The organism is Clostridium tunisiense TJ, assembly GCF_000300195.1.
Taxonomy (GTDB): Bacteria; Bacillota; Clostridia; order Clostridiales; family Clostridiaceae; genus Clostridium_J; species Clostridium_J tunisiense.
Window position 1 is genome coordinate 173015 of the sequence record NZ_AMQH01000012.1, and the last position, 57671, is coordinate 230685.

Annotated in this window: 66 protein-coding genes (2 of these 66 running past the window's edge); 63 read left to right on the plus strand and 3 right to left on the minus strand. The window is 30.1% G+C overall.

Annotated features, from left to right (window positions below; translation table 11 throughout):
- From C661_RS0112525 to C661_RS0112630, 22 genes are all read left to right on the plus strand, one after another.
- Positions 1-261 carry the end of a UDP-N-acetylmuramoyl-tripeptide--D-alanyl-D-alanine ligase gene (locus C661_RS0112525; RefSeq protein WP_017415669.1) on the plus strand. It extends 1116 nt beyond the left edge of the window, so 261 of the gene's 1377 nt are visible here — the last part of the coding sequence; its start codon lies beyond the left edge, outside the window; it ends in the stop codon at positions 259-261.
- A gap of 13 nt (positions 262-274) precedes the next feature.
- Entirely contained in the window at positions 275-1231 is a 957-nt protein-coding gene (gene mraY / locus C661_RS0112530) for a phospho-N-acetylmuramoyl-pentapeptide-transferase (protein ID WP_017415670.1), read from the plus strand.
- Positions 1232-1252: 21 nt separating this feature from the next.
- Positions 1253-2359, plus strand: a complete 1107-nt coding sequence (spoVE, locus tag C661_RS0112535) for a stage V sporulation protein E (protein WP_017415671.1) — start codon at positions 1253-1255, stop codon at positions 2357-2359.
- A 212-nt stretch (positions 2360-2571) separates the two neighbouring features.
- Positions 2572-3381: a cell division protein FtsQ/DivIB gene (locus C661_RS0112540; RefSeq protein ID WP_017415672.1), complete on the plus strand. Its 810-nt coding sequence runs from the start codon at positions 2572-2574 to the stop codon at positions 3379-3381.
- A 12-nt stretch (positions 3382-3393) separates the two neighbouring features.
- Positions 3394-4107 carry a DUF881 domain-containing protein gene (locus tag C661_RS0112545; protein WP_017415673.1) on the plus strand — a complete coding sequence of 238 codons (714 nt, stop codon included), beginning with the start codon at positions 3394-3396 and terminating at the stop codon, positions 4105-4107.
- Positions 4108-4117: 10 nt separating this feature from the next.
- On the plus strand, positions 4118-4459 hold the full coding sequence (locus C661_RS0112550) for a small basic family protein (RefSeq protein WP_017415674.1): 342 nt from the start codon (positions 4118-4120) through the stop codon (positions 4457-4459).
- Positions 4460-4468: 9 nt separating this feature from the next.
- The gene (locus C661_RS0112555) at positions 4469-5185 is read left to right on the plus strand and encodes a DUF881 domain-containing protein (protein WP_017415675.1); all 717 of its coding nucleotides are present in this window, start codon (positions 4469-4471) and stop codon (positions 5183-5185) included.
- 155 nt (positions 5186-5340) lie between these two features.
- A complete protein-coding gene (locus C661_RS0112560; protein WP_017415676.1) occupies positions 5341-6003 on the plus strand; it encodes a YggS family pyridoxal phosphate-dependent enzyme in 663 nt (220 codons plus the stop codon).
- Positions 6004-6021: 18 nt separating this feature from the next.
- On the plus strand, positions 6022-6492 hold the full coding sequence (locus tag C661_RS0112565; RefSeq protein WP_017415677.1) for a cell division protein SepF: 471 nt from the start codon (positions 6022-6024) through the stop codon (positions 6490-6492).
- A 9-nt stretch (positions 6493-6501) separates the two neighbouring features.
- The gene (locus C661_RS0112570) at positions 6502-6765 is read left to right on the plus strand and encodes a YggT family protein (RefSeq protein ID WP_017415678.1); all 264 of its coding nucleotides are present in this window, start codon (positions 6502-6504) and stop codon (positions 6763-6765) included.
- A gap of 13 nt (positions 6766-6778) precedes the next feature.
- Positions 6779-7552: a YlmH family RNA-binding protein gene (locus C661_RS0112575; protein ID WP_017415679.1), complete on the plus strand. Its 774-nt coding sequence runs from the start codon at positions 6779-6781 to the stop codon at positions 7550-7552.
- 16 nt (positions 7553-7568) lie between these two features.
- Positions 7569-8180 carry a DivIVA domain-containing protein gene (locus tag C661_RS0112580; protein ID WP_017415680.1) on the plus strand — a complete coding sequence of 204 codons (612 nt, stop codon included), beginning with the start codon at positions 7569-7571 and terminating at the stop codon, positions 8178-8180.
- A 416-nt stretch (positions 8181-8596) separates the two neighbouring features.
- A complete protein-coding gene (aroB, locus tag C661_RS0112585) occupies positions 8597-9688 on the plus strand; it encodes a 3-dehydroquinate synthase (protein WP_017415681.1) in 1092 nt (363 codons plus the stop codon).
- The gene (locus C661_RS0112590) at positions 9685-10377 is read left to right on the plus strand and encodes a 5'-methylthioadenosine/adenosylhomocysteine nucleosidase (RefSeq protein WP_017415682.1); all 693 of its coding nucleotides are present in this window, start codon (positions 9685-9687) and stop codon (positions 10375-10377) included. The genes aroB and C661_RS0112590 overlap by 4 nt, the downstream gene beginning before the upstream one ends.
- Positions 10378-10387: 10 nt before the next feature.
- On the plus strand, positions 10388-11197 hold the full coding sequence (gene aroF, locus C661_RS0112595; RefSeq protein WP_017415683.1) for a 3-deoxy-7-phosphoheptulonate synthase: 810 nt from the start codon (positions 10388-10390) through the stop codon (positions 11195-11197).
- A gap of 389 nt (positions 11198-11586) precedes the next feature.
- Entirely contained in the window at positions 11587-12894 is a 1308-nt protein-coding gene (aroA, locus tag C661_RS0112600) for a 3-phosphoshikimate 1-carboxyvinyltransferase (RefSeq protein WP_017415684.1), read from the plus strand.
- A 73-nt stretch (positions 12895-12967) separates the two neighbouring features.
- Positions 12968-13585: a TraR/DksA C4-type zinc finger protein gene (locus C661_RS0112605; RefSeq protein ID WP_017415685.1), complete on the plus strand. Its 618-nt coding sequence runs from the start codon at positions 12968-12970 to the stop codon at positions 13583-13585.
- A 62-nt stretch (positions 13586-13647) separates the two neighbouring features.
- Complete coding sequence (lspA, locus tag C661_RS0112610; protein ID WP_017415686.1) at positions 13648-14100, plus strand: signal peptidase II; 453 nt, start codon at positions 13648-13650, stop codon at positions 14098-14100.
- Positions 14100-15014 (plus strand): RluA family pseudouridine synthase, encoded by a 915-nt coding sequence (locus C661_RS0112615; RefSeq protein WP_017415687.1) that lies wholly within the window; start codon positions 14100-14102, stop codon positions 15012-15014. The genes lspA and C661_RS0112615 overlap by 1 nt, the downstream gene beginning before the upstream one ends.
- A gap of 61 nt (positions 15015-15075) precedes the next feature.
- A complete protein-coding gene (gene pyrR / locus C661_RS0112620) occupies positions 15076-15615 on the plus strand; it encodes a bifunctional pyr operon transcriptional regulator/uracil phosphoribosyltransferase PyrR (RefSeq protein WP_017415688.1) in 540 nt (179 codons plus the stop codon).
- A gap of 8 nt (positions 15616-15623) precedes the next feature.
- Entirely contained in the window at positions 15624-16739 is a 1116-nt protein-coding gene (locus tag C661_RS0112625; protein ID WP_026051046.1) for a THUMP domain-containing class I SAM-dependent RNA methyltransferase, read from the plus strand.
- A gap of 335 nt (positions 16740-17074) precedes the next feature.
- Positions 17075-17854 (plus strand): hypothetical protein, encoded by a 780-nt coding sequence (locus C661_RS0112630; protein WP_017415690.1) that lies wholly within the window; start codon positions 17075-17077, stop codon positions 17852-17854.
- Between the two features lie 82 nt (positions 17855-17936).
- Here the strand turns inward: C661_RS0112630 and C661_RS0112635 are convergent, their stop codons facing one another.
- Positions 17937-19682, minus strand: coding sequence for an Rqc2 family fibronectin-binding protein (locus C661_RS0112635; protein WP_017415691.1), 1746 nt, complete (start codon positions 19680-19682; stop codon positions 17937-17939).
- A 155-nt stretch (positions 19683-19837) separates the two neighbouring features.
- On the opposite strand from C661_RS0112635, the gene dapF reads away from it, so the two are divergent.
- From dapF to scpB, 41 genes are all read left to right on the plus strand, one after another.
- Positions 19838-20662, plus strand: a complete 825-nt coding sequence (gene dapF / locus C661_RS0112640) for a diaminopimelate epimerase (protein WP_017415692.1) — start codon at positions 19838-19840, stop codon at positions 20660-20662.
- Positions 20663-21026: 364 nt separating this feature from the next.
- On the plus strand, positions 21027-22571 hold the full coding sequence (locus tag C661_RS0112645; protein ID WP_017415693.1) for a GspE/PulE family protein: 1545 nt from the start codon (positions 21027-21029) through the stop codon (positions 22569-22571).
- Positions 22561-23754: a type II secretion system F family protein gene (locus C661_RS0112650; protein ID WP_017415694.1), complete on the plus strand. Its 1194-nt coding sequence runs from the start codon at positions 22561-22563 to the stop codon at positions 23752-23754. Before C661_RS0112645 ends, C661_RS0112650 begins: the two co-directional genes overlap by 11 nt.
- 2 nt (positions 23755-23756) lie before the next feature.
- On the plus strand, positions 23757-24194 hold the full coding sequence (locus C661_RS0112655; protein WP_017415695.1) for a prepilin-type N-terminal cleavage/methylation domain-containing protein: 438 nt from the start codon (positions 23757-23759) through the stop codon (positions 24192-24194).
- Complete coding sequence (locus tag C661_RS0112660) at positions 24175-24612, plus strand: prepilin-type N-terminal cleavage/methylation domain-containing protein (protein ID WP_017415696.1); 438 nt, start codon at positions 24175-24177, stop codon at positions 24610-24612. Before C661_RS0112655 ends, C661_RS0112660 begins: the two co-directional genes overlap by 20 nt.
- On the plus strand, positions 24587-25084 hold the full coding sequence (locus tag C661_RS21840; RefSeq protein WP_017415697.1) for a prepilin-type N-terminal cleavage/methylation domain-containing protein: 498 nt from the start codon (positions 24587-24589) through the stop codon (positions 25082-25084). The genes C661_RS0112660 and C661_RS21840 overlap by 26 nt, the downstream gene beginning before the upstream one ends.
- The gene (locus C661_RS0112670) at positions 25059-25535 is read left to right on the plus strand and encodes a hypothetical protein (RefSeq protein WP_017415698.1); all 477 of its coding nucleotides are present in this window, start codon (positions 25059-25061) and stop codon (positions 25533-25535) included. The genes C661_RS21840 and C661_RS0112670 overlap by 26 nt, the downstream gene beginning before the upstream one ends.
- Positions 25536-25602: 67 nt before the next feature.
- Entirely contained in the window at positions 25603-26292 is a 690-nt protein-coding gene (locus C661_RS0112675; RefSeq protein WP_017415699.1) for a hypothetical protein, read from the plus strand.
- Positions 26293-26295: 3 nt separating this feature from the next.
- A complete protein-coding gene (locus tag C661_RS0112680; protein ID WP_017415700.1) occupies positions 26296-26757 on the plus strand; it encodes a hypothetical protein in 462 nt (153 codons plus the stop codon).
- The gene (locus C661_RS0112685) at positions 26744-27136 is read left to right on the plus strand and encodes a hypothetical protein (RefSeq protein WP_017415701.1); all 393 of its coding nucleotides are present in this window, start codon (positions 26744-26746) and stop codon (positions 27134-27136) included. Before C661_RS0112680 ends, C661_RS0112685 begins: the two co-directional genes overlap by 14 nt.
- Before the next feature lie 89 nt (positions 27137-27225).
- Positions 27226-27753, plus strand: coding sequence for a shikimate kinase (locus tag C661_RS0112690; protein WP_017415702.1), 528 nt, complete (start codon positions 27226-27228; stop codon positions 27751-27753).
- A 217-nt stretch (positions 27754-27970) separates the two neighbouring features.
- Positions 27971-28528 (plus strand): elongation factor P, encoded by a 558-nt coding sequence (gene efp / locus C661_RS0112695; RefSeq protein ID WP_017415703.1) that lies wholly within the window; start codon positions 27971-27973, stop codon positions 28526-28528.
- A gap of 305 nt (positions 28529-28833) precedes the next feature.
- A complete protein-coding gene (spoIIIAA, locus tag C661_RS0112700; protein ID WP_017415704.1) occupies positions 28834-29757 on the plus strand; it encodes a stage III sporulation protein AA in 924 nt (307 codons plus the stop codon).
- Entirely contained in the window at positions 29754-30272 is a 519-nt protein-coding gene (gene spoIIIAB / locus C661_RS0112705; RefSeq protein WP_017415705.1) for a stage III sporulation protein SpoIIIAB, read from the plus strand. Before spoIIIAA ends, spoIIIAB begins: the two co-directional genes overlap by 4 nt.
- Before the next feature lie 10 nt (positions 30273-30282).
- Complete coding sequence (gene spoIIIAC / locus C661_RS0112710; protein WP_017415706.1) at positions 30283-30480, plus strand: stage III sporulation protein AC; 198 nt, start codon at positions 30283-30285, stop codon at positions 30478-30480.
- A gap of 9 nt (positions 30481-30489) precedes the next feature.
- Positions 30490-30873 carry a stage III sporulation protein AD gene (gene spoIIIAD / locus C661_RS0112715; RefSeq protein ID WP_017415707.1) on the plus strand — a complete coding sequence of 128 codons (384 nt, stop codon included), beginning with the start codon at positions 30490-30492 and terminating at the stop codon, positions 30871-30873.
- Between the two features lie 9 nt (positions 30874-30882).
- Positions 30883-32031, plus strand: coding sequence for a stage III sporulation protein AE (spoIIIAE, locus tag C661_RS0112720; protein ID WP_017415708.1), 1149 nt, complete (start codon positions 30883-30885; stop codon positions 32029-32031).
- A gap of 24 nt (positions 32032-32055) precedes the next feature.
- Positions 32056-32664, plus strand: a complete 609-nt coding sequence (gene spoIIIAF / locus C661_RS0112725; protein WP_017415709.1) for a stage III sporulation protein AF — start codon at positions 32056-32058, stop codon at positions 32662-32664.
- A gap of 29 nt (positions 32665-32693) precedes the next feature.
- The gene (gene spoIIIAG, locus C661_RS0112730; protein WP_017415710.1) at positions 32694-33368 is read left to right on the plus strand and encodes a stage III sporulation protein AG; all 675 of its coding nucleotides are present in this window, start codon (positions 32694-32696) and stop codon (positions 33366-33368) included.
- 40 nt (positions 33369-33408) lie between these two features.
- The gene (locus C661_RS0112735; RefSeq protein WP_017415711.1) at positions 33409-33894 is read left to right on the plus strand and encodes a SpoIIIAH-like family protein; all 486 of its coding nucleotides are present in this window, start codon (positions 33409-33411) and stop codon (positions 33892-33894) included.
- A gap of 75 nt (positions 33895-33969) precedes the next feature.
- Positions 33970-34356 (plus strand): Asp23/Gls24 family envelope stress response protein, encoded by a 387-nt coding sequence (locus C661_RS0112740; protein WP_017415712.1) that lies wholly within the window; start codon positions 33970-33972, stop codon positions 34354-34356.
- Between the two features lie 291 nt (positions 34357-34647).
- Positions 34648-35049: a transcription antitermination factor NusB gene (gene nusB / locus C661_RS0112745; RefSeq protein ID WP_017415713.1), complete on the plus strand. Its 402-nt coding sequence runs from the start codon at positions 34648-34650 to the stop codon at positions 35047-35049.
- 12 nt (positions 35050-35061) lie between these two features.
- Positions 35062-35937: a bifunctional 5,10-methylenetetrahydrofolate dehydrogenase/5,10-methenyltetrahydrofolate cyclohydrolase gene (locus C661_RS0112750; protein WP_017415714.1), complete on the plus strand. Its 876-nt coding sequence runs from the start codon at positions 35062-35064 to the stop codon at positions 35935-35937.
- Entirely contained in the window at positions 35900-37111 is a 1212-nt protein-coding gene (gene xseA / locus C661_RS0112755) for an exodeoxyribonuclease VII large subunit (RefSeq protein ID WP_026051050.1), read from the plus strand. Before C661_RS0112750 ends, xseA begins: the two co-directional genes overlap by 38 nt.
- Positions 37104-37319, plus strand: a complete 216-nt coding sequence (locus C661_RS0112760; RefSeq protein WP_017415716.1) for an exodeoxyribonuclease VII small subunit — start codon at positions 37104-37106, stop codon at positions 37317-37319. Before xseA ends, C661_RS0112760 begins: the two co-directional genes overlap by 8 nt.
- 22 nt (positions 37320-37341) lie before the next feature.
- A complete protein-coding gene (locus tag C661_RS0112765) occupies positions 37342-38208 on the plus strand; it encodes a polyprenyl synthetase family protein (RefSeq protein ID WP_017415717.1) in 867 nt (288 codons plus the stop codon).
- Between the two features lie 81 nt (positions 38209-38289).
- Positions 38290-40155 (plus strand): 1-deoxy-D-xylulose-5-phosphate synthase, encoded by a 1866-nt coding sequence (dxs, locus tag C661_RS0112770; RefSeq protein WP_017415718.1) that lies wholly within the window; start codon positions 38290-38292, stop codon positions 40153-40155.
- 14 nt (positions 40156-40169) lie between these two features.
- On the plus strand, positions 40170-40994 hold the full coding sequence (locus C661_RS0112775) for a TlyA family RNA methyltransferase (protein ID WP_017415719.1): 825 nt from the start codon (positions 40170-40172) through the stop codon (positions 40992-40994).
- Positions 40991-41845: an NAD(+)/NADH kinase gene (locus tag C661_RS0112780; RefSeq protein WP_017415720.1), complete on the plus strand. Its 855-nt coding sequence runs from the start codon at positions 40991-40993 to the stop codon at positions 41843-41845. The genes C661_RS0112775 and C661_RS0112780 overlap by 4 nt, the downstream gene beginning before the upstream one ends.
- Positions 41842-42294 carry an arginine repressor gene (locus C661_RS0112785; protein ID WP_017415721.1) on the plus strand — a complete coding sequence of 151 codons (453 nt, stop codon included), beginning with the start codon at positions 41842-41844 and terminating at the stop codon, positions 42292-42294. Before C661_RS0112780 ends, C661_RS0112785 begins: the two co-directional genes overlap by 4 nt.
- An 11-nt stretch (positions 42295-42305) precedes the next feature.
- Positions 42306-44003 carry a DNA repair protein RecN gene (recN, locus tag C661_RS0112790; protein WP_017415722.1) on the plus strand — a complete coding sequence of 566 codons (1698 nt, stop codon included), beginning with the start codon at positions 42306-42308 and terminating at the stop codon, positions 44001-44003.
- Between the two features lie 373 nt (positions 44004-44376).
- A complete protein-coding gene (gene spoIVB, locus C661_RS0112795) occupies positions 44377-45555 on the plus strand; it encodes a SpoIVB peptidase (RefSeq protein ID WP_017415723.1) in 1179 nt (392 codons plus the stop codon).
- 205 nt (positions 45556-45760) lie between these two features.
- Entirely contained in the window at positions 45761-46576 is an 816-nt protein-coding gene (spo0A, locus tag C661_RS0112800; protein ID WP_017415724.1) for a sporulation transcription factor Spo0A, read from the plus strand.
- 584 nt (positions 46577-47160) lie between these two features.
- A complete protein-coding gene (gene spoIIM, locus C661_RS0112805) occupies positions 47161-47802 on the plus strand; it encodes a stage II sporulation protein M (protein WP_017415725.1) in 642 nt (213 codons plus the stop codon).
- A gap of 986 nt (positions 47803-48788) precedes the next feature.
- Positions 48789-49961, plus strand: a complete 1173-nt coding sequence (locus C661_RS0112815) for a phosphopentomutase (RefSeq protein WP_017415727.1) — start codon at positions 48789-48791, stop codon at positions 49959-49961.
- A gap of 30 nt (positions 49962-49991) precedes the next feature.
- Entirely contained in the window at positions 49992-50807 is an 816-nt protein-coding gene (locus C661_RS0112820; RefSeq protein WP_017415728.1) for a purine-nucleoside phosphorylase, read from the plus strand.
- Positions 50808-50891: 84 nt separating this feature from the next.
- Positions 50892-51710, plus strand: a complete 819-nt coding sequence (locus C661_RS0112825; RefSeq protein ID WP_017415729.1) for a purine-nucleoside phosphorylase — start codon at positions 50892-50894, stop codon at positions 51708-51710.
- A gap of 133 nt (positions 51711-51843) precedes the next feature.
- Complete coding sequence (locus tag C661_RS0112830) at positions 51844-53148, plus strand: pyrimidine-nucleoside phosphorylase (RefSeq protein ID WP_026051051.1); 1305 nt, start codon at positions 51844-51846, stop codon at positions 53146-53148.
- 101 nt (positions 53149-53249) lie between these two features.
- Positions 53250-54449, plus strand: coding sequence for a D-alanyl-D-alanine carboxypeptidase family protein (locus tag C661_RS0112835; RefSeq protein WP_017415731.1), 1200 nt, complete (start codon positions 53250-53252; stop codon positions 54447-54449).
- A gap of 808 nt (positions 54450-55257) precedes the next feature.
- Positions 55258-55998 carry a segregation/condensation protein A gene (locus tag C661_RS0112840; RefSeq protein WP_017415732.1) on the plus strand — a complete coding sequence of 247 codons (741 nt, stop codon included), beginning with the start codon at positions 55258-55260 and terminating at the stop codon, positions 55996-55998.
- Position 55999: 1 nt separating this feature from the next.
- Complete coding sequence (gene scpB / locus C661_RS0112845; protein ID WP_017415733.1) at positions 56000-56590, plus strand: SMC-Scp complex subunit ScpB; 591 nt, start codon at positions 56000-56002, stop codon at positions 56588-56590.
- Between the two features lie 210 nt (positions 56591-56800).
- Here the strand turns inward: scpB and ytfJ are convergent, their stop codons facing one another.
- Positions 56801-57274 carry a GerW family sporulation protein gene (ytfJ, locus tag C661_RS0112850; protein ID WP_017415734.1) on the minus strand — a complete coding sequence of 158 codons (474 nt, stop codon included), beginning with the start codon at positions 57272-57274 and terminating at the stop codon, positions 56801-56803.
- Positions 57267-57671 carry the 3' portion of a DUF2953 domain-containing protein gene (locus C661_RS21845; RefSeq protein ID WP_017415735.1) on the minus strand. It continues 186 nt past the right edge of the window, so the window shows 405 of its 591 coding nt (coding positions 187-591); its start codon lies beyond the right edge, outside the window; the stop codon is at positions 57267-57269. The genes ytfJ and C661_RS21845 overlap by 8 nt, the downstream gene beginning before the upstream one ends.

Sequence of the window (57671 nt, forward strand, 5' to 3'; positions counted from 1 at the left end):
AATGAGGCTTATAATTCTCATGAGAGAGTAGGAAGTTATGCGAAAAAGTGTAATGTTGATTTATTGCTTACTGCAGGAGAATTCAATGAAGCTTTTAAAAGTGGTTTTGGGGATGAAAACCTTGTGTCCTTCCACACTGGAGAAGAATTATTAGATTTTTTATCTACCAATATTAAAGATGGAGATGTAATTTTGGTAAAGGCATCTAGAACCATGAAATTTGAACATATTGTTAGTGGTATACAAAGGACAACTGTTTAGGGAGGGGTAGAGTATGAGTAAAGTTGTATATTCAGTGCTAGTTGCTTTTTTAGTTGCACTTTTAATTGCACCATTTCTTATTCCAATGTTGCATAAATTTAAGTTTGGTCAAAACATTAGAGATGAAGGCCCAGAAAGCCATAAGAAGAAACAAGGGACTCCTACAATGGGAGGGATAATTTTTATTATTGCAACGTGTATAACCATGATTGTAATTGTTAGAAACCCAAAAGATGAAGCTATGATTGCATTATACTCATTAGTAGCTTTTGGAATAATTGGACTTTTAGATGATGCATTAAAAATTATAAAAAAGAAAAATGAAGGACTAAAAAGTTACCAAAAAATGATTCTGCTTGTGTTAGCTTCAGGTTTCTTAGGATATTTTGCATCAAATAAAATTGGTACTGATATAATGATACCATTTTTCACATCAAAGACTTTTGATTTAGGGGTATTTTTTATACCATGTATAATAATTTATTTCGCTGCAACTACTAATGCAGTTAATTTAACAGATGGACTCGATGGATTAGCTAGTTCTATTACATTGTTAGTAATGACTTTCTTCGCACTTGTAAGTTTTGGTATGGGGTATTACACTTTATCCATATTTTGTGGGATTTTAGCTGGTTCCCTTTTAGGCTTTTTAAGATATAATTCTTATCCAGCACAAATATTTATGGGTGATACAGGGTCACTGGCATTGGGGGGAGCTGTAGGTGCTATAGCTATGATATTAAAATTAGAACTCCTAGTTGTAATAGTGGGAGGAATATACGTAGTAGAAACACTTTCTGTAATTATTCAAGTTATATCTTTTAAGCTTACAGGAAAAAGAGTGTTTAAAATGAGTCCTCTTCATCATCATTTTGAACTAAGTGGATGGCATGAAAGTAAGATCGTAGCAGTTTTTTCTATTATTACAGTAGTTTTATGTTTGATAGGATTCCTATCAATAACACATTAAAGTACTATAGGGGGATTGAATATGAAGAAACCCAAAATGAAATTGGGAGAAGTAGATTTTATACTTTTTGCGACAATTTTAATGCTAGTTACTGTTGGGGTAGTAATGGTTTATAGTGCTAGTTCATATTTTGCAGCCTTCAAATATGAGGATGCAGAGTATTTCCTTTGGAGACAGCTACTCTGGGCTGGTATAGGCCTTGTGGCTATGATATTTACATTAAATACTGATTATCATAAATTCAAAAGATACACTAGAGTATTAATTATTTTTACCTTTATTGCATTATGTTTAGTTTTTGCTTTTCCACCAGTAAATGGAGCACAAAGATGGATAAGGCTAGGCCCTGCTTCCTTTCAGCCTTCAGAAATCACTAAGTATGTAGTAGTTCTATATATTGCTAAGAGTATTGAAGCAAAAGGTGAGAGAATTAAGTTGTTTTTTAAAGGAGTAATACCACATCTTGCTTTTGCAGGTTTCTTCGCGGGAATGGTAATACTTGAGAAAAATCTTAGTATTGCTACAGTCATAATGCTAGTTACTGTGGCTATGCTCTTTATAGGAGGCACAAAATTTTCTTATATAGCAGAAATGGGATTAGGGTTAGTTGGATTAGTTGTGGGTGCAATAATTCTGGAACCCTATAGGATGAGGAGAATTACCGGATTTTTAGATCCATGGTCAGATTCTCAAGTTACAGGGTATCAACTAGTACAATCCTTATTAGCTTTAGGATCAGGTGGGCTTACGGGGGTAGGAATAGGACAGTCTAGGCAGAAATGTTTCTATATACCAGAACCGCATAACGATTTTATATTCTCAGTTATTGGGGAGGAACTTGGATTTATTGGCTGTATGTTTATTGTAATTTTATTTGTAATTTTTCTTTGGAGAGGCATTATGGCTGCAGCTAAGGCCAAAGATGTCTACGGAGCTCTATTAGCAACAGGGATAACTGCTGTTGTAATACTACAAAGTCTAATTAATATTGCAGTTGTTACTGGGTCAATGCCAGTTACAGGGGTACCTCTTCCCTTTATTAGCTATGGAGGATCATCTCTGGTTATAAATATGATGTTTATGGGAATACTTCTTAATATAACAAGACAAAATAATAGTAATATTTAATTTAAATAATATGAATCGTAGAAAATCTACGAAGGTATTAAACCATGCTTTAAACATATTCGGGATTCCCGTAAATAAAAAGTGACTTACTTGTATAGTAAGTCACTTTTTTTAATTATTTAGGTAATTTATAATGAATTTAATTCTAATTAGTGGTATTATTGTATGTGTAAATGTATTAGTTTTATTGAGAGTCTTATGGTGGTGAGGAAATGACGAATAATAACAATAAAAATAAAAAAGAATATGGGAAATATATTCTTGAAAATAAACAAGCAATATTAAATAAAAAGAAAAAGATAAGGATTATTAGACGCAGTATCGCAGCTATGGTGATAATGGTTGCTATATTGCTTACTTTAAGTTTTAACTTAGAGTATTTTAATATTAGTGAAATTAAGGTGTCAGGTAACAGCACTTTGAATTCAGAAGAAATAATGAAGCTTTCTGAATTAAGTAGTGGTAGCAATATTTTTAAATTCAAGTCCAGTACTGTAAAAACTAAAATTTTAAGAAACCCATATGTATTAGATGTAAAGGTTAAAAGGTCGCTACCCAATAAAGTAGAACTTGAAGTTGCTGAGAGAAAGGCAATGTTTTATATAGCATACAATGAAGAATTCTATATAATTGACAGCAATGCAATTGTACTAGAAAAAAGAGACAGTATAGAAGGAATGACTTTGGCAAAGATAGAAGGAATTGATTTATCTACTGCAAAAATAGGTGATGTTATCCCTCTAGATAGTGAGGAAAAAAAGAAAGCTATAATGGAACTATGTGATTTTGTTTATAATAACAATGCAGTTGGTACCAATGTAGTTTCCTCTATTCAGTTAAATGAGCTTGTAGATATAAAAGTTTTAATAGGTAATGCTGAGGTGAAACTGGGGACCACTGAGAATATGAAAGATAAATTATCTAAAGCATTTAGCATTTTAAACGATGAACAGTTTAAAGGGTTTAAAGGCTACGTGGATGTAAGTTTTAATGGTAACCCAGTAATTTATAAACAGGAATAGGAGGTTAGTACATTGAAGAAGTTTATTTACCAGTTAATTATAGGACTAATTTTTTTATTGTTTGGATTTATGGTAACTTCTCAATTAAATATGCGTGAGAAGCAGAAGGTTGTGGCAGAAAATAAGCAAAGCCCAGAAATCCTTGTTGAGAATGAGCAACTTAAAAAGCAAAAGGATGAATTGGAGAAAAAAGTTAATGAGCTTATAGAGAAGTCACAAAACTATGAAAATGCAGCTGCTGGGAAAACTGATGAAAGTAATTTATTAGTGCAAGAACTTCAAGAAACTAGGCTAAGAGCTGGTCTTACTGATGTAAAAGGTCCAGGAGTTATTATTTATATAACTCCTAAAGCAAATTTATTTGCTGCTCCAGCAAATCGACAACCAATTATTGATTTTGATTTACTAGGGATTGTGAATGAACTAAATGCTGCAGGGGCCGAAGCAGTTTCTATTAATGATATACGACTAACAAATAGAGGCGGAATTAGAACTGCAGGAAATGGTATTATCATAAATAATGAGAGAATTTCGCCGCAGAAAAGAGTAACTATAAAAGCTATAGGGAAGAAGAAAGATTTAGAGAATGCTACGAATTTTCCAGGAACTATCTCTGTAGATCTTAAAAACAGTTGTGAAGTGTCAATAGAATCTAGTGATGAAGTAGTAATAAAAAAAGGACAAGATGCCTTAAAGTATGAATATGTTAAAGAGGTTGAAAAATAGGGGTGATTAAATGGTTGCATTTGTTGGACTTATTCTTGGGATTGTTTTAGGTGTTGTTTGGAATGTAAATATTCCTTTAAAATTTTCTCCCTATATATCTGTAGCGATATTTGCTTGCATAGATTCCATCTTTGGAGCAATTAGATCAAGTTTGAATAAAGATTTTAGACCAGATATATTTGTTTCAGGATTTTTTGGTAATGCTGTACTAGCAGCTTTAATGGTTTATTTAGGTGATAAGCTAGGGATTCCAATTTATATAGCAGCAATTATTGTGTTCGGACAAAGGGTTTTCACTAATTTTGCAATAATAAGAAGACTACTTATGGAACGTTCAAAGTTTCGTCATTGAGGTGATTAAATGCAAACTAATGAAGCAAGTATTTTTTTGTTTATAGCTTCAATTATCATTGGACTTTTAATTGCAATGAACATGAATTTAGGAAAAGGTAGTAAACTACTTGGTGTAGAAGAATATGAGGTAGCTTACAATGAAAGAATTAAGCTTCAAGGAGAAATTTATAATCTCCAAGAGCAATATTTAGAGTTAACAGATAAAGTAAACGACTTTGAAATGAATTCAAAAAGCAATAAGGACATTTTAGGTGATATTACTGAAGAACTTAAAAAAAATAGAATTGTTTTAGGAAAAGTACCTGTTAAGGGAGAAGGAGTTAAAATTACACTCAGCGATGCTCCAGAGGTTATGTTTGGGGGAAATTATACTACTGGTATGTTAGTTCATGATACCGATTTAGTAATGGTTATTAATGATTTAAGAAGTGCTGGCGCGGAGGCTATTGCAATAAATGACCAGAGAATTGTTTTTAATTCTTCAGGGATTTGTTGGGGACCTTCTATAAGATTTGATGGAGTTAACGTAATAGGACCTTTTTATATTACTGCTATAGGAAATAAGGATGTACTAAAAAGTTTCTTAGATACTCAGAAAAATCAAGTAAAGGAATTAAAGACAAGAAAGTGTTATGTTGAAGTGGAAACTTCCCCAGAAATTATAATTCCTGCTTATAATAGTAGTACTGAAAATAAATATATATTGCCATATAAGGAAAAATAAAAAATAATTATTACCAAATAATTAAAATAATTAAAAAAATTATTAATTATTGAAGGAATTTCATAGGTTATGAAGAATACTAGGAATAGTACCATTGTAACCTGGGATAACCTAAAGCTATAAGCAGATAATTGGGTATGCAAGGAGGAGTAAAGTTGTCAATTGAAGAAAATTATTTAGATATTTTAAAGCAAATTCCAAAGGATGTAACTTTATTAGCTGTATCCAAAACTAGGAGTGTGGAAGAAATCCTTGAAGCTTATAATGCAGGAGCTAGAGAGTTTGGAGAAAACAAGGTTCAAGAATTAAGTGAAAAGTTTGATGAACTACCAAAAGATATTAAGTGGCACTTGATAGGTCACCTTCAAAGAAATAAGGTTAAATACTTAGTAGATAAGGTTCATTTAATACATTCACTTGATAGTATTAAATTATTAGAGGAAATTGAAAAGCAGTTTTCAGCTAAAAACAAAATTGCAAATGTTCTTATACAAATCAATATTGGAAAAGAAGCAACAAAGACAGGAGTATACATAGAAAATTTGCGAGATTTAATTAATGCTTGTGAACAGTGCACTTCTGTTAAAGTAAGAGGCCTTATGGCCACAATTCCAATTGGAACTGAAGAGAGCTGTAGGCAATACTTTAATGAAATGAAAAAAGTTTATGAAAAGTTAAGTACTGAGACCTTTAAGAATATTGCTATGGAAGTTTTATCCATCGGAATGACTGGAGATTATAAGATTGCCATAGAAGAAGGATCAACCTTGATTCGATTGGGTGAAGGTATTTTTGGAAAAAGAAATTATAATAAATAATTTTTGGGAGGATAAATTATGGAGAACAAGTTTATGAAAGGCTTAGGAAGAATTATTGGATTTGATGAAGAAGATTATGAAGATGAAGAAGTATTAGAAAAAGAAGAAGGCCAAGATGAGACAGAAGATACTAATGAACTTGAAATTGAACCTTTTATGGCAAATATGAAAAAACAAAGTAAGATTGTAAATATTCATACGGCTTCAACAGCAAAAGTTGTAATTAGCAAACCAATGAACTACGATGAAGGTACTGCTATAGTTGATAACCTTAAAAATAGAAGAATTGTAATTGTAAATGTAACTGGTGTTGAACAAAAGGTTGGTCACAAAATCCTTGATTTTCTTATAGGTGCAATTTATGCCTTAGAGGGTGGATTGCAACAAGTTGAAAAAGGAGTTTTCATTTTAACTCCATCTAATGTGGAAGTTACCAGCGAGCTAAAAACTGAGCTAACTAATAAAGGGATTTTTAGTTGGTCAAAATAGGAGGCTTAAATGGCTGTAAGAATAGTTAATATTTTATTTGAAGTATTAAAAATGGCAATATTGTTAGAAGTAATTCTTTCATGGGTTCCAAGTGGCAGGGATTCTAAGGTTTGGTCTACAGTAAGATCCTTTACTGCACCCATTATGGAACCAAGTGAAAAAATTAACGATAAATTATTTTCAAATTTACCAATAGATTTGTCACCAATAATTGCATATTTTATAGCTTCTATTGTTCAGAGCATTATTTTAAAGATACTGGGAATTATATAAAAAGGTGTTATTTATGGAAAAAATGACTTTTATTAATTCCTTTAGCGAATATGACAAAAATTATATGTCAAACATCTATGACAATATAGTATTATGTAAAAAAACACATAATACAGTTTTTACAAAGGAATTCCTTATTCCTTACATTTATAATAAGCTTAGTAATATGAGTAATGAGTTGGGAGTAAAGGTATATTGTTATGGTGTTTATGAAGATAGTGAAAGAAAAATTGTGGCTTTTGATTTGTATGAAAAACCGGAGGAATTTCCTGTTGATTTAATTAAAGTTACAAATAAGTCAAAGTTTAAAAATTTAAGTCATAAGGATTATCTTGGTTCATTAATGGCATTAGGACTCAAAAGAGAAGTTTTTGGGGATTTAGTGGTGGAAGATGATCATTGTTATGTACCAGCAGTAAGGGACATAACAAATTACATATTAGGAACCTTAGAAACTATTGGACATTGTCCCTGTGAGTTGGAGATTTTAAAAAATAATCCTGAAAGTATTCCTAAGGTTAAATTTCAAGAAAAAGTTATTATATTCACTTCACTTAGATTAGATAATATAGTTAGTGGTATATGCAATTTATCAAGAAATGAAAGTAATTCTTTAATTAGTGGTGGGTTTGTTATGATAAATCACATAACTGTTAGTAAGAAAGATAAGCTTGTAAAACCACAAGATATTATTACTATAAGAGGGCATGGAAAGTTTAGGGTTCAAGATATAATTGGTGAGACTCACAAGAGTCGTTTAAAAGTACTAATAAGAAAATATACATAATATAGGGGTGATTAACATGAGAATAACTTCGATGGATATTAATAATAAAGAATTCAAAAGGACTATGAGAGGTTATAGTGCTGATGAAGTAGATGAGTACCTAGAAAAGATAGCTGAAGACTATGAAGCTATCTATAAGGAAAATACTACATTAAAAGAAAAAATCAGTGTTTTTCAAGATAAATTAGATCATTATACTAAAATTGAAAGTACAATTCAAAGCACCTTATTACTTGCACAAAATGCTGCTGAACAAGCAAAATTAAGTGCGCAAACAGAGGCAGAGTTGATTGTTAGAAATGCTAACGATAGTGCTAAAAGAATAATGGATAAAGCCCATGGAGATGTGCTTACAGTAACTGATGAATTTGAAAGAACAAAGCAAGAATTTGCGAAATTCAGAAGTAAGTTTAGAAACTTTATGTTAAGTCAAATGGAAATGTTCGAAGCACTAGAAAAGGATTTTGATAAAAATTATAATATTTCAACTGTAATTGAAGAAAGCAATAATAATGAAGTACTAAATGCAAATCTAAGTAATAAAAAGATAAAAGAAATAGAAAAATTTGATTATAATACTTCAGAATTCGAAGAAATAAAGAGTTTTTTCGCCGCAGAGCAAAATTAGTGAGAAGTATAAAATCTCACAAGATTAATTACTAATTAAATCTCACTCTTAGAGTGAGATTTTTAATTTTTAAAAAATACAAAGTTGTATCATTACTTGTTATTTAACGAGATTTTGGAAGGATAATTCTCTTATCCTCTTCAGGTGGGATTCTATGCTAAAAATTAAACTTTGCCTTAACAAAGATGACTTTGTAAAGTCGAATCTCCTTCCAAAGTCACTATACAAAATGAACTTGTTCATTATTTAACTATTTAAGTGAGTAATTTTTCTTAAAGAAAGGTAACAATAAGAATATGATGGCGATAAATTACTATAGAAAATTAATTTAATTCTTTTCAGTGTAAACAATTAGTAATTACAATTTTATTTCTGAAGGAAAATAGAGTGATTTTTATAGTTGAGGAGATAAAGATATGAAAGAGATAGACGTTTCTGGGGGTTCCTATACCTATAAAGTTTATATAGACGAAAGCACAAGCAATTTTAATAATGCATTAAAAAACAATGATATCCAAATTAATAATAAGTTTTTTATTATAACAGATCATCAGGTTCATTCTATATACAGAGATAAGATAGATGAACTCTTTGAAGAAGTAAATTATAAGGTATTAGTTATACCTTCAGGAGAGAAGAATAAAAATTTTAATACCATAGAGAATATATACAAATTTTTAATGGAAAACGCCTGTGATAGAAGCAGTACTTTAGTGGCCTTTGGGGGAGGAATAGTAGGAGATTTAGTTGGATATGTAGCTGCTACTTATATGAGAGGAATGAAATACATAAGTATTCCTACTACTATTATATCTATGGTAGATAGTTCAATAGGAGGAAAGGTTGGCTACAATTTTGAAAACATAAAAAATGTTATTGGAACTTTTTATACGCCTATTTTTGTTTTTATATCTATAGATTTTTTAAGAACTCTACCCAACAAGGAGTTTATTAATGGTATTGCAGAAGTGATAAAATATGGGATAATTAAAGAAAAACAATTATTATATTATTTAGAACATAATCTGAAAAGTATTTTAAGTTTAGATAAAGATAAATTGCTTTACATTATTGAAAAATCCTTAAGGATAAAACATGAAGTAGTATCTGTAGATTTTAAAGATAAAGACTATAGAAATATATTAAATTTTGGTCATACAATTGGCCATGGTATTGAAATAGTATCAAATCATGGCGTAGCTCATGGATATGCAGTTGCCTTAGGGATGTTAGTAGAATTGAAACTATCGCAATACAAGTTAAACTTTAAGAAAGAGGATTATGATTACATATATTATCTTATGAATAGCATAGGATTCCCAACAAAGTACAAAGTTGACAATATGGATTTGTTTATGTATGCTATAAAGCATGATAAGAAAACAGAGAATAATCAAATAAAATTTTCATTAGTTGAAGAAATAGGAATATCTAAAACTGGAGTAGTTATAGATGAAAGTCTTATAGAAAAAGCAATGGAAGAAAGTATTGAAAGGAGATATTTATGAAATTTGGAATAATTGGTGCCATGGAAGAGGAAGTAGCATCATTAATAGAGGAAATGGAAGTAAGTAGTAAAATAGCAAAAGCTAAAATGGTTTTCCATAGTGGAATTATATACAATAAGGAAGTTGTTATAGTAACAAGTGGAATTGGGAAAGTTAATGCTGCAATATGTGCCCAAATCTTAGTAGATAAATTTGATGTAGATTACATAATCAATGTTGGAATCGCTGGAGGAGTGGGAGAAGAAATTTATCCAGGTGATATAGTTATTGGAAATAGCTTAGTTCAGCATGATGTTGATACCTCAGCTTTTGGAGATAAATTAGGTCAAATTCCAAGAATGGAAGCCTATGATTTTAAATGCAGTGATCTTTTAATTAGCCATGGTAAAATCGCTTGTAGTTCATTAGAAAATGTAAATACTTTTGTGGGAAGAATTGTATCTGGAGATCAATTTATTGCCAATAGTGAAAAAATAAAATGGTTAAACAAAGAGTTTAATGCTTTAGCTTGTGAGATGGAAGGTGCAAGCATAGCTCATGTAGCATATTTGAACGATGTGCCTTTCCTTATAATAAGATCCATATCAGATAATGCAAATAATGGAGCTCATATGGACTACGAGAAGTTTAAACCCATTGCAGTTAAAAATTCTAATATTATTTTGAGAAGTATGTTAAAGTCGATGTAGGTGATATTTAATGAAAAACTTACTGGTAGATAATAATAGTGGGCCTAAAATAATGGTTAAAGTTAGAGATGTAATTATTGGTGGTGATAAACCAGTTTTTATATCAGGGCCCTGTTCAGTAGAAAGTTATGATAAAATGATGGAAATAGCTAGAGAGCTAAAGGATATTGGAGTACATATTTTAAGGGGCGGAGCTTTTAAGCCAAGAACTTCACCTTATGATTTTCAGGGATTACACCTAGAAGGAATTAAAATTCTTCATCAGGTAGGAAAGGAGTATAACCTTCCTATAGTCACTGAGATAATGGATGCCCGAGATATTGAGAAGTGTATTCCTTATATAGACATGATTCAAGTTGGCTCAAGAAATATGTATAACTATACTCTTTTAAAGGAATTAGGAAAGCACCCTCTTCCAATATTGTTAAAAAGAGGTATTAGCGCTACGGTATCAGAGTGGTTATATGCAGCAGAATATATTATGAGTAGTGGAAATTCCCAAGTTGTACTTTGTGAACGTGGAATCAGAACTTTTGAAACTTATACAAGGAATACTTTAGATTTAAATTCCGTTGCTGTAATTAAAGAAAATTATAGACTACCTATAATAGTTGATCCTAGCCATGGTACTGGAAAGAGGGAATTAGTTCAGTCTATGAGTTTAGCAGCTTTAGCTTGTGGATCAGATGGACTTATGATCGAAAGTCATGTTTGCCCAGATAATGCTGTGTCTGATGCTAGACAAACAGTGAATATGGAAACCTTAAGAAACATAGTTAATAAGGGGAAAAAGCTTAGTAGTCTATTAGAGTTATCATAGATTATAACTATGCAAATATTTGTTGAGAGATCCTATATAAGTTTCTAGTACTAATTATATACTTAATTAATAGTCTTTATCTATTTATAATAATATATTAAAACAAAATTTTGTATTAATATAGTTTTAATTAAGGATATATATAGAAACTACATGATAATTTAAAATAAAGTTAAGTATTTGAAGTACTTGAGAGATAAATACTTAACTTTTTCTGTAGTATATCTATTGGGAAACAAAGTTAAGACATAACTTACGCATTACTCCTACCTTGGTTCCCTTAAGTCTTTTAGAAGATGAATGAAATTCATCATGATTAAATTGATCTTTGATTAAGGAACCCTATAGGATAAAGAGTGCTAAAGGTTATAGGTATATTGAGGTAAATTATGAAAGCGATTTTAAAAGGATGCAAATCAAATTGTAATATTGAAATAACAATTCCAGGAGACAAATCAATTTCGCACAGGTCATTAATAATTGGGGCTATTCCTGAAGGTTCTTATACTATAAGAAATTTTTCTAATAGTGAAGACTGTAGAACTACCACGGAAGTGATGAAGGTTTTAGGAGTTTCTATTGTTTCACGTGAAAACCAAATAATGGTAAATTCTCCTGGGATTCATAGATTCAATAAGAATGTGGGAATGTTGGATTGTGGAAATTCTGGAACCACAGCAAGACTTATTAGTGGACTAATTTGTGGTGGAAACATTGCTGCAACTCTTATTGGTGATGAGTCTTTGAGTAAAAGACCTATGAAAAGAGTTGTTGATCCATTGACATCAATGGGTGGAAAAATTAAAAACTTTAAAGGAACACTTCCAATAAATTTTATTAGTAATCAGGGATTATCTGCTATAGAGTATGAAATGCCAGTGCCATCAGCTCAAGTGAAATCTGCAATTTTAATTGGAGGTTTTTTAGCTAAAGGTAAAACTAAGGTAATAGAAAAGATTTCAACTAGAAATCATACGGAAAATCTTTTTGAATATCTAGGCGCTAATGTAACAAGAACAGGAAGTGAAATATCTATTGAGAACTCTTCCATACAAGCTAAGGATATTTTTGTACCAGGAGATCCATCTTCAGCCTCCTTTTTAGTTTGTGCTGCTCTTTTAGGAGATAATATAAAACTTACTATAAAAAATCTACTTTTAAATGAAGGTAGGAAAAGTTACTTAAATATATTAAAAGCAATGGGTGGAAAAATTGAAATAGTCTCTAAAGGGATTGTTAACAATGAACCTATAGGGGATATTATTGTTTATAGTAGTAAGCTTAAGGGGATTAAGATACAGCATGATCTTGTACCAAGCATTATAGATGAAATCCCTGTACTTAGTGTGGTTGCAGCCTTTGCAGAAGGCACTACAGTTTTTGAAGGTGTAGAGGAATTAAAGTTTAAGGAAAGTAATAGAGTTGCAGGTATAGTTAGTAATTTAAAGGTCATTAATATTGAAGTGATATATAAAGATAAGGATTTAATTATTAAGGGTGCAAATAATGTGGCTGAAAAATTGGAAGAAAAAAATATAGAAATAAAAACGGATAATGACCATAGAATTGCCATGGCTTTCTCCCTCTTACCAATGAAATTAAAAACTACAATTATTATTGATAACTGGCAGTGTACGGAAATATCTTTTCCAAATGCCACAACTTATTTTAGTAAATTTATTAATTTCATCAAATAATGTAATAAAAATTTCAGTAAGGTAGAAAATAAGTAAGGTAGATAGTATAACCTTTATTTAAGGAGTTGATATTATGGATAATACTAAGCTTAACTACTTTAGGGAAAAATTATTAGATGAAAGAAAAGATGTTAATGATTTATTAGGGCAGATGAGTGATAATGATACAATTACACCTTTAGTAGAGAGAAACACAGAACTTTCATATTACGATAATCATGGAGCTGATAATGGCGGAGAATTAAACGATTTGCTGAGAGGACTTGCCTTAGAAGGAAATGAAAAGTCTATAATTGGAAAAATAGACAGAGCTCTTAGGGATATAGAAAATGGTGATTATGGTGTATGTAAGGTGTGTGGTAAAAAAATACCAGAAGAAAGATTGGAGTTTATTCCTTATGCAGAGCATTGCGTTAGCTGTCAAAGCAGTATAAATAACGCTATTCCAGAAGATATTTCTGATGCGGCAAGACCTGTAGAAGAAGAGGTAATAGGAAGACCTTTCAGATTAGATAAAGATAGTAGAGATTACACTGGTTTTGATGTAGAGGATAGCTATCAAGCTGTTGCAATTTATAATGATAGTGATGGGTTCTATGACACTTTTGAGGACGATGATATTGAACATCGTTACGTAGATCCTATGGATTTAATTAGTAATGATCAATATAAACGACAGCTTCCAGATTAGTGGTTAATATTTCTGACAGCTAAAAGCTGTCAGAAATTTATTGTGATTATAGGGGGATAATTATGTTATTAGAAGTAGTTATTATAGTTTTAGGACTATTATTAGACAGAATAAGTAAGTTATGGGCTTTATCAACGCTAAAAGATAGCTTAGGTGTAACGATAATTAAAAACTTCTTCGCCTTTGAGTACTTGGAAAACAGAGGTGCAGCTTTTGGAATTCTTCAAAATAAGTTATGGTTATTGGTAGTGATTACAATACTAGTGGCTTCTGGCATGATATTTTATTTAATAAAATACAAACCTAATTCAAAGCTTCTTAGAATTTCAATAGCTATGATAGTTTCAGGTGCTATTGGTAACCTTATAGACAGGGTATACTATAATTTTGTTGTAGACTTTATTTTAGTTCATTATAAAGAGGCGTATTATTTTCCTACTTTTAATGTAGCAGATATACTTGTTAGTGTAGGAACCTTCTTTTTAATAATTTGTATATTAAAGGACGAGATTTAATGAGTGTTGAAAAATTTGTAGTAAGTGATTTAGATAAAAATAAAAGAGTTGATTTATTTTTAAGCGAAAAGCTCGAAAATATGTCAAGGTCGTATATTCAAGGAATTATAGAAAAAGAAAGTGTTAAAGTTAATGAGAAAATTATAAAGAGCAATTATAAATTAAAAACCAATGATGAGATATTAGTTGAAATACCAAATCCCGTAGAACTAGAAGTACAAGGGGAGAATATCCCTATAGATGTAGTTTATGAAGATAGTGATGTAATAGTGGTAAATAAACCCAAAGATATGGTTGTTCACCCTGCTCCAGGTAATTATACAGGAACTTTAGTAAATGCACTTTTGTATCATTGTACTGACTTATCTGGTATCAATGGTGTCATAAGACCTGGAATAGTCCATAGAATTGATAAAGATACTACTGGAATACTAGTTATTGCAAAAAATGATAATGCTCACAATAAACTAGCTGAACAATTTAAAAAACATAGTATGACTAGAACATATTATGCTTTGGTAGAAGGAAACATAAAAGAGGATGAAGGAACCGTAAACGCACCAATTGACCGTCACCCTGTAGACCGAGTAAGAATGGCGGTTGTAAAAAATGGAAGAGAGGCTGTTACTCATTATAAGGTTCTAGAGCGTTTTGGACAATACACATTAGTTAAGTGTAATTTAGAAACGGGAAGAACACATCAAATTAGAGTTCATATGGCATACATTGGCCATCCTCTAGTTGGTGATAATGTTTATGGCTACAAGAAGCAAAAATTTAATCTTCGTGGACAAGTGCTTCATGCTAAAGAGCTAGGATTCAATCACCCTACAAGTGGTGAGTATGTTCACTTTGATTCTAATCTTCCAGAATACTTTGAAGCAATACTACAAAATTTAAGAAATAGAAAATAAAATACTAAAATTATAAAGTGTTTTATAATAAAAGCAATAAGATTTAGGAGTTGTAATAAATATGGAATTAAAATCTGTTTTATTAGATGATAAAGCTATAAAAAGGACTTTAACTAGAATTTCTCATGAAATCATTGAAAAGAACAAAGGTGTTGAAGATTTAGTTCTTGTTGGGATAAAGAGCAGAGGAGTTCCTCTTGCAAATAGAATTGCGGATTTGATAGAACAATTTGAGGGAAAAAAGTTAGAAGTAGGGTCCGTGGATATCACCTTATACAGAGATGATTTAACAACCTTGGGAGAACAACCTACACTTAATAGTAAGGAAATTGGAATAGATATTAAAGGAAAGAAGATTATACTTGTTGATGATGTGCTTTATACTGGACGTACAGTTAGAGCAGCAATTGATGCGATAATCGATATTGGAAGGCCAGAAATGATTCAGCTAGCAGTACTAGTAGATAGAGGGCATAGAGAGTTACCAATAAGAGCAGATTACGTAGGTAAAAATATTCCTACATCAAGGAAAGAAGTCATATCTGTTAAGTTGGAAGAATTTGATGGAGAAGATTTAGTGAATATATTCGAAAATCATTAGGAGATTAAATTATGTATGATATAATTGCAACTACAACTTTTGGGCTAGAAGCTATAACAGCTAAAGAAATAAAAGCATTGGGATATGAAGACCTTATAGTGGAGAATGGTAGGGTAACCTTCCAGGGAGATGAGATGGATATTGCTATTTGTAATATTCATCTTAGAACTGCTGAAAGAGTTTTTATAAAGATGGCAGAATTTAAAGCGACTACTTTTGAGGAGTTATTCCAAGGAACTAAAGCAGTAAATTGGGAAGAACTTATACCCATAGATGGTAAAATGCATGTCATTGGAAAATCAGTTAAGTCACAATTACATAGTGTACCGGATTGCCAAGGCATTGTTAAGAAGGCTATTGTAGAAAAAATGAAAGAAAAGTATAATACATCTTGGTTCACTGAAGAAGGACCAGTGTATAAAATTGAAGTTGGAATTTTGAAAGATATAGTAACTCTTTCAGTTGATACTTCAGGAGTTGGATTACATAAAAGAGGTTATAGAGAAAATGCTGGTGAGGCTCCCTTAAAAGAAACTCTTGCAGCAGCCTTAGTACTCTTAACAAAGTTTGATGGCTCAAGACAGCTTATTGATCCATTTTGTGGATCAGGAACTATAGTCATAGAAGCTGCAATGATTGCTAAAAATATAGCTCCAGGATTAAATAGAACCTTCGTAAGCGAAACTTGGCCTACAATGGATAAGGAACTATGGCAACAAGTTAGACAAGGGGCAAAAGCTGCAGTAAATAGCAAAGACTTTAAAATCCAGGGATCGGACATAGATGGAAGAGTATTAAGAACTGCAATTAATAATGCGGAAAAAGCTGGAGTAAGCAACTATGTAAACTTTCAAAAGCTTCCAATGCAAAGCGTAAGTTCAAAAAAGAAAAATGGATTAATTATTACTAATCCTCCTTATGGTGAAAGATTGGGAGAATTAGAAGAAATAAAAGTTCTTTATAAGGAACTTTCAGCCATGTACTCAAACCTACTGGACTGGTCTTGCTACATACTAACATCTTTCGAAGAGTTTGAAAAAGCCTTTGGTAAAAAATCAGATAAAAATAGAAAATTATATAATGGTAGAATTCAATGTTACTACTATCAATATAATGTTAAATAAATGATAAAAGAAAACAACTAAAGTTCATTGTGAATTTTAGTTGTTTTTTATAAGAAAGTTACTGTTAAGAAAAAAATATTAAATATTTTAAGGACAGACTATATAATTAATGAAACAAACTTTTAATCTTTTAGAGAGTAGATTAAATAAGCTTATTTTCAGTAATATTATTTTTAAAGGTACAAAGCAATCTATAAAAATTGCTTCACATAATTTTATTGAAATCAGCTTTCAAAATTAATTGGTAAATTAAAGCACTAAATATTTGTGAAGGGGATTGTTAATATAGTATAATAGATTTATGAGAATTGAGAGGATTATGAGGGGGGAATTTTATGCTATCATATGCTTTAAAAAAGTACTTTAAGGGGTTTCACAATTTCTTACCTTTTTTAGTAATTAATTTAGTTTTGAATTTGATCAGTCTTAAAATATTTGATTTGCAATTTGGAGGAAGCTCTCTAATGAGAGCAATTAACTTAGGTGAAGAAATAGATTGGAATACTATTGCTTCTGACCCAAAATCTCAAGGTTTAACTATTACAATTTTTGTGGTTATTGGGGTAATGATGCTCATAGGTCCAATACTCAATAGCTATATAACTTTAGTTATAAAAAAATTGCTAGACAAAGAGGAGATAAATCATGGACATATTCTTAAAGAAAGTTTTAAGTTTTACTTTCCTTATTTGGGAGTTATGCTAGCAATTTTTCTTATGATATTAGGTTTGGCAATCGTTACAGGTATAGTTGCAGTGCTAATACCGGTTTTAGGTATAATTGGTGCTATTGCAGGGGGGATATTTATTATATATCTTGCAGTAACATATACACCAAGCGTTTCATATCTAATTTATTATAACAGCACAATTTCAGAAGCACTTCACTATGGAAAAGAAGTAGGAAAAAAATATTTCTGGAGGATTTTTGGGTTTTTATTAGTTGTAAATATAGTGAATAAAATAGTCAGTCTGCCAGACTCATCAAACATAATGGCTTATATAATTGCAACCTTATTAACCTTAGCAATAAGTATATTAAATACAACTTATATGGTTACTCTTTGCAAAGGGTATAAAAATCCTGAAATAGAATACGATAATGATTACCAATAAAGGATTGTAGTAATATTTACGAAGCAATATAAAACAAATAACCTTCTTTCTTAGCTGAAAGAAGGTTATTTGTTTTACATTATTAAATTGTATTTAAATTAAGATCTTTAGGTGTTACGTAAATAGTTTTATTGGTATAATAAATAACCATTCCAGGCTTTGCTCCTGACGCTTTACGAACATTTCTAATTTCTGTATAATCTACAGGAACATTGGAAGAATTCTTAGCTTTGCTATAAAAGGCAGCTAAGGTAGCTGCTTCTAGCAAGGTTGATTCAGGAATATCTCCACTATTTTTAATTATAACGTGAGAACCAGGTATGTTCTTAGTATGAAACCATATATCATTTTTATTTGCAAATTTTAAAGTTAAATAATCATTTTGGATATTATTTTTGCCTACATATATTTCAATACCATCAGAGGAAATGAAATGTAGAGGCTTTGAAGGTTTTGCTCTTTTATCCTTTACAGATTTTTTAAAAGCCACATATCCAGTTTCCATAAGTTCATTCCTAATATCTTGTATTTCAGTATAATTGTCAGCATTTAAAATATGAGATAATACAGATTGAAGATACTGTTCCTCTTCTTCTGCTAACTTAATTTGAATATTAGCGTTTTCTTCAGATTTCTTTAACTTATTGTATTTTTTAAAATAAGCCTGTGCATTTTCAGAAGGAGATTTGTTTTCCTTAAGAGGAATTTCAATATATTCTTCAGTATCACTATAATAATTTAAAAGGGTTGCACTTTTATCTCCCTTTTTTATACTGTAAATATTTGAAGTAATTAGCTCTCCGTAAAGATTCAGCATTGGCATTTCTTCACATTCCTTTAAGGTTTGTTTAAGGATATTAATTTTCTTAGTTATCCTATCTAAGTTGTTGGTAACTATTTTCTGAAGGTCTGCGCTTCTAGCATTTAATCTATCTGATTTATCCTTTTCATGGTAATAATCCTCTATAAGCTCACTAGGAGAATCAAATTCTTTAAAGTTGAATCCTTTATCAATAAGATTAGTTAATTTAAAGCAATGAAAGTCCTTTAGAATTCCATCGTTGCTATAAGAGCCCATATTAAAGGCATTTTCTTTAATACTGCTAAGAGATTTATTAGTAAAACTAAAGAGTTCCTCTAAATTATCTTTAGAAACAGGAATTTTATTAACCTCAGCTCTATAACAAAGCTCTTTTGAAAGAGGTGTGCTAATACCAGTTATGATTGTACTAAATAATTTGCTATCTAATGATGGCTCAGCATACTTTTTGTTAATTATTTCAATGAATTCGTCTTTTCTGAAAGAGAAAGCATTTAATTTATCGGATTTGGGAGGATAAATATATTCCATTCCTGGGTAAAGAACTCTGTAACTGTTTATATCAGCAGATAAATGCTTTATGCAGTCCATAATTTGGTTATCCCTTTTTCTTACCAGTGAAATATTACTGTGTCTTCCCATTATCTCTATAATTAAACTATAAACACTATCAAAACCTAAATCATCAGTGCTTTCAAAATCCAGAATCAAAATTCTATCACTTTCAACTTGTGTTACATTTACTAGGGTAGCAGTATTCAAATATTTTCTTAAAACCATGCAGAACATAGGTGGTTGCATAGGGTTTTCTTTAGTATCTTTTGTAAAGCTAACCCTAGCATAATTAGAGCTTGCACTTATTAATAATTTTTTGTTTTTTCTGTTTGCTTTAAAACTTAAAATAATTTCATCCTTTTCAGGCTGATTAATTTTATCTACTCTGCAATTTAAAATTTCACCTTTAATTTCCTTAATTAAGCTATAAAGATATATTCCATCTAGTGCCATATATATCATCCTTTCTAACAGGTAACTAACAATAGTATATATAGTATAACATTATAGGTAAATATTGAGAATAGTATACTACCATAAATAATAATTTCTCATATACATATAATATGGTAATATTAGTGTATAATATTAAGTTCTGAGGTGGTATTATGAAGTCGTTAAAATTTACTAAAATGCATGGAGCAGGTAATAATTTTATTGTTGTTGAAGATATGAATAATAAATTTGAGGATTTAAACACATTAGCTAAAGAGTTGTGTGATAGAGCCTTTGGTGTAGGTGGTGATGGGATACTAGTAGTTAAAAAAAGCAATACTGCAGACATAGACATGGTGATAATAAATGCAGATGGTTCCTATGCTGCAATGTGCGGAAATGGCATAAGATGTTTTGCTAAATACGTTTATGAAAAGGGAATTGTTTCAAAAGAGGTAATTAATATTGGGACTGGTGACGGAATTAAAATTGCAAGGTTAGTTGTAGACCAAGGAATAGTTAAAGAAGTAACTATAGATATGGGAATGCCTACTTTTCAGCCAAAAGAAATTCCTGCCCTTGCAGAGGAACCTATAATCAATAAATCTATACGAATTAAAGAAAAGGACTATGTGATTAGCACAATGCTAATGGGAGTACCTCATACTGTAATTATAGACAAATTAGATAATTACGAAGTAGATGAAGGTAGACTAATTGAAAAACTAGATATTTTTCCAAAGGGTACTAATGTGAACTTTTGCGAAGTAATAAATAAAAATGAGGTAAAAGTTAAAACTTGGGAAAGAGGAGCAGGAGCTACACTAGCTTGTGGAACTGGAGCTTGTGCTTCTGTGGTAGCTTGCAATAATCTTGGTTTAGTGGAGCGAAAGGTGAAAGTTTATATACCAGGTGGAGTTTTAAATATTGAAGTAACAGATAAGGGAATAATGATGACTGGGCCTGCAGTGACAGTTTTTGAAGGAGAAACACTTTAGTAAATATATAAATATAAACGTAAATTTACTAATTAAGAATTTAAAATGGCTTAAATTAAAGGTAAATATAAATTTAGTTGAAGGAAGGGATTGTAAAGTTTACAGTCTCTTTTTGTTGTCCCTTAAAAATCTAATCAAATCCTTGAAATCGCCTATAGCCTAGAAGTCAAGCCCTTTAGAGAGTTTGCAAAGAACTAAAGTAATTTGAACTAGTTACAAAATTACATTAAACAGTTAATAATTTATTTACAAACTTCAGGTTTATTATAAAAATATAAGGACAAACTTTTAAACAGTTAAATATATTATTCTAATAAAGTTTGATTGCGTTGAAAAAGGGCTTTTTAGAAGGGAGATGGAGAGGATGTTGGAAGATATAAACTTTTATTTAGATTTAGATAATGAAAAAATTGATGAAGAAGCAATTCAGTGTTTAACTAAGGAATGTTGTGAAAAGTATATGATATTTCCTTACAAGATTCAGGAAAACGTTTTATGCTTAGCTACAACAAGGCCATTGGACAAAAGTGATGTTAATAAGTTGAGATTCAAGGTGAAAAAGGAGATAAATTATTTTATAGCTGATAAATCACAAATTATTAATTTTATAAACTATTATTACGAAAAGGATTATACAAATAAAGTCTTACAGGAGTTTAAGTGTGAAAAAAAATTAAGTAAAAATAGTAGTGAGGAGGAAAAAGATAAAACAAAGTTATTAAGTGGACCAGTTATAAACCTTGTGGATTCTATTATTTTCAATGGGGTAGCTAAGGGTGCTAGTGATATACATATAGAACCATTTAAAAATAATATTTTTGTAAGGTTTAGAGTTGATGGAGAACTAGAAGAGTTTAATGTGTATCCCAAATCTATATATGATGCTGTAACTACAAGAATTAAAATTATTTCAAGAATGAATATAACAATAAAATACTCACCACAAGATGGAAAGTTTTCTAAAGTAATTAATGAAAATGAATATGACTTTAGGGTATCTTCCCTTCCAACTATAAATGGAGAAAAGTTTGTTATAAGAGTTTTGCATAGAAATGATACAGCTCTAACCCTCAGTAATTTAGGTTTTACACCAAAAGGCTGCAATCTTTTAGAGGAGTTATTAAAAAATAGACAAGGCCTTATCTTAATTACGGGGCCAACAGGTAGTGGCAAAACCACCACACTATACTCAATGTTAAAAGAGATTAATACTGTTAATAGAAACTTAGTTACTGTTGAAGAACCAGTGGAGTACCATCTAGAGGGTATAAATCAAGTGCAGGTGAATAATCAAAGTGGATTAACTTTTGCAAATACACTAAGGACAATTTTAAGACAAGATCCTGATGTAATTATGGTTGGTGAGATAATTGATGAAGCAACTGCTGAAACAGCAATTCGTGCCGCTCTAACAGGGCACTTAGTGCTAACGACCCTTCACACAAATGATGCCGCAAGCACCATAAACAGGTTAGTTGATATGAATATACCAACATATCTTATCAGCGACTCCATATTAGCGGTGGTTGCACAACGATTAGCAAGAAGAATATGTAATTATTGCAAAGAAAGTTATAAACCCAATAATAGTGAAAGGCTAATTTTAAATTTAAATGAGAAACAACAACTTCATAGGGGCGCAGGGTGCGTAAAATGCAATGGAACAGGATATAAAGGAAGAATAGTGGCCTATGAAATTATGTTAATTAATGAGAATCATAGAAGAATTATTTGTAGTAGTCACAACAGTGAAGACTTACGAAAGTACTCTATTAATAATGGAATGATACCTCTAAGAGATTACTTTAGACAGCTAGTTACTAATGGAGATACAACAGTTGAAGAATACTTATGTAATCTCCAAGAATTTAACCTGAAGCAGTTTATGGAGGCAAATTATGCAGTATAAATATGTAGCTACAAATATAGATGGCAACTATGTTAGAGGGAATAAGATTGCCAAAAATCCTGAAGAACTAGTTAAATTATTAAAAGGGGAAAAGCTATTTTGTATAAGTTATAGGAAAACTATAGAATTTGAGCTCATGAACTTCACTAAAAGGACTTCTCACAAGGATATAGCCCTATTTTGCAAATATATGAGCACTTCTTTAAAAGGTGGCATGAATATTTGTGACATATTAAATTTAATATGTTATCAGTTCAAGAATAAAAGCTTATCTAAAGGTCTAAATAATATTAAAGAAAACATCCAAATAGGAAATACTTTTTCAGAGACCTTAGAGAAATTTCCTATGGTATTTCCTCCCTTCTTCAGAGAGATGGTTTATATAGGAGAAGAAAGTGGAAATTTACAAGAAATTTTTTATAACATGGAGAATTACTATAGTTCAAATTATAAAAGAACTAAAAAGCTAATTAGCTCCTTAGTTTATCCAGCATTTACACTTTTTTTAACTATAGTTATTACCTTCTTTATGATTACCCAAATCTTGCCTAAGTTTATGATACATATTATTGATCTAAAAGGAGAACTTCCAGCTATCACAAAATTTTATTTAAATATGGGAAGCTTTTTAAATAAGTATGGATTGGTTTTTATGTTAGCAATAATTTTAACTTTTACTGGAGCTTATTATACATTAAAAAAAATACACATGAAAGATTTTTCCTTCATACTTGTGAAATTTCCATTCATCAGTTTTATATACAAAAAAGTATTTTATGCTAGGTTTAGTTATTCTATGTACATGCTACTTGGAAGTGGCATAGACATTATATCAGCTTTAAATATTATTATAAAATGTGAGAGAAAACAATTCTTCAGTGAGGGTATAAAGAAAGCTTCAAAATCCATTGAAGAAGGAAAATCCATTTATGAAGCTTTTAATTCTACAGGTATTTTCCCTAAGTTTTTTATTGCAATGGTTCATATAGGTGAAGAAAATGGCACTTTAGATAATATGTTAAATACCGCAAATGAGATTTTTGAACAGGACTTAAGTGGAGCACTAGAAAGATTATCTGTACTTATTGAACCAATACTAATCTTAATCCTTGGAGGAATTGTAGGTACTATTGTACTTGCTATAATGATGCCCATGATTAAGTTATCTACAGGGGGAATTTAAAAGTGAAAAAAGGATTTACGCTAATTGAGCTTATAATAACAATTTCATTAATTTCTATAATAGTTACAGCTTCATTAATGTCACTGAAAGGATTTAAGGAATTTAAGGATAATTTTGAAATGGACTATACAGTAAACCATACAATAGAGTTTATTAATAGTGCAAAGTGTTTTTCAAGGAGTAAGGGTAGCTCATCAATTATTGTAATAAATGAAGAAGAAAGCGATATACAACTATATTTCAATAGAAGAATGCTTAAGAATTTCAAATTGCCCAATAATATTAAAATTAACAGCAACAACGATGACATAGAAATAAGCAACTTGGGTAAGATTGGTAGCGGTGAGGCGTGTACTATTACCTTAACAAATAGAAGAACAAATGATGCTGCACAAATAACTTTAAAGGTAGGAACAGGATATGTCAGTGAAAAAAAGTAAGGGTTTTACACTAATAGAAGTTATAGTGAGCGTGAGTATCATTTCTATAGCTTTAATTACTATAATATCTTCTGAAATGTTAACCTTAAAACTAAAAAATCAACAAGGAGCTAAGGACAAGGGCATAATGATTTTAGAAACTACTAATAAAATAGTGACAAATAATTTATCTTATGGGGAAGTTTTAAATAATTTTGGCGATAATGTAAGATATATTACAAGTCCAAATACCAATATAGATCTAATTAAAAAAAGTAATATTATAAGTCTTTGTACCACAAGTTCAGAACCATCATATCCTTATATGATAATAAGTGGAGAAAAGGATAAAGATTATGATGTAGTGAAAGTGGTATTGAATTATGTAATTAACAAAAATGAGGGTTTAACTTATGTGTTTTATAAAGGGAACTATTAAAAAGAACCAAGGCTTTACTCTTATTGAAGTTATTATTTCACTATGCCTTATAACACTAGTGGGGTTACTTTTATTATCAACTTTTTCTGTTCATAGTAACACATATAATTATCTTTCAAATCATATTAAAAGTGATATTGCAATAAAAGAAGCTCTGGGATTTATACAGCAGGATATCCTAGAAAATAGCGAAGAAGTAGAAGTTAAAGATAATGAAATACATATTAAGAAAGGACTTAGTGCTAGTGACACTAACCATAAATTATATTTTAAAACTGTTAGAAAAGTTGTCTTTCAAGGCTCAGTTATATATGTGTATTTTAAAAATCAAAACAATGATTTTAGCTTTACACCCCAACCACTATTGTATGATGTGGAAACTTTCAATGTGGAAGAAAATTTTGACGTAATTTTTATAAAAATAAAGACTAAGGATGGAAATACTGGTGAAAAAGTTTTTAGTAGAAGTTAATAAGAAAAAGAGGAAGCATAAGGGCAATGTGTTGGTGCTAACATTAATCATTACTAATATAATATTAATGTTCAGCTTATATATAATTGCTAGAGTAGGGAATTTAGTGTTATACAATGAAAATTTAGCTAGTTATGTGTTAAAAGAAGATAAGAATTTAAAGCAAAGAGAGTATGTTTTAACACAACTTAACAATCTAGTTATGACAAATATGCAGGGTATCACAGGACAGAGTAATACTATCATAGGTATAGATGAATTTTTCAAAGTATATAACAACAGTACCATAGTAACTTATGAAAATTGTAGTATTAAATATAACAGTGCTAAAAAGGAATTCTTAATAGAAACTGTAATTCAAGATGGCTCATCTGTACAAAGTGTACTTACAGAAAAATTCTATATAGATATTAGTGGGGGAAAGCCTAAATACAACTTTTTAAAATTATAAAAAGGAAGGAGAGATTAATATTAGTTCAAATTATTTATTACAAATAAGTAACGATGCAGTTAGAGCGGTGCCTTTTAGAAAAAATCCTATAATAAAGAATGTAAAACTTTTTAATGAAGCTTTTGTAGATAGAGATTTTTTTGTAAGGCTAAAAAATAGAAAACTTACAATAGTTATTGAAGGAGAAGAAATATATATTGAACCTATTACTATTCCTAAGGTAAGAAATTTTCGCATTTATGATTTAGTAAAGAATGAACTGGTCTATAAGTTTGACAATATCGATAATGTTATATTTCACTATAAGGTTATTGGAGAAAGTGATAAATGTATTAATGTTATAGTATATTGTGCAAATATAGAAAATTATCATATGCTAAAAAAGGAAAACTATAATGGTGGTACTTTTACAAAAATTAATTTATTGCAAAATTATCTTCTTAATTATATTTCTAAAGTAATTAACGAAAAAGATTATTACATTGCCTTTAAATACAATAGGAACATCTATTTTTTATTAGTAAACAAAAACAATTTAATCGCAAATAGGGTTATGAAATTTGATAAAACTTTGAGTACCTATACTGAGGATTTTAAAGAGTTCTTAGAGGAGTACAAAGAAGAATATAGTTTTATAAATAAAATTTACACCTTAGATATAAGTTTATCAAATATAGAGTTAGATAATTTTATTGTTACAAAACTAAAAGCAGTAAATAGTAAAGAGTTTTTAAATTATATAATTTTAAAGGGGTAAAACATGCGTAAAGATTATATTCCAAATTGGTATATAGAAAAAATCGAAAAAAAAGAAATAAAATATTATAAGTCTTTAACCTTTTCACTGATTTTTATAGTTTTAATTATGGCTGGTTTCGCTATGAAAAATATTAGTACATATAATAGCTTGATGTTTGAAAGTATTAATAAGCTAAGCACTAAAAAGGATACTACCCAAGATGCTGTAGAAAAAAATATAGATATTAACACATTGAAGTATCTTCAAGAGAAGATTATTAATACTTCAATAAATCTTGATAAAATAACTATTGATAAGAATACTATTTCAATGATAATTGATGTGAAGGATATGAATGACTATTTAGTTAATATAAAACATTTAGAAGCTAACAGTGACATAATCTATGTATCAAATATAATGGAAAAAGAAAAGCAAAAGTTTTTTGAAGTAAAGGTGAAAATTAAAAATGAAAAATATTAAGTATAAAGTAGTGATAATTCTATTAAGTTTTTTATGTGTAGTTACCTGTATAACTAATAATAGTTATGAAAGAAAAGTTCGCGATTATTATTTACAAGTTAATAATGTTACTGTAGATGCAAAACCTAAGAAAAAGTATACCTTGTACGATGCACTAAATATGCTTAATAAATATGATTCCTTAGAAATTAAGAAAATAAACCTAGAGGGTAACAATGAATGTGATATACAAATTAAGTATTGTGGAGATTTTAAAGCTTCTATAGATACATTAGAAGAAATATGCAATATTGAGGAAGTTATTAAAATTGAAAATATAACAATAAACTCAAAGGATAATACTGCTGATTTTAATGTAAAATTTCTACTAATGAAGTAATAGTTAAAATATTAATAGTTTCTTGAATAGATTCCTAGTATTGAGTAGAATATATTTAGGAAACTATACAAATGTACATAGGAGATAAGATGAAGGAAAATATAATATTAGTAGGACTAAGCACCTGTGGGAAAACTACTTTAGGAAAAGAAGTTAGTAAAAGTTTAAAAATGAATTTTGTAGATTGTGATAATGTAATAGAACATAAAGAAGGTAAGAGCATAAGTGAAATATTTAAAGTTTTAGGGGAGAACTATTTTAGACAATTAGAAAAAGAATTAATAAGCAGTTTATTTCAATTGGAATCTACTGTTATAAGTACAGGGGGTGGAATGCCTATATACAACAATAATATGGAGTTGTTAAAAAAAATAGGTGTTGTTATATTTTTAAATACCCCAATTGATACACTGATTAGTAGAAATTTAAAAGTAAACAATAGGCCCCTTATAATAGAAAATACAGAAGAAAAAATAAAGAGCATGTACAATCATAGAGTAGATATATATAGAAAGGCTCATTACACTTTAGATACTTGCGATCTAACCATAGAGCAATCCGTGGATGCTATAATTAATTTAGTAAAAACCCACATGAATTTGCTGTATATAAAATAATATATTTGCAAATAGCGTTGAGTTTTGGTAAAATAATTTTGTTAGCGAAAAAAAGAATGTGGATACTTATGAAAAATATAGTATTTTTGGATTCTTATGTACATAGCTAATAAAAAGGTTGACAAAAAATTAACATAAAATAAGGTTTGGTATTAATTTATTTTAATAGGTTATAATAAATGTAACTAACAACGCAATTATACAGGAGGTAACACTGATGATATCAGCAGGAGATTTAAGAAAAGGAACAACTTTTGAAGAGGGTGGACAAGTTTATACTGTAATAGACTTTTTACATGTTAAACCAGGTAAAGGAGCTGCTTTCGTAAGAACTAAGTTAAGAAATGCGGTAACTGGTGGGGTTACTGAAACAACTTTTAACCCAACAGCTAAATTACAAGAAGCAGTTATTGAAAGAAAAGAAATGCAATACTTATATTCTGATGGAGAGTTATACTACTTCATGGATCAAGAAACTTATGAGCAAATTCCACTTAACTATGAAAAAGTTGAAGAAGCAATTAAGTTCTTAAAAGAAAATATGTATGCTGTTATTAAGTTTTACAAAGGAGAGGCTTTCTCTGTTGAAGCACCAAACTTTGTTGAATTAGTTATAACTCACACAGAACCAGGAGCAAAAGGTAACTCTACTTCAAACGTTATGAAGCCAGCTACAGTTGAAACTGGTGCAATAGTTCCAGTTCCACTATTCGTAAATGAAGGTGAAACAATTAGAATAGACACAAGAACAGGTGAATATATGGAAAGAGTTTAACTCTTTCATAAAAAGCTAATCGAATTAATTCGATTAGCTTTTTTTCTTTTTTGTAATAATAGCTCCATTTTCAAATGACTTTAGGAAAGATAATGCTCCCAGCCTCTTAAGGTGGGAGTCTTGTGCTAAAAATTAAACTTTATTATAAGAAAGATGAGTTTGTTGAGTCAAATCTCCTTTCAAAGCCACTCTGAAAAATAAACTAATATTATTTAAAAGGGTTTATATTTTTAAAAATAAATTTATATTTTGGTAATAATTACGGTAGTTACTTAATAACAATTAAGTAAGAAAGGATGATGTTTATGTTAACTAAAGATATATCGGATATACTACCAAACACAATAAAAAATGAAATTCAGCGATGCGATAAATTGGACAAGATTCAAGAAATTAGAGTAAAAGTCAATAAACCCTTATTTTTAGTTTGCGATAATAAGGAATTAAAATTAAATTATAGTTCAACTCTTGAGGATGTAAAAATTATTCTTCAAAGAATGAGCAATTATTCTATTTATGCATTTGAGGATGAAATAAAGCAGGGGTATATTACAATCCAAGGTGGACACAGAGTTGGACTGTGTGGAAGCTGTGTTTTGGATAAAAACTCTATAAAAACAATTAAAAATATAGCATCTATAAATATCAGAGTAGCAAGAGAGGTAATAGGCTGTGGAGATAGGATAATACCCTATATTACAAAGGATAATAGAATTCTTAATACTATTATAATTTCTCCACCCAAATGCGGTAAGACTACAATTTTAAGAGATTTATCAAGATTAATTTCTTATGGAGTTCCTAAGCTTAATTTGTCAGGGAAGAATGTTTCAGTAATTGATGAAAGAAGTGAAATTGGAGCTTGCTTTAGGGGTATGCCTCAAATGGACATTGGTATAAGAACAGATATTTTAGATGGGTGCCCTAAAAGTGAAGGTATAATCATGGCTATTAGAAGCATGGCTCCACAAGTAGTTATTTGTGATGAAATAGGAACTTATAAGGATATGGAAAGCATTATTCTAGCATTAAATTCAGGAGTGAATCTAATTACTACTATACATGGATTTGATGTTGATGACCTTTATAGAAGACCGGTATTTAAAGAAGTAATGGAAAATAAAGTTTTTGATAAAGCAGTGGTTTTAAGTAATAGAAGGGGTATTGCCACCATAGAATATATATATGATTTTACTAAAGGTGAGAAAGTAAGGGGGGAGAGTTTTTGATAAAAATACTGGGAATACTTTTGATTTTAATTTCTTCAACTGTAGTTGGATTTATGTATGGAGAAGGAATGAAGAAAAGAGTTAAGGAATTGAATGAGCTTTTAAGAGGAGTGTATATATTAAAAAATGAAATTAATTACATGCACTCCTTACTACCAGAAGCACTTATGAAGGTGTCAGAAAAGTGTACAGGTACTATTAAAAAAATATTTGTAGATGCATCAAAAATACTTCTAAGTAATGAAGAAGTAGATGTGTATACAAGCTTTAAGAAGTCTATTGACATAAATAAATCTAATATCAATCTTACCAAAGAAGATTTAAGTATTTTTTTAGATCTAAGTAAGAGTTTAGGGGAACTAGATGTAGACGGGCACAACGATATATTCAGCTTAGTAACTGAAAATTTAAACAAAGCAATTATTGGAGCAGAGAGTAATTTAGAAAAAAGTATTAAGATGTATAGATATCTTGGTTTTTCCTTTGGGGCCATGATTGCAATAGTTTTAATTTAGGAGGGGTAATATGTTAGACATGAGTACAATTTTCAAAATAGCTATAGTGGGAATTGTAATGATAATTCTTGAAAAAGTTTTAAATAGTGGAGGCAAATCAGAATATGCTGTCATAAGTAATTTAGCAGGAGTGATAATCATATTAATGCTTGTAATTAGCTTGATTAGCAAGCTATTTAACTCGGTTCAGACACTATTTTATTTTTAGGAGGGTACTATGGAAATAATTAAAGTAGTTACCTTTGCTCTAGTTGCACTTATTATTGTCATGGTGGTTAAGAATGAAAGAAATGACATAGCAGTCTTCTTAAGTTTGGTTGCTGGAATAATGATTTTTATCTTTATGATTAGCAAGCTCACTATAGTAGTAAACTTTTTACAAAGTTTATCCAATAAGGCAAATATAGATGTGGTTTATTTAGATACAGTTTTTAAAGTCCTTGGTATTGCATATTTATCATCTTTTTGTAGTGAGGTATGCAAAGATGCTGGTGAAGGTAGTATTGCAGCTAAGGTAGAGTTTGCTGGAAAGATATTAATATTAACCTTAGCCATACCTATATTAATGGCTGTAATGAGAAGTATATTAAAAATAATGTAGAGGTATATTATGAAAAAAATATTATTTATTCTGATGATGATATTATGGATACCCTTAAATGTCCAGGCTTCGGAGGAAATAAAAATTGACCAAGAACAAATGAATAAAGTTAATGGATTGTATAATTATATTTCTAACATGCAAAATGAATATGATTTATTAAGAGATATGTCGCCAAAGGAATTTGTTGAAGCTTACATGAAAGATGGACAAGGATCTTTACAGGAAAAGAAAATTACAAAAATAGCGATAAGTTATATTTTTAAAGAAGTAGTAGCCTCTTTTAAAATAATAGGAGGACTTATTATCATTGCAGTAGTATGTGCCTTGCTTAATAACCTGCAAAGTGCATTTAGTAATGAAAGTTTGTCTAATATTGCATATTTTGCCTGCTTCGCAGTGATGATTACTATAATAGCTAAAGGGTTTTATGTAGGGGTAGATTTGGTTCATGATGTAATTTTAGATATAAGCAATTTCATGGCAGCCTTAATGCCGGTTTTAATTGCACTTCTTGCCAGTGTTGGTAGTTTTACGGAAGCTGTAGTTATGGATCCTATAATAATGGCAGCCTGTAGCATAGGTGCAAATTTATATTCTACTATTATTATACCAATCATTTGTATGAGTTTTGTATTAGAGTTTGTAAATAATATTTCAGATGGATATAACATTGATAAACTCACGTCCTTATTAAGAAAATGTGCTCTGTGGTCTCAAGGAATAATTCTTACAATTTTTGTAGGAATAATAACCATAAGAGGCATAACTTCAAGTAGTTTAGATTTGGTAACTACAAAGACAGCAAAGTATGCAGTGGATAGCTTCATTCCAGTGGTTGGAAAAACCTTGTCTGATGCTTTTGCCACAGTGGCTAGCTACACAATGTTACTGAAGAGTTCTGTAAGTGTATTAGGGGTACTGGTGCTAATTGGAATTGTGTTAGTTCCAATAATAAAAATAGTTACTATGGCATTTATGTACAAGCTAACTGCTGCATTATTACAGCCAGTTAGTGATAAAAAGGTTACTGCTGTAATTGATTCCGCTGGTAGTTCCTTAATTCTTTTAGGATCATGTTTAATAAGTGTGACTATAATGTTCTTTATTATGATAACTATAATTGCAACTACTGGAAAAGGCTTAATACTAGCATAAAACTTTGTAAAAGCAGGTGGTATTATGATTGAAGCATTAAAGACCTGGATAATAACAATTTGCACTGCAGTATTTTTTACAACTGCAGTACAAATGATACTTCCAGAAGGATCATTAAAAAAATATTCTAATTTTGTTTTAGGATTAATAATATTAGTTGTTATGTTAAATCCTATTGTTAAAATATTTAACCCTAATATAAGTATCAATAATTTAATAGAAACCTCATCAGCCTATATTTCAAACAAAGAATACGAAGGTGATTTTGAGAAGTATAGGGATGCCAATATTAATAATACTCTTAATGCTTTCAAGAACAATTTAGAAAAGCAATGCATTAGGGATTTAGAGAAAACTTTTGGAAAAGACAAGTATAAAGCTAAAGTTAATGCACAGTATGATAAAAAGGAAAATATATTCCTAATAAATAGCATAGAAATCGGAATAAATGATGGCTCTGTTGAAAGGGTTAAAAATGTTGAAATAGGCAAGGAAAGTGTTACTGTAGATAGCCCAGATAAAATGGATAATAAAAAAGCTACTGAAATAAAAGATTATATTAGTTCTAAATATGATATATCTAAAAATAAAATTTATATATACAGAGCAAATTCTGTATACAAAATAAATTAAAACTCATGATTACAAAGGGGGGAATTTAAATGTTAGAGGAGCTAAAAAATAAGATAACCAAGATAGTTAAAGGGGAAGATAAATTAGTAGAACCTTCACCAGAAAAACAAGATGATGAGAAAAAAACACCAAAAAACAAAGGGAAAAACTTTATGACAAATATGATGATTTTATTCTTATCAGGAGTACTTTTAGTAATTGTTAGCAGTATATTTAAGCCAGAAATTTTACCTACAGATGAAAATAAATCCAAGGACAAGGCTGTTCAGACAAGTAGCGATGGAATAAACTCACCTACCACAGATAATTCTTATAAGGAAAAGGTGCAAAGTGAGTTGATATCTACGTTAGAACATATCGATGGAGTTGGCAGTGTTCGTGTAATGATTTACTTTGAGGGAGGAGAGGAGCAGATTCCTGCATTTAATACTAACGACTCTACCAGCACTACAGATGAAAAGGATCCTTCAGGAGGGACTAGAAAAATTACACAGGACAACGGCGGGAATACCGTAGTAATGACAAATGAGGGAGACAATCAACAACCCTTTATACTAAAAAAATATAATCCTAAAATTACTGGGATATGTGTTGTAGCTGAAGGGGCAAGTGATAAAGTTACTGAGCTTAGAGTTCGTCAGGCAGTAACTATACTATTTGGATTGCCAGAAAATAAAGTTCAGGTATATCCTATGAAAAAGTAGCATATAATGTGTTAGAAATAAAAATTTGGGGGGAATAAAAATGAATAAAAAACAAACTATAATTATTTCTGTACTTTTAGTATTAATCGTGTTTGCTGGGTATCTTGCAACACAAGTAAATGGTCCACTTTATGTAACTGATGATCAATTTGTAGGTGAAACTGCAAAAACTTCAACAAAGAGCAATTTCTTCACTGAAGCTGCTTTAAAGCATGAGCAGGATCAAGCTAAAGCTATTCAAAGCTTAAAGAGCTTACTTGATGATGCTAATGTTCCAGCAGAGCAAAAAGCACAAGTTTCAATTGAATATAAAGATTTAGCTCTACAAACTGAAAAAGAGGGCGAAATTGAGTTAACACTTAAAGCTCAAGGTTACGAAGAAGCTTTATGTACACTAGACAAAGAAAAAGCTACAGTATTTGTTAAATCAGAAAAAGAATTAAGTGACCAACAAGTAAGACAAATTAAAGACGTAGTAATGAGCAAATCTAACATAAAAAATATAGAAATCAAGGTTGCTCAATAACATTTGTAAAATTATTCTTAATCTGATATAATGACCTTAGTAACTTTTACCTAATTAAAATAAGGGGGTACTGATATGGAAGAAAATATTTATAATGAACAAGAAGTTGGAATTGTAAAAATTTCAGATGAAGTAGTAAGTGTAATAGCAGGATTAGCAGCAGCTGAAGTAGAAGGTATTGCGGGCATGAGTGCTAGCATAGTTGGTGAAATTAGTCAAATCTTTACTGGTAAGAAAAATGTATCTAAAGGCGTTAAAGTAAGTGTAGAAAATAACAACGCAATTATTGATTTATATACAGTAGTTGAGTATGGAGTTAAAATACCTGAGCTTGCGCAAAAGGTTCAAACCAATGTAAAGAAGACAGTGGAAACTATGACTGGTTTGACTGTATCAGGTGTTAACATTTATATTCAAAATGTTATACTCCCAAAATCAGATAAAGAAGAGGCAATAGATTAATAAATAAACACCCTCTGAGTTCAGAGGGTGTTTCCATGTTTTCATTTTTATTTTCTTCGTAGCTAAAAATCTGTAAAAGTATATGTAAGTCTGTAATTTAAATGAAAATATGGTTAAGATATTATATAGATTACTTTTTAGGTAAAAATACAAAAGCATATACTTATAAGTTAAAATTATAATACAATATAGTTATCTACAGAGAAAAGAAAATTTTAAGTTTAATTTTATATAAACAACATTTATAATGTTAATACACAGTTTAGATATCATAATATACGGAGGTACAACATGAATAGAAGAAAATCAAGAGAAATAGCAATGCAATTATTATTTGAAATGTCAATCAATAAGGAAGATTATAGTTTTATTATACAAAATTTTAAAGAAAATTCTGATTTAGAGTTACAAGATATAGATTTTCAGTACATAGAGAGAATTCTAAGAGGATTCCAAGTTAATGGAAAAGAAATAGATTCTACCATAGAAAAATATTTGGTTAAGTGGAAGCTAGAAAGATTGCCTAAAATGAACTTAGCAATTTTAAGAATGGCAACCTGTGAGTTATTATTTGAAGAAGATATTCCAGAGAGGGTATCAGTAAATGAAGCTATAGAACTTGCTAAGACCTATGGTGATGACAATGCTCCATCCTTCATTAACGCAGTTTTAAACAATCTTGTTAAGAAATAGTTAGGTGTAAGTATGGGAATAAAATTAAGTGGTACAGATATCGCAAAAAGATTTAGAGCAGAAATAAAAGAAACAATAAGTAGAGAAAAGAATACAGGTAAGAGAGCTCCTTTTTTAGCATCTATAATCATTGGAGAAGATGGAGGCTCTTTATCCTATATCAAAAATCAAATTAAGGTTAGTGAAGAACTGGGAATTAACTACGAAGTTTTAAGATTTCCAAAGAATGTGGACGAAAGTGAAATAATAAAGGAAATTATAGAGCTTAATAATAGTGATAAAGTGGACGGAATAATACTACAACTTCCTTTACCAAGAACACTAGATGAAGGCAAGATAACTGAGAGTATATCCTACAAAAAAGATGTGGATAGTTTAACAAATGTGAATATTGGTAAGTTTTACAAAGGAGAAGAGAGCTTCATACCTTGTACAGCAAGAAGTGTACTTCAACTAATAAAAAGCAGTTGTGATGAATTAAAGGGAAAAAAAGCAGTGGTTATAGGTAGAAGCAACATTGTTGGAAAACCAACTTCATACTTATTATTAAATGAACATTGTACAGTAACTATATGTCATTCTAATACTAAAGACTTAAAAACTATTTGTAAAAGTGCAGACATATTAGTAACTGCTTTAGGAATTCCTAACTTTATAACTAGGGAGTATGTAAAAGATGAAGCTATTGTTATTGATGTTGGGACTACATTAGTAGAGGGTAAAATAAGAGGAGATGTAGACTTTGACAATGTAATTGAAATAGCAACTTGCGTAAGTCCTGTTCCAGGTGGAGTAGGAGCAATGACAACAACTATGTTAATGAAAAATACCTGCGAGGCGTGGTTAAAAAATGTATGCAAAGATACTTACAGTTACAGCAGTAAATAATTATATAAAAAAAATAATAGATAGTGACTTCATACTTAATAACTCAAATGTAAAAGGTGAGTTATCAAATGTAAAAATACATAGTAGTGGACACATTTATTTTTCACTAAAAGATGGATTTAGTAAAATTAATTGTGTCATGTTTAAAAGCAATGCAGTTAACTTAAATTTCCTTCCTAAGGAAGGAATGAAGGTTATAGTTTCTGGTAAAGTGTCTGTGTATGAAAAGGAAGGAAGTTATCAGTTGTATTGCAATTCAATGCAACTAGAAGGTGAAGGGGAACTATTTATTGCCTTTCAGAAGCTAAAAGCAGCCCTTGAAGAGGAAGGGTTGTTTGACTTTTCAAGAAAAAAGACCTTGCCTGTATTTCCGAGAAGAATTGGCATAATTACCTCACCTACAGGTGCAGCGGTAAAAGATATCATTAATGTATCAAAAAGAAGAAATAAAAACTGTAATCTTTTGATATACCCTTCTCTAGTTCAAGGTATTGGAGCTATTGATGAAATAGTGAAGGGCATAGAGACTTTAAATGCAATGGCAGATATTGATGTGATTATTTTAGCAAGAGGAGGAGGCTCTATTGAAGAATTATGGGCCTTCAATGAAGAAAAGGTGGCTAGGGCCATAGCGAAATCTAAAAAGCCAATAGTTACTGGTATTGGACATGATACTGATTTTACTATTGCAGATTTTGTAAGTGATAAAAGAGGTGCAACACCATCTCAAGCAGCAGAAATAGTTGTAAGTAATTATGAAGAGATAGCTTATAAGCTAAACAGCTATAAGCACAGAGTAGCATCTTCAATGGATAAAACTATACAAAGAGAATATACAAATTTAAATATAAATCTAAGGACTTTAAAGCTACATAGTCCTTATAATTATATTGTAAATCAGTATGATAAACTAGAAAACCTTAAAAATAAATTAAGTTTTAATATGAAAATCTTAGTTAATAATAAAAATAATAAGTTAAGTAGTATTGAGAATACTTTAAATTTACACAACCCCTTGGCTATACTAAATAAGGGGTATAGTATAATTCAAGATGGAGATAAAAAAACTATTTCATCTTTAGAAACACTAAAACAAGAAGCTAAGGTTAGAGTTAGATTAAAGGATGGTAATGCCTTGTTTAATATTCAGTATTTGGAGGAACAAGATGGCTAAGAAAAAGGAAAGTTATGAAGAAAAGATGCAAAGGTTAGAAGGAATAGTAACTCAAATGGAGAGTAGCGAATTGACCTTGGATGAATCTATTACAAATTATGAAGAAGGCATTAAGCTATACAGAGAACTATATAAACTGCTAGAAGAAGCAGAAGGGAAAATAAAACTTCTTAGCGATAAGGGAGAAGTTGACTTTATTGAAGAATAAATTATTATAAAGAGGGAAAAAGATGAATTTTGATGTTTATAAACGAGAAATAGAAAATTGGATGGAAAGTTATTTTGCTAGTAAGCCTAAAAACCATCAAACATATTTTGAGCCAATGAACTATAGTTTAAGCATCGGTGGAAAAAGGATCAGACCAATGCTTATGGTACTTACCTATAATATGTATAATAAAAGCATCGAAGGAGTGCTTCCTTTTGCTGCTGCAATGGAGATGATACATACTTATTCTCTTGTACATGATGACCTACCTTGTATGGATGATGATGAGTTAAGAAGAGGAAAACCAACAAACCATAAGGTATTTGGAGAAGCTATTGCTACTTTGGCTGGTGATGGTCTTTTAAACGAAGCTATGATAATTATGTTTCACCAATGCATGGATGGAGATTTAAAGAAAATAAAAGCAGGAAACATTATCTCAAAAGCAGCTGGTGCAGAAGGTATGATCAAAGGTCAAATTATAGATATAAATAGTGAAGGAAAAGAAATTAGTGAAGCTACACTATTAGAAATGCACAGAAATAAAACAGGTGCTCTTATTAAAGCTTCTATTTTAGCAGGAGCTGCTCTAGGGGATGCCTCTGAGGACCATCTTAAAATTCTAGGTGAGTTTGGAGAAAAGTTAGGTTTAGCCTTTCAAGTTAAAGATGATATATTAGATGTAGAAGGAAATTTGGAAACTCTAGGAAAAACTCAAAGTGATTTAAATAATCATAAGACTAATTTTATCACTATGTATGGATTAGATAAATGCAAAGAAATATGCAAAAGTCTAACTGAAGAATGTTATGAATTGCTAAGCAGAATAGAAAAAAATACAGAAGAATTAAAATCCATAACAAAGTTTTTATTAGAGAGACAATATTAGTTATAGTGTGAATATTTTTTAAGTACAAGGTTTATTCATGTTGTGCTATAATTTGTTCTAAAGGCGGTGACCATAAATATAATGGGAAAATATTTAGAAAGTTATAATGATTTCAATGAAATTAAAAATATGAATATAAATGAACTTAACTTGTTTGCGGAAGAAATCAGAGAGTTCTTGATAGAAAAGGTTTCTAAAACAGGTGGACACTTAGCATCAAACCTAGGTGTGGTAGAATTGACTTTAAGCTTATATAATGTGTTTAATTTTAATAAAGATAAACTTATTTGGGACGTAGGTCATCAATCCTATGTGCATAAGATACTTACCGGAAGAAAGGACCAATTCGAAACTTTAAGGACTTTTGGAGGTTTGAGTGGGTTTCCTAAGAAAGAGGAAAGTAAGTATGATATGTTTGACACAGGACACAGCAGCACCTCCATTTCTGCAGCGGTAGGAATGGCTAGAGCAAGAGATCTTCATGGTGATAAGTATGATGTTGTTGCTGTGATTGGTGATGGAGCTTTGACAGGTGGAATGGCTCTTGAGGCATTGAATGATGTAGGATATAATAAATCAAAAATGACTATTATTCTTAACGATAATCAAATGTCTATATCCAAAAATGTGGGAGGACTTTCTACATATTTAAGTGAATTAAGAATGGGAACCATATATAATAGATTTAAGAATGACTTTAATTCAACCATAGAAAAAATACCAGGTGTAGGAAAAGGAGTGGTAAACTCCATTAATAAAATTAAAGATTCCTTAAAGCAGTTAGTAGTACCAGGTATGCTTTTTGAAGATATGGGAATAAAGTACTATGGACCTATTGATGGTCATAACATTAAAGAACTAAGCAAAGCTTTTAAGAATGCTCAAAAAGTTCAGGGTCCTGTGTTAATCCATGTTATTACAACAAAAGGAAAGGGCTACAAGTATGCTGAAAAGTTTCCACATAAGTTTCATGGAGTTGGACCCTTTGATTGTGATAGTGGAGAATTTAGTTCATCAGGGAACAAGTCTTATTCTTCAGTTTTCGGAACTTCCTTGATTCAAGCTGCAGAAGCTAATAAGAATGTTGTTGCCATAACTGCAGCTATGCCAGAAGGAACAGGCTTAGATGGTTTTGCTAAGAAGTACCCAAAAAGATTTTTTGATGTAGGAATTGCAGAACAACATGCAGTAACTATGGCAGCTGGTATGGCAGCTCAAGGGTTAAGACCTGTATTTGCAGTGTACTCTACATTTTTACAAAGAGCCTACGACCAAATCTTGCATGATGTGGCCATACAAAAGCTACCAGTTATTTTTGCAATTGATAGAGCAGGAATTGTAGGGCAAGATGGTGAAACTCATCAAGGAATTTTTGATTTGTCTTATCTAAGTCATATGCCTAATATGACTATAATGAGTCCTAAGTGTACTGAAGAAATGAAAACTATGATCAATTTTGCATTAACTCAAAATTATCCAATTGCCATAAGATATCCTAGAGGTGGAGATGGCTGCAATATTCACTTATCTCCTATGACTACTTTTAAAAAGGGAAAGTGGGAAGTTGTCAGTGAAAAGAAAGGTAAAGTTGCAATAATCGCTACTGGAAAAATGGTGCAAAATGCTGTGATTGTTAAGGAAAAGCTTCTAAAAGTAGGCATTGAGTGCACTGTAGTAAATGCTTGTTTTATTAAGCCTATTGATAAAAACTTAATTCAGCAGTTCATTGATGAAGGATTTTCATTTGTAACTATTGAAGATAATGTAGTTACTGGAGGACTTGGAAGCTTAGTTTTACAATTTATTTCTACTAAAAGCTCAAAAACTAAGGTTTTGAATCTTGGATTTAAGGATGAGTTTGTTCCTCATGGCAATGTAGACATATTATATAAAATTTATAATCTAGATGTAGATGGCATATATAGTAGCATTTTAAATATGTTATAGACTAAGGAGAAGCTATGATTGAGGAAAAAATAAGACTTGATGTGCTTGTTTTAGATAAAAAACTAGTACCATCAAGGGAAAAGGCTCGAGAATATATATTAAGTGGGAAAATTTATGTAGATGATAAACTAGAGAAAAAATGTGGTAGAAAAGTAAACTTAGATTCTAGTATAGAAATAAGAGGGGAAATTTTACCCTATGTAAGTAGGGGTGGACTTAAGCTTGAAAAAGCTATAAAAAAGTTTAATATAGACCTTGAAAATAAGGTTTGTTTAGATATTGGTGCATCCACTGGAGGGTTCACTGATTGTATGCTTAAGTTTGGAGCTAAAAAAGTTTATGCTATAGATGTGGGTAGTGAACAATTAGTTCATGAATTAAAAGAAGATTCTAGAGTAGTTTCAATGGAAAAAACTAACATAAGAAATGTAACTAAAGATCAAATTGGGGAGTTATGTAATTTTGCATCTATAGATGTTTCATTTATTTCTTTGGATAAAGTAATTCCAAGTGTATTAAATTTAACTAGCCAAGAAGGTTCTATTATGGCATTGGTTAAACCTCAATTTGAGGCAGGAATTGGAAAAGTCAATAAAAAAGGCGTAGTTAAGGATAAAAATGTACATATGGATGTATTATATAAGGTGATTACCTTTCTGAAGGAAAACAGCTTAAAAATAATAGGGTTAGACTATTCTGGTATAAAAGGTCCAAATGGAAACATTGAGTATCTAATATATTTTACAAAGGATAATAGCTATATAGGAGAATTCAATACCAATAGTATTTCTGATGTAGTATTTAAGTCTCATGAAATACTAAATTCGGAGGATATATGAGAAAAATAGGTATAAATATAAATTCTAATAAAGATGAAGATGGGGAAATATTAAAGTATGTATGTAGTGTAGTTAAGGAAAATTTTCCCGAAAGTGAATTATTTATATATAGGGATTCTATACAGCTCCATGAAGAGTTTAGTAAGGGGTTAGATGTAGTCATAGCTCTTGGTGGAGATGGTACCATATTACGAGTAGCTAGAGCATTAGAAAAATATGAAGTACCAATACTAGGGGTTAATATTGGGCATCTAGGGTTTTTAGCTAGTGTGGAAATGTCTGAATTTGAAGATGCTATAAAAAATCTGAAAGCTGAAAAGTTCCATTTGGAAAATAGGATGATGATAAAATGCACTTTGCCTAAAAGAGATGATGAAAAGTATTATATTGCTTTAAATGATATTGTAATAAGTAGAGGAACTTTATCTAGAGTTGTGAATTATGACATTTATATTGATGGTAGTTTTTATGCTAAATACAAAGCTGATGGATTAATTATATCTACACCTACAGGTTCAACTGCATATTCCCTTTCAGCAGGAGGCCCTGTTATTTATCCAACTTTAGATGTAATAACTCTTACGCCTGTATGTCCAATTTCCTTTGGAATTAAAACTATAATTCTAGATTCTCATAATAAGATAAGTATTAAAATTAAAGCAAATCATGAAAGTGTTTATTTAACCTCTGATGGACAAAAACTTCTACAGCTTAATAATGACGAGGAAGTTTTTGTTGAAGTGCTTTCAAGAAAGTGTAAACTCATTAAGTTTGATAACTATGATTATTTTAATATATTAAGAAAAAAAATAATATTAAGATCTAGAGATTGTGAAGGAGACAATTTATGAAAGAACAACGTCATGAGAAGATTTTAGAAATAATAAAAAGCATAGAAATTGAGACCCAGGAAGAGTTGGCAGAAGAACTTAAAAGTAGAGGTATTAATGTAACTCAAGCTACAGTATCTAGAGATATAAAGGAACTAAACCTAATTAAAATACTTTCACATAATGGAAAATATAAGTATGCTCAAGTAGCTCAAAATAGAAATGCTAACATTAGCGCATTAGCTACAATTTTTTCTAATACAGCCATTTCAGTTGAAAGAGTGGATAAGATTTTAATAGTAAAAACTATTTCCGCTTCGGCATCACTAGCAGCGGAGGCAATTGATTCATTTAACCTAGAAGGAATTGCAGGCACACTAGCGGGGGATAATACAATTTTTATTGCTGTTAGAACTGACGAGAAGGCAGAGGAATTGCTTCAAGAAATAAAGAAAATGATTAATGAATAGGATGGTAATTAATGCTATTACAATTAAATATTAAAAATTTTGCACTTATTGAAAGCTTATCAATAGATTTTCAAAAAGGGTTTAATGTTCTTTCAGGGGAAACAGGAGCAGGTAAATCTATACTTATAGATGCTATAAACTTTGTTTTAGGGGGAAAATTCAATAAAAGCCTTATTAGAACTGGTGAAGATAAAACTGTTGTAGAAGCTGTCTTTTCAATAGAGAATATAAAAACAAAACTTGTGTTAGATGATCTAGATATTCCCTATGAGGATTTAGTAATTCTAAGTAGAGAAAGCTTTCAGTCAGGAAAAACAGTGGCAAAGGTCAATGGTAAGACAATGCTTTTAGCTAAAATTAAGGCTATTAGTGAAACTTTGCTAGATATTCACGGACAACATGAAAATCAAAATCTTTTAGACAATAATAATCATATCAAATATATAGACTCCTTTGGTGAGAATAAGCTAAAGAAAGTCTTAGAAGAATACAAAAAAAATTATGAAAAATTATCTGAAATAGAAAGCAAAATAAATGAACTTCAAGGAAGCGAAGGAGAAAAAGAAAAAAATATAGATTTTCTTAAATATCAAATTGAAGAGATAAATAACATTAATCCCAGGGTTGGAGAAGATGTAGAACTAGAAGAAAAGTTTTCCTTACTTTCTAATGCAGAAAGAATTGAAAAAAGTTTGAGTATTTCTTATAAAGTATTAAAAGATAGTGATGAAGGAACCACTTCTATTATTGACTCCTTAAACTATGTAATAAGAGAACTAAAGAGTATTCAAAAACATAAAGAAGATATTAAAAAGATTTCTGAGGCTCTAGAAAATACTTACTATTTAATAGAACAAAACATTGATGAAATCAGAATGTTGAAAGATAGTATTTATTATGATGAAGGGGAATTAGAATATATAAATTCAAGAATATATCAACTTTCTCTTTGTAAGAAGAAATATGGAAGTACAATTGAGGATGTTTTAAATTATAAAGATAAAATACAAAGCAAATATGATGAACTAATTAATAGTACTGCTATAGTTGAAAAGCTACAAAAGGAAAAGAAGGAGCTTATGTCCACCATGAAGGCTATAGCTTCGGATATACACAATATAAGATGTGACATTAGTGAAGAGTTAGAAAGCCTTGTAAAGAAAGAATTAGATTATGTAGGACTTGATAAAAGTACTTTTAAAATAAATGTAATAGAAACAGATAACCTAATGTCTAATGGAAGTGATAAAGTACACTTTACTATATCAACTAATCCAGGACAACCTTTAGAACCATTAGAAGAAATTGTTTCTGGTGGAGAGCTTTCAAGAATAATGTTAGCTCTAAAAACTGTATTTGTAGATAAGGATGAAATTCCTTCAGTTATATTCGATGAGATTGACACAGGAATAAGCGGAAGAATTGCTCAAAGAGTTGCTGAAAAAATGTTTTTAATATCAAAAAAACATCAGGTGTTTTGTGTGACACATTTACCACAAATTGCTACTATGGCAGATACAAACTACTTAATTGAAAAGCAATGGACTTCTGACACAACCTTTACTAAAGTAAAAAGGTTAGGTAAAGAAGAAGTTGAGTTTGAAATAGCTAGAATGATTGGTGGAAGTGAAGTTACAAGATTAACCATTGAGAATGCTAAAGAAATGCTTGATTTAGCTTTTCTTTCAAAAGGGAAAATTAAAGAATAATATTATGAATAACATACATAAAAAATTCAAATAATGTTAAAATATAACTATGAGTTGATAGCTTTTATCGATTCATAGTTTTTTTTATTAGATAGAATGAAATAAAGAAACTACACTAATAATAAATTTACTTTTGCATTCTCTTTCATATATGTTGTTTTCAATTTATTAAGTAATTTAGGAATACTATTGCAACTTACATATGTCACATTAATTCATTAAAGTATTATACTATACTATAAAATTAAATTATTAATTCTAAATAATTCTAGATAGGAACTTTTTTGGCTATTATTGAAATATAATGACAACATAAATTTTTAAAAAATGGGGCAATTTAAAGTTAGTATAGAAAACTTATGGGAGGTATAGCATGATGAAAAAAGGTAAAAATATTTTGTGCTGGATATTAATACCGCTGATGTTATTCATCTTTGGTAATTTTAATTTTATAAAGCTTACTTCTATAAACATGGGGGTTCAGAAGTTTGGGAAAGCAGTCACTGCACAATATAGTAAGGATAAAAACTTTTTAACGGCTTCTCAGAGTAGTTTTAACAACGAAAATAAGCCCTATGCTAAAGCTTCCGATATTATGCTCTATCCTGGAGGTCAGCCTGTAGGAATTAAATTAAGTACGAAAGGAGCACTTGTAATTGCCCTTTCTGATATTGAAACTGCAGAGAAAAAGATTCAAAGTCCCGCCGCTGTATCAGGAATTCAAATTGGCGATAGTGTCACAGAAATAAATGGAACAGCAATTAAAAGTTCAGAGGATATTTCTACTTTAGTAAACAGATCAAATGGAAAAGAAATTAATATAACAATTAATAGAAAGGGAGAAGCATTAAATGTAAAAGTGACTCCAGTTCTAAGCAAAAATGATGAAAAATTTAAAATTGGATTATGGGTTAGAGACTCTACTGCAGGAGTTGGAACATTAACTTTTTATGATCCTAAAACAAAAGGATTTGCTGCTTTAGGTCATCCAATAACTGATGTGGATACTGGAAATATAATGTCGGTTGAAAATGGAGAAGTAATTGCTTCTAATATAGTATCTGTTAGAAAAGGTGCAAAAGGGAATCCAGGCGAACTCAGGGGGATTTTCATTAATGAGCAACAATCCTTAGGAATCATTAACAATAACACTGAATGCGGTATTTTTGGTAAAGGTAATGATAGTTTAATTAATGAGAAGTTTAATAAACCTATGAAAGTAGCTCTAAAAAGTGAAGTTAAGGTAGGTAAGGCGCAAATTTTAACTACCGTTGAAGGAAATGAACCTAAACTTTATGATATAGTAATAGAAAAATTGCTTCCTCAGGAAGCAGCAGGTTCTAAAAGCATGATTATTAAAATTGTAGACCCAGAATGTATTGATAAGACTGGTGGAATTGTACAGGGAATGAGTGGGAGTCCAATAATACAAAATAACAAAATTGTTGGAGCTGTAACTCATGTTTTAATCAATAAACCTGATACTGGCTATGGAATTTATATGGACTGGATGTTAAAAGATGCAGAAATTTTAAAAAATGGCTATGAATAATTCAGAAAACATTGTAAAATAAAAGGTGTTGATTATATTTGAATAATCTAACATCTTTTATTGTTCTATTTTAATATTGATCTTCTAAAAAAAATATTTTTATATAAAAATAATTTTTTTACTATTTTTAGAAGGATTTATTATAGTTTTGTCGAATTTGTTTATATGAGAAAATGGTAATTTTTAGTAGAAGGGGAGTAATTGAATGGACCAAAATTGTATTAACGTACTAATAGACGATGATAATAAGGAGTTTTGCAATATTTTAAATGATTATCTTTTAAGTCAAAAAGATATCAATGTAGTAGCAATTGCTAAAGATGGTATTGAGGCTTTAAAATTAATTGGGGAAAAAAGACCGGATTTAATTGTTTTAGATATAATTATGCCACATTTAGATGGATTAGGGGTTTTAGAGAAATTAAATACAATGAATTTAAGCCCTATGCCAAGAATAATAGTATTATCTGCAGTAGGACAAGATAAAATAACACAAAGAGCTATAACTTTAGGTGCAGACTATTATGTAGTAAAACCTTTTGATATGGATGTGTTTACTAAGAGAATAAGACAAATGTTTAATAACACAATATCAAGTGATGAAGAAAAGAGATCTATAGTAGTTAATGATATGTCTGATATTAAAATCAGATCTAATAACGAGCCAATGAATTTAGAAGCAGAAATCACAAGTATTATACATGAAATTGGTGTTCCAGCACATATTAAAGGATATATGTACTTAAGGGAAGCAATAACTTTAGTTGTTAATGACATTGAACTTTTATCTGCGGTAACAAAAGAGTTATATCCAAGCATTGCAAAAAGATATAATACTACTGCAAGTAGAGTTGAGAGAGCTATAAGACATGCTATAGAAGTAGCATGGAGCCGTGGTCAAGTAGACACAATTAACAAGTTATTTGGGTATACTATACACAATGACAAAGGCAAGCCAACTAACTCAGAATTTATTGCTATGGTTGCTGATAAATTAAGATTGAAAAATAAAGTGAGCTAGTTTAGTAGAATCAATGGTTTGAGTGATATATAAGCTGTAAGGCTAAACCAACTGATGATATTTTAAACCAATAGATATAATTAAATTAAAATTGAATATAAGTAAAAATGTAGATGCCTTTTATTATTTAAAGTTATTAAAATAATAAAAGGCATTTTAGTTTAACTATATTTTGGAAGCTTCAAGTCTGCCAGGGTCTTTAAGAGGCCCTTAATAGCCTTGTAGCGCCTAGGCCTAGGTGAATTCTCTGGTGTAACAAAGGCAGTATGTTTACAAAGATATCTTTGCTCAGTAAAATATCATTCTAAAGACTCTGTGCAAAGTGAACTTGTTCATTATTTAACAGATGTTTTAAAGCACGAACCTCCTATCTTCCTAAGGTGAGATTCTTGTGTTAAAAATTAAACTTTATTTTAACAAAGGTGATTTTATTCTGATAAAGGAACCTTTGTTTAGTGAAATCTCTTTCCAAAGCCAAGCTATAAAAGGAACTTGTCCATTATTAAAAACTTATAGGTATATTTCCATTATTATTGTCATAGATATGAACTAATTCATAGATAAAAACTAAGGGGGAAATATTTATGACAATTAGAAACCTTATAGATAACTTTAATAAACATTTTAGAGAGAATTTTTGGATGTACTTATTGACTATTCTGTTTTTATGTACAGGGGTGATTTTAGGTATTTATAGTGTAAAATATATGAGTAATAACGATAAGAGTAGCTTAATTAATTATGTAACATCTCTGAGTAAATCAAGCACACTCGAAGGCATAAATAATAAGGCAATATTTTTTGAGGCAGTAAAAAGTAATCTTCCAATAATTATTGGATATTGGTTTTTAGGATTAACTATAGTTGGTATACCTGTTATATTAGTTTTAAGCATATTTAAAGGTTTCTCCATAGGTTTTACTATAAGTTTTTTTGTATATAGTTTAAAAGATAGAGGTCTTTTGTTAGCAGTGTTAGGGGTTGTACCACAAAATATTATATACATTCCATGCATAATTTTTGCATCAGTTCTATCCATTCAATTTTCTTTAAATATGTTAAAGGAAAAATTAAATAAAAATTATAAAGGATATAAAGGCAACAGCATTGCTAGCTATACTTTATCTTTTATATTTATTATGGCAATTATGACAGTTGGATTTTTATTGGAAGCTTTTGTAACACCATCACTAATAAGATTTGCATTAAAAGGCGTAGGCGTTTAATTATATGACAAGTGATGTAAAGAAGTTCTTGATTTCTTATTTTGAGTCTTTACTAATTTTAATAATTATGGGTATAATATTACCATACTTAGTAGATAGCTTCCTGGATTTTTTAACTCGTGATTCTAATATCTATCAAAATAGTATACTTGTTTCAAAAACTATTAACAAACAATTAGAAATATTGTATAATTATGTTTATACTTTTAAAGCATTAATAAGATAATTAATTTATATAGAATACCATAAACATATCTAATTCTATTTTACAATGTGTTTTATATAAATTTCTAAAATTATCTTGCAATGTAGAAATAATATTGCAACTTATATATAATGATAAATTAATTGAGCTTTGACTTTATAATTTATCGTTACAACGATTTGTTACTTAAATATAAGATGTCCGCTAAGTATAGATGTTCACTGTGAAAACTATGGTTATTCAAAAGATCACTTTCAACAATCACTAGCAATGCTAGTGAAAAAGTAATTGTATATTTTAAGAATTGAAGGTGGATATCTATAAATGATTGTATTAAGTCTTAGTTATGTAATAAGAGTTTAGATATAAAGACTTATTATAAAAGCTTTTAAAACTTATAAATATTTAGTTAACCTTAAAGAAGTGCCACTATTATCTCTATAAAATTAGTTCTATGATTAGAACGTTTTAATAGTTTAATAGATAGGCACATCATTTATTTATTAATATATATTTTTGTACATGCTATCAAGGGATTTATTAGAAATAGATAGAACAAAATAAAGATACTGCATAGATATATCTAATTATATTTTGCATTGTCTTTTATATAAGTTTCCTAAAATTATCTTACAATGTAAAAATAATGTTGGAACTTATATAAATAAAAAAGTCACCAAACTCTAAGAAAATCTATATAATATTTTTACTTGGTATGCAAAACTAAAATGAAGAGAATATTAATATTAAATAGTATTTAGTAAGAAGGAAGGAAGATAATATGAATAGAAAGGTTACTTTGATTGTTCTAGACAGTGTAGGCATTGGAGCCTTGCCAGATGCAAAGTCATATGGCGATGAGGGAAGCAATACCCTAGGAAATATTGCAAAGGCAGTAAAAGGTTTTTCTTTACCGAATTTAGAAGCTATGGGATTAGGAAATATAGATGGTATGGTTGGTTTTGATAAGAATAACAATCCATCAGGTTCCTATGGAAAATGTGCTGAGTTATCAAAAGGTAAGGATACTATTACTGGACATTGGGAAATTGCAGGGGTTATTTTAGAAACACCTTTAAATACCTATCCTGAGGGTTTCCCAAGAGAGATAATTGAAGAATTTGAGAGTAAAATTGGAAGAAAAACTCTAGGCAATGTAGTAGCATCAGGTACTGCTATTATTGAAGAACTTGGTGAAGAGCATATGAGAACTGGATACCCTATAATATATACTTCAGCAGATAGTGTATTTCAAATTGCGGCTCATGAAGAAATAATTCCAATTCCTGAGCTATACAAGATGTGTGAAATAGCTAGAGAAATGCTTGTAGGAGATAAAATGGTGGGTAGAGTAATTGCAAGACCATTTTTAGGTACAAATAAAGGAGACTTCACAAGAACTTCTAATAGACATGATTATGCTATAGAACCTTTTAATAAAACTATGATGGAATATATTAGTGAAGCTAACCAAAGTGTTATGGCGGTTGGAAAAATAAAGGATATTTTTACTGGTAAAGGGGTTACTGACTCTATAACCATTAAAAATAATATGGATGGTGTTGATAAGACACTAGAATTTATGAAAAATGATAAAAAGGGATTAGTATTTTCTAACTTAGTTGATTTCGATATGAAATTTGGACATAGAAACGATGTTGAAGGCTATGCAAATGCTCTAGTAGAATTTGATAACAGACTTCCAGAAATAATAGAGGCTTTAGGACAAGAGGATATACTCATAATAACAGCAGATCATGGTTGTGACCCAACAACTGAAAGTACAGACCACTCAAGAGAGTATATACCTGTTCTTGTATATGGAAAGAATATTAAACAAAATGTCAATATTGGAACTCGTCAGTGTTTCAGTGATATAGGAAAAACCATACTAGAATTACTAAATGTTGAAAATGAATTAGTAGGCAAAAGTTTTGCAGATGTGATAAAATAATAATTTACAAAGGATTTTAGGAGGATAATTATGGATTTAAACATGATAAAAGAAAGCGTTGAATATGTAAAAAGCAAATTAAACTTTGAACCTGAAATAGGTGTAATACTAGGATCAGGTCTTGGCGATATGGCAGATACTTTAGAAGAAAGAACTGTTATTAAATATTCAGAAGTACCTAATTTACCAGTATCTACAGTACATGGTCATGCTGGACAATTTGTGGTTGGAAAATTAGGAGATAAAAAAGTTATAATGATGCAAGGAAGATTCCATTATTATGAAGGTCATAAAATGAATTTACTTGCACTACCAATATATATAATGAAGTATATTGGCGTTAAATCATTAATAGTAACTAATGCTTGTGGTGGTGCTAACACTGATTTCGTTCCAGGAGATTTAATGATTATTAATGATCACATAAACTTTGCAGGAACTAACCCTCTAATAGGAAAGAATGATGAGGAAATTGGACCAAGATTCCCAGATATGTCAGCTCCATACGATAGAGAATACATGAAACTTGCAAAAGAAGTTGGAAATTCATTAAATATAGACCTTAAACAAGGAACTTATATGATGTTTACAGGTCCAACTTACGAGACTCCAGCTGAAGTTAGAATGGCTAGAATATTAGGAGCAGATGCAGTTGGAATGTCTACAGTTCCAGAAGTTATTGCTGCAAGACATTGTGGGTTAAGAGTACTTGGAATATCATGTATTACAAATATGGCAGCAGGAATATTAGATCAGCCATTAAATCATGAAGAAGTTATTGAAACTTCTACAAGAGTAAAAAGTAAGTTTATTTCTTTAGTAAATGATATTATAGAAAAAATGTAACCATATAATTAGACATATTCCTTCTCCTTTGAGAAGGAATATGTGTTTAGGCACATAACTTTAGTTTAGTAGGGAGGTTTTATCATGGATTTATTAAAAAGAATAGAAGAAGCAAAAGCATTTATTCTTAGCAAGCACAGCAAAGAAATTCAGGCTGCCATAATACTTGGAAGTGGATTAGGTGGAATTGTAAAGGATATTGAAAATCAAAAGGTTATCAAATACTCTGAGATTCCAGGTTTTCCAGAATCCACTGTAAAGGGCCATGCTGGAGAAATTATAATAGGTGAATTATGTGGAAAAACAGTTCTTGCAATGAATGGTAGATTCCATTACTATGAGGGCTATGATATGCAAACTGTAACTTTTCCAGTGAGAGTTATTAAAGCCTTAGGCATTGAGAATATAATTATTACTAATGCAGCTGGGGGAATGAATCCTAATTTTGAACCAGGGGATTTAATGATAATTACAGATCATATTAATATGATGGGAGCCAATCCTTTAATAGGAGCAAATTATGAAGAACTAGGACCAAGATTTCCTGACATGTCTTCAGCCTATAATAAACAATTAATAGAATTAGCCTTAAGCAGTGCAAAAGCTTTAAATATTAAAGTACAGCAAGGAGTTTACTGCCCTGTTTCAGGACCAACTTATGAAACTGCAGCAGAACTTAAGATGTTAAGATTAATTGGTGGAGATGCAGTTGGAATGTCTACAGTTCCAGAAGTTATTGTTGCTAACCATATGTCCATGAAAGTTTTAGGAATTTCATGTATAACAGATATGGCAATAGGAGATAACTTAGAACCACTTGATCACTCTAGAGTAGTGGAAACAGCAAATAAGGCAATGGCTAAATTTATATCCCTAGTAAAAGAAATAATAGAAAAAATGTAGGATTTATTTTTTTAATTATATATATTAAGGCAAAAAATTCATTCAACTTATAATATAAAAGAAGGTTGGATCATTTAATTATGTATGTTTAGATAGGAGGTGGATGTTTTTAGATTTTCTAAAAACAATTACTATGAGAATGTATGATTTAATATTAAAAAAGAGAAATGGCAAGGAATTAACAACAGAAGAAATAAACTATTTCATAGAACAATATACTAATGGTGAAATTCCAGATTATCAGGTATCTGCTTTATTAATGGCAATTTACTTTCAAAAAATGAATGGAAGAGAAACTGCTGATTTAACTATGGCAATGGTTAATTCAGGAGATACCCTTAACTTAAGTGAAATTAATGGAATTAAAGTTGATAAGCATAGTACTGGGGGAGTAGGTGACACTACAACTTTAGTGTTAGGACCTATGGTTGCTGCTTTAGGTGTTCCAGTAGCTAAGATGTCTGGAAGAGGGCTTGGACATACAGGCGGAACTATAGATAAGCTTGAATCCTTTAAAGGCTTCTCAGTTGAAATGCCAAGGGAGAAATTTATAAATAACGTAAATAACATTAAGATTGCTGTTGGTGGTCAAACAGGTGAATTAGCGCCTGCAGACAAAAAACTTTATGCCCTTAGAGATGTTACTGGAACTGTTGATAATGTTTCCCTTATAGCTTCAAGTATAATGAGCAAAAAAATTGCAGCAGGGGCAGATTGCATAGTTTTAGATGTTAAAGTTGGTGAAGGTGCCTTCATGAAGACACCAGAAGCTGCTCAGGAGTTGGCAGCTGAAATGGTGAGCATTGGAACTAATGTAGGTAGAAAAACAGTAGCTATAATTTCAGATATGGATCAACCCTTAGGTCTTGGAATTGGAAATGCCTTAGAAGTTGAAGAAGCTATAAATACCTTAAAAGGAAATGGACCTAAAGACTTAGTAGAACTTTGCTTAACTTTGGGAAGCTACATGGTTACCTTAGCTGGTGCAGCAAAGAATGTAGAGGAAGCAAGAGCTAAGCTTGAAGAAACTATAACCTCAGGAGCTGCAATAGCTAAATTAAAAGAATTTGTTAAAGCTCAGGGCGGAGATACCGCTTGTATTGATGATACAAATTTACTTCCTAAAGCAAAATACATAATTCCTGTATTAGCAGATAAAGATGGAGTTGTTGAAAAAATACATGCAGAAAGTATTGGGTTAATTGCAATGGAACTTGGTGCAGGAAGAGCAACTAAGGATAGTGTAATTGATTTAGCAGTGGGAATTGTTCTTAATAAGAAAAGAGGAGAACAGGTAGTTAAGGGCGATGTAATAGCTTATATACACAGCAATGATGAAAATAACATAGAAAAAGCTAAAAAGGATATTTTAAATAACTATGTAATTTCTCCAAATTATGTAGATAATATTCCTCTAATACATCATATAGTAGATTAGTTAAAAAGTCAGATTTTTTAAATCTGACTTTTTATATTTTTGGATAATATGTGAGGCTTTAGGTAAAAATAATTCTATAAAAAATTATATGGAGGTAAGCTATGAAAAAGAAAAGTGCAATATTTAGTTTATTACTATCAATGATATTTTCACTACAACTTTTTGTGGTGCCTGTAAAGGCTTTCGAACCTAAGGCCAAGGAAAATGCTCCTAGTACAAACTCAGTAGGTTTTGAGCCAGATGCTAGGTCAGCACTATTAATAGAACCAACTTCAGGAAAAGTTCTTTATGAAAAAAATTCAAAGGAAAAATTTGCTCCTGCTTCTGTAACTAAGATAATGACAATGTTATTAGCTATGGAAGCCATAGATAGTGGCAAGGTTAAACTAACTGATAAAATTGTTTGTAGTGAAAAAGTTAAATCTATGGGTGGAAGTAGTATGATTCTTGATACTGGCGAAGTTAGAACAGTAGAAGAAATTTTAAAAGGTATTGCAATAGCATCTGGAAATGATGCTGCAGTTGCTATGGCAGAATTTTTAGAGGGTAGTGAAGAAGCTTTTGTGGTTAAAATGAATGAAAAAGCTAAAGCTTTAGGTATGAATGATACAACCTTTAAAAACTGTACTGGGTTAGGTGCAGATGGGCATTTGTCTACTGCTAATGACATTGCACTAATGTCTATGGAATTACTTAAACATCCAACAATACTAAAATACTCATCAATTTATATGGAAACAATAAGTGAGGGTAGAAAATCTCCTATAGAGCTTGTTAACCATAACAAGTTAGTAAGATTCTACAAGGGTTGTGATGGACTAAAAACAGGATTTACTCAAGAGGCAATGTACTGTATTTCAGCTACAGCAGTGAGAAATGATGTAAGAATGCTAGCTGTTATAATGGGAGCTCCAAGTTATAAACAAAGAAATGCAGATGCTAGCAAACTTATGGATTATGGTTTTGCTAAGTTTGAAAGCAAGAATATTATTGCTAAAGACTCAGAAGTTGAAAAAGTTCCTTTAGATAAAAAAGGTGAAAAGTTCTATATAGCTAAGGCTAAAGATGATGTTAAAGTAACTATTGAAAGAGGAACAGAGAACCAAATAAATAAAAAAGTTACTATAGATCCAGACTTAAAGGGTATTAAAGAGGGAGATATAGTAGGATATTGCGAAATATATGTAGGAGATAATTTAATTAAGAAAATAGAACTATATAGTGATAGAGAAGTAAAACAATCACAGTTCTTAAATAACATGAAGAATATCCTTACAGAAATTTTCGATAATGCTATATAATCCATGCACATATGGAGGGCACAATAATATTCTTAACGAAAAATCTTTTGATTAGGGGTATGAATAAAATGCTTAATAGAAATTAAGCTTCAAGAAAGTTCATTTATTGTAACTTGATAACAGTAAGTTGGATGAAAGGATTTTAAGTTGCCTATAGAAAGAAAGTTTCTTTAATGTGCCTTTATAACTAATGTTTAAAATAGCGGTTTAACTTAATGCATATTTAAAACTCCTAGGGTGTAAAACTAGGAGTTTTGTTTTGTGAAAAAACTGTATCATTTATGGATTTTTAAAGTCCTAAATAAAATGAATTCAAAGAAAACAATCAATTGCATATAGGAACCCTTGTCATACCTCTTAACGTCTAAGTGCTAGTTCAATTCTTGTAAAGATTAAATAATGAATAAGTTCATCTTGTGAAGATACATTGGAAGCAGCTTTGGGATAAACAAAGGTATCTTTGTGTACAAACCGCATTTTTTACACTAAAGCACTTACCCTAGGCTGAGCAATTTGCAAGGCTGGTCAATAGCCCTTTAAAGAAGAAGGCAGATTTAAAGATTCCAAAAAGTTGTTAAAGTAATATACAGTTACTCATTAGATTTAAGATGAATTTTATAAAAAAATAAGTTATAATAAAATGAAACTTTAATATAGGCTTTTCACATCAAAGCTTAGTGTATCATGTACAAAAGCCTTGGGGAAACTTAGTTTAGTTAATCCTTAAGGTGTTTTCTAACTTTAATTATCCATATAAAAACTTAATCATGCATATATTAAAGAAATTTATCTAATTAGGGAGTTTAATATGTCACTTAGTATTAAAATAACAAATTTTGAAGGGCCTTTTGATTTACTATTGCATTTAATTAAAAAAAATGAAATGGATATATATAATATTAAGATTTTAGAAATTACAAATCAATATTTAGATTATTTAAAAGAAATGAAACATATGGACTTGGATATAACCTCAGAATTTATAGTTATTGCAGCCACTTTAATAGAAATTAAATCTAAGATTTTATTACCTAAACCTAAAATTGAAAATGAAGAAGAAAATGAAGTGGATGCAACAAAAGAGTTAATAGACAAGATATTACTATATAAGAAGTTTAAAGTAGCTGCGGAATTTTTCCTTGAAAGAGAAAAAGAGACAGGGATAATGTTTAGCAAAAAACCTGAGATTATTGAAGAAAAAAATCACAAAGAAACCACAGCGGATTTACTGAAAAACATTACTATGTTAGATTTGTATAATTTATACAATGAATTAATGAATAACTACTTAAGCAAAATTAACACAGAAGCAACCATTGAAGATAAAATCAAAATGGAAGTTTATAAAATAGAAGATAAGATGGATGAGCTTAAAAATATTATGAATATAAATCCTAAAGTTCACTTTACTAACATTTTGATGAGCTACAAGAGTAAAACGGAGGTTATCGTAACCTTTTTAGCATTATTAGAACTTATTAAATTAAAAAATGTAAAAGTAATTCAAGAAGGTAATTTTAAAGATATTTATATAGAAAGGATTGAATAGCGTGGATGAAGTTACTTTAGAACAATTAGAAATTGAAGACACTTCCTATAAGAATGTTTATTATTCAATAATAGAGTCCTTATTATTTACTAGTGGAGATCCATTACATATTAATACCATAGCCTCAATTATTGAGGGATCCATAGAGTTTACTGAAAAGCTTATGGATGACCTAACAAAGGATCTTGAAGAAGATAAAAGTAGAGGGGTAAGGATAATCAACACTAATAGCGAATATCAAATGGTTACTAAGCCAGCAAATAGTGAACATATACAAAAACTTTTAAAAACTAATATAAGACAATCCTTATCAAGAGCAGCTTTAGAAACTCTTGCTATAATTGCCTACAAACAACCAATTACTAGGGTTGAAATAGAAGAAATCAGAGGAGTAAAAAGTGATAGAGCAATAACTACTCTTGTTGAAAAAAGTTTAATAAAAGAAATTGGTAAAAAGGAAGTAGTAGGAAGACCAAATTTGTATAGCACTACAGATGAATTCTTGAAACACTTTAATTTTAACAATTTAGATCAACTGCCATCCTTAGAGGACTTTGTAAAAGATATTGACATGGATAATGAAACTCTTTAGCCTATAGAAGACAATAATGAGACATAACTTAATTTTTATGTGTAAACTTGTTAAACTGATTAGAGTTTTAACCCAATAAACCATAAGCATCTTTTCTTTATCAAAGTGCATATGATTTAGTTTGCTTTCAAAACTTTTGATTTTGATAAATTTAATAGGCATACAATTAAAAGACTGTTTTAATTCAGTCTTTTAATTGTATTTATGGTGTTATTCCGCTGGATCACATGGATCAAAAGGTACTGTTCCCTTTGAAGGATCTTTTACAATAGTTTCGGCACAGCATTCTTTATCATCCTCGTTATCTTTATCCTTCTTAAACATATCTTTAAACATATCCATAAGTTGAGGTATTGTGTCAACAATTTTGTCATAAGTACTATGTTGATCCACTGGAAGCATTCTTATTGAATCGCCTCTTACCACTAGGAAACCTACTGGTCTAATTGATATACCTGCTCCTGACCCCCCACCAAAAGGATGTCTGCTAGCTTTTTCAACTTCTCTTATGTTTTCAAATTCTGTTCCCCCTGAGGCAAAGCCAAAAGAAACCTTTGAAATAGGGATTATTACTGTTCCATCATAAGCAGTGACAGGCTCACCTACCACTGTATTAACATCAATCATATCTTTAATGCTTTCCATTGTGCTTTTCATTAAATTTTCTATTGGATGATTATCCATTTTGAACTTCCTCCTTATATTTAGCTTTAGGTACTTTTAATTTTCTTGACCCAAATTTTAGATTGTAGATAATAATAATGCATATATAGATAAGTTTTGCAAAATTAATGAAAATTATACTATTTATTTCAAAATTAAAGTAAAAATTGTTATATGTGGGTTTTATTTCTGACTTAAAATCCTTTAAATTAAAAAATAAGCTTAAACCACTAGAAATAAAACTAGTAAATTGATGTAGCAAACCGTATAAAACAGCTGTATGAGCAGCATCTTCTAAAGCATAGTTAATATTAAATTTTATTTTAAGAGATAATTTAAATTTATTTTTTCTTAGTATAGTTATAATTTTTTTAGCATTGTGCGGATTTACCAAATCTTTATGTATAATATCCTCTTC

Bases quoted from the DNA above. Each gene is read 5' to 3' on its own strand.
- mraY (WP_017415670.1), top strand. From the start codon at position 275: ATGAGTAAAGTTGTATATTCAGTGCTAGTTGCTTTTTTAGTTGCACTT.
- spoVE (WP_017415671.1), top strand. From the start codon at position 1,253: ATGAAGAAACCCAAAATGAAATTGGGAGAAGTAGATTTTATACTTTTT.
- C661_RS0112540 (WP_017415672.1), top strand. From the start codon at position 2,572: ATGACGAATAATAACAATAAAAATAAAAAAGAATATGGGAAATATATT.
- C661_RS0112550 (WP_017415674.1), top strand. From the start codon at position 4,118: ATGGTTGCATTTGTTGGACTTATTCTTGGGATTGTTTTAGGTGTTGTT.
- C661_RS0112555 (WP_017415675.1), top strand. From the start codon at position 4,469: ATGCAAACTAATGAAGCAAGTATTTTTTTGTTTATAGCTTCAATTATC.
- C661_RS0112565 (WP_017415677.1), top strand. From the start codon at position 6,022: ATGGAGAACAAGTTTATGAAAGGCTTAGGAAGAATTATTGGATTTGAT.
- C661_RS0112570 (WP_017415678.1), top strand. From the start codon at position 6,502: ATGGCTGTAAGAATAGTTAATATTTTATTTGAAGTATTAAAAATGGCA.
- C661_RS0112575 (WP_017415679.1), top strand. From the start codon at position 6,779: ATGGAAAAAATGACTTTTATTAATTCCTTTAGCGAATATGACAAAAAT.
- C661_RS0112580 (WP_017415680.1), top strand. From the start codon at position 7,569: ATGAGAATAACTTCGATGGATATTAATAATAAAGAATTCAAAAGGACT.
- aroB (WP_017415681.1), top strand. From the start codon at position 8,597: ATGAAAGAGATAGACGTTTCTGGGGGTTCCTATACCTATAAAGTTTAT.
- C661_RS0112590 (WP_017415682.1), top strand. From the start codon at position 9,685: ATGAAATTTGGAATAATTGGTGCCATGGAAGAGGAAGTAGCATCATTA.
- aroF (WP_017415683.1), top strand. From the start codon at position 10,388: ATGAAAAACTTACTGGTAGATAATAATAGTGGGCCTAAAATAATGGTT.
- aroA (WP_017415684.1), top strand. From the start codon at position 11,587: ATGAAAGCGATTTTAAAAGGATGCAAATCAAATTGTAATATTGAAATA.
- C661_RS0112605 (WP_017415685.1), top strand. From the start codon at position 12,968: ATGGATAATACTAAGCTTAACTACTTTAGGGAAAAATTATTAGATGAA.
- lspA (WP_017415686.1), top strand. From the start codon at position 13,648: ATGTTATTAGAAGTAGTTATTATAGTTTTAGGACTATTATTAGACAGA.
- C661_RS0112615 (WP_017415687.1), top strand. From the start codon at position 14,100: ATGAGTGTTGAAAAATTTGTAGTAAGTGATTTAGATAAAAATAAAAGA.
- pyrR (WP_017415688.1), top strand. From the start codon at position 15,076: ATGGAATTAAAATCTGTTTTATTAGATGATAAAGCTATAAAAAGGACT.
- C661_RS0112630 (WP_017415690.1), top strand. From the start codon at position 17,075: ATGCTATCATATGCTTTAAAAAAGTACTTTAAGGGGTTTCACAATTTC.
- C661_RS0112635 (WP_017415691.1), bottom strand. From the start codon at position 19,682: ATGGCACTAGATGGAATATATCTTTATAGCTTAATTAAGGAAATTAAA.
- dapF (WP_017415692.1), top strand. From the start codon at position 19,838: ATGAAGTCGTTAAAATTTACTAAAATGCATGGAGCAGGTAATAATTTT.
- C661_RS0112645 (WP_017415693.1), top strand. From the start codon at position 21,027: ATGTTGGAAGATATAAACTTTTATTTAGATTTAGATAATGAAAAAATT.
- C661_RS0112650 (WP_017415694.1), top strand. From the start codon at position 22,561: ATGCAGTATAAATATGTAGCTACAAATATAGATGGCAACTATGTTAGA.
- C661_RS0112660 (WP_017415696.1), top strand. From the start codon at position 24,175: ATGTCAGTGAAAAAAAGTAAGGGTTTTACACTAATAGAAGTTATAGTG.
- C661_RS21840 (WP_017415697.1), top strand. From the start codon at position 24,587: ATGTGTTTTATAAAGGGAACTATTAAAAAGAACCAAGGCTTTACTCTT.
- C661_RS0112680 (WP_017415700.1), top strand. From the start codon at position 26,296: ATGCGTAAAGATTATATTCCAAATTGGTATATAGAAAAAATCGAAAAA.
- C661_RS0112685 (WP_017415701.1), top strand. From the start codon at position 26,744: ATGAAAAATATTAAGTATAAAGTAGTGATAATTCTATTAAGTTTTTTA.
- C661_RS0112690 (WP_017415702.1), top strand. From the start codon at position 27,226: ATGAAGGAAAATATAATATTAGTAGGACTAAGCACCTGTGGGAAAACT.
- efp (WP_017415703.1), top strand. From the start codon at position 27,971: ATGATATCAGCAGGAGATTTAAGAAAAGGAACAACTTTTGAAGAGGGT.
- spoIIIAA (WP_017415704.1), top strand. From the start codon at position 28,834: ATGTTAACTAAAGATATATCGGATATACTACCAAACACAATAAAAAAT.
- spoIIIAC (WP_017415706.1), top strand. From the start codon at position 30,283: ATGTTAGACATGAGTACAATTTTCAAAATAGCTATAGTGGGAATTGTA.
- spoIIIAD (WP_017415707.1), top strand. From the start codon at position 30,490: ATGGAAATAATTAAAGTAGTTACCTTTGCTCTAGTTGCACTTATTATT.
- spoIIIAE (WP_017415708.1), top strand. From the start codon at position 30,883: ATGAAAAAAATATTATTTATTCTGATGATGATATTATGGATACCCTTA.
- spoIIIAF (WP_017415709.1), top strand. From the start codon at position 32,056: ATGATTGAAGCATTAAAGACCTGGATAATAACAATTTGCACTGCAGTA.
- spoIIIAG (WP_017415710.1), top strand. From the start codon at position 32,694: ATGTTAGAGGAGCTAAAAAATAAGATAACCAAGATAGTTAAAGGGGAA.
- C661_RS0112735 (WP_017415711.1), top strand. From the start codon at position 33,409: ATGAATAAAAAACAAACTATAATTATTTCTGTACTTTTAGTATTAATC.
- C661_RS0112740 (WP_017415712.1), top strand. From the start codon at position 33,970: ATGGAAGAAAATATTTATAATGAACAAGAAGTTGGAATTGTAAAAATT.
- nusB (WP_017415713.1), top strand. From the start codon at position 34,648: ATGAATAGAAGAAAATCAAGAGAAATAGCAATGCAATTATTATTTGAA.
- C661_RS0112750 (WP_017415714.1), top strand. From the start codon at position 35,062: ATGGGAATAAAATTAAGTGGTACAGATATCGCAAAAAGATTTAGAGCA.
- xseA (WP_026051050.1), top strand. From the start codon at position 35,900: ATGTATGCAAAGATACTTACAGTTACAGCAGTAAATAATTATATAAAA.
- C661_RS0112760 (WP_017415716.1), top strand. From the start codon at position 37,104: ATGGCTAAGAAAAAGGAAAGTTATGAAGAAAAGATGCAAAGGTTAGAA.
- C661_RS0112765 (WP_017415717.1), top strand. From the start codon at position 37,342: ATGAATTTTGATGTTTATAAACGAGAAATAGAAAATTGGATGGAAAGT.
- dxs (WP_017415718.1), top strand. From the start codon at position 38,290: ATGGGAAAATATTTAGAAAGTTATAATGATTTCAATGAAATTAAAAAT.
- C661_RS0112775 (WP_017415719.1), top strand. From the start codon at position 40,170: ATGATTGAGGAAAAAATAAGACTTGATGTGCTTGTTTTAGATAAAAAA.
- C661_RS0112780 (WP_017415720.1), top strand. From the start codon at position 40,991: ATGAGAAAAATAGGTATAAATATAAATTCTAATAAAGATGAAGATGGG.
- C661_RS0112785 (WP_017415721.1), top strand. From the start codon at position 41,842: ATGAAAGAACAACGTCATGAGAAGATTTTAGAAATAATAAAAAGCATA.
- recN (WP_017415722.1), top strand. From the start codon at position 42,306: ATGCTATTACAATTAAATATTAAAAATTTTGCACTTATTGAAAGCTTA.
- spoIVB (WP_017415723.1), top strand. From the start codon at position 44,377: ATGATGAAAAAAGGTAAAAATATTTTGTGCTGGATATTAATACCGCTG.
- spo0A (WP_017415724.1), top strand. From the start codon at position 45,761: ATGGACCAAAATTGTATTAACGTACTAATAGACGATGATAATAAGGAG.
- spoIIM (WP_017415725.1), top strand. From the start codon at position 47,161: ATGACAATTAGAAACCTTATAGATAACTTTAATAAACATTTTAGAGAG.
- C661_RS0112815 (WP_017415727.1), top strand. From the start codon at position 48,789: ATGAATAGAAAGGTTACTTTGATTGTTCTAGACAGTGTAGGCATTGGA.
- C661_RS0112820 (WP_017415728.1), top strand. From the start codon at position 49,992: ATGGATTTAAACATGATAAAAGAAAGCGTTGAATATGTAAAAAGCAAA.
- C661_RS0112825 (WP_017415729.1), top strand. From the start codon at position 50,892: ATGGATTTATTAAAAAGAATAGAAGAAGCAAAAGCATTTATTCTTAGC.
- C661_RS0112830 (WP_026051051.1), top strand. From the start codon at position 51,844: ATGAGAATGTATGATTTAATATTAAAAAAGAGAAATGGCAAGGAATTA.
- C661_RS0112835 (WP_017415731.1), top strand. From the start codon at position 53,250: ATGAAAAAGAAAAGTGCAATATTTAGTTTATTACTATCAATGATATTT.
- C661_RS0112840 (WP_017415732.1), top strand. From the start codon at position 55,258: ATGTCACTTAGTATTAAAATAACAAATTTTGAAGGGCCTTTTGATTTA.
- ytfJ (WP_017415734.1), bottom strand. From the start codon at position 57,274: ATGGATAATCATCCAATAGAAAATTTAATGAAAAGCACAATGGAAAGC.